Source organism: Aeromonas sp. 604443 (assembly GCF_049170315.1).
Classification (GTDB): Bacteria; Pseudomonadota; Gammaproteobacteria; order Enterobacterales; family Aeromonadaceae; genus Aeromonas; species Aeromonas veronii_A.
In genome coordinates this window covers 1-57,012 of the sequence record NZ_JAAKMI010000018.1, presented here as the reverse complement: position 1 = coordinate 57,012, position 57,012 = coordinate 1, and the positions used below count along the sequence as shown (strand labels likewise).

Below are 57,012 nucleotides of genomic sequence, written 5' to 3'. Positions count from 1 at the left end.
ATTCCCCCAAGGGTGGATGCGCGCGGGGGTAATCAAACGGCTATACATCTCGCAGCTCCTTGCCAGCAACTTCCATCAGACTCAAGACAGCAACCAGCGCCGCAGACGGGCGATATCGCCCGGATATTCGCGGCGCAGCGTCTCAATCCAGTCTTCCACGTTTTCCCACCAGGCGGGATGATCCGGGCTCTGGATCAGCTGGGCCGTCTGCTGCAATCGGCGCAGGCCAATGGAGCCTGCCGCCCCTTTTATCTTGTGTGCCTCCTCCACCACCCCCGCCTGATCCCGGGCGATCATGTTGGAGTCGAGCACCGCCATGTAGTCCGGCATCATCTTCTCGAACAGCTCGACGCTGGAGAGCAGCACCGGCTTGCCCACCGTATCGGCATAATCAGTGAGGAAGGGAATATCCAGCAGGGCATCCTGATTGCCCGCATCAGCTTGCTCGTCCGCTTCATCCTCGGCCAGATCGGCAAACAGGTGACCAATCACCTCCCGCACCGCTTTGGAGCCAAGCGGCTTGTTAATGACATCCTGCATGCCGTGATCCCGGTAGTACTGGCGATCGCCGGTTGAGTTGGCGGTGAGTGCCACCATGGGTGGCAGGCTGTCGCCATAACGCTCCAGCAGGGTTTTCGCCACATCGAAGCCGGTCATGTCCGGCAGCTGGATATCGAGCAAAATGAGGTCGAAATCATCCGGGTTGGCCATCGCCAACGCCTGGGTGCCGTCCCGTGCCACCTGCACCTGATGACCCAGCTTGTTGAGCAAGGCGCAGGCCACCGTCACGTTAAGCTCCACATCCTCCACCAGCAGGATATCGAGGGAAGGCATCTCCTCCTCCTGCTCTGGCAACACAGGCTCGGCGCAAGCCACTTCCAATTCGGCAGTGAAGCAGGAGCCTTCGCCCGGCTCGCTGTCCACATAGAGCTGGCCGCCCATCGCCTGCACCAGCTGACGGGAGACCGCGAGGCCAATGCCGGTGCCGGTGGCGTGCTTCTTGCCCTGCACCTGATAGTACATGGCGAAGATCTTCTCCTGCTGGGCGCGCGGGATACCGATGCCGGTATCCTCCACCTCAAAGTGCAGGGCCAGCTTGCCCGGCTCGTCGGCAGGATGGGAGAGGCAACGCACGGTGACCCCCCCCTCATCGGTAAACTTGACCGCATTGCCCACCAGATTCCACAGCACCTGACGCAGTCGGGTGCCATCCGCCATCACGAACTGCGGCATGTCGCCATCGCGATCAAAGTGCAGATAGAGCCCCTTCTGCTCCGCCTGAATACGCGACAGCGTCTCCAGCTCGTCGAGGAAGGCAGGCAGGTCGATCCGGGTTGGTGCGATCTCAAGCCGACGCCGATCGAGTTTGTCGAGATCGATGATGTCGTTGAAGATGTTGCCGAGGGTGACCGCACTTAAGTGAATGGTCTTGAGCTGCTGGCGCTGGCTCGGGTCGAGCGGGGTATCCATCAGCATCCGGCTCAACCCTACAATGCCGTTGAGCGGGGTGCGCAACTCGTGGCTGATGGTGGAGATAAAGGTGGTCTTGTCGCGGCTCGCCTTCTCCAGCTTGTCCTGATACTGCTTGCGCTCGGTGATGTCGCGGCCAAAACCGAGCAGGCCGAGTCGCTTGCCGAAGCGGTCGAAGAAGGGCACCTTGCGCAGCTCGAAGTAGGCTTTACGGCCATCGGGATACTCCAGCCACTGCTCGTAGGTGAGCGGCTCGTTGCTGGCAAAGACCTGCTTGTCGGTCTCCACCACCTTGTTGGCGATCTCCTGCTTGTAGACATCGAAAGGTGTGAGGCCAATCAGCTCGCTCTCCGCCTTGCCGGTCAGCTCCTCCATGGCGCGGTTGCAACCGGAGAACTGCTCATCCTCATTGCGGTAGTAGACCAGATCCGGGGAACAGTCGATAAAGGAGCGCAGCAGAGCGGTACGCTCCCCCAGATGAAGCTGGGCTTTCTCCCGCTGGAACACCTCGTTCTCGAGATCCTCGATGGCCTGCAGACGCAGTGCCTCGGCCCGGTTGGTCTCGGCAATCTGGGCATTGAGGCGACTGATGTTCTCCTGCAACTGACTGTTGAGCTCCAGATCCCGCTCGCGCATATCCTGCAGCTTGCGCACCATCCGGCTCAATCGCTGACGGGAATCCTCCAGCTGATCCACCACGATGGAGAGAAAATAGACCGCCCAGGGGGTCACCAGCAGGCCAAAGAAGACCGAGCGCACGAAGTCGATCACATCAATATTGCCGCGCAGGAACAGGGTCACCCCCATCTGGATGGCGACAGCCAGCACTATGATGCCAGCCGCCAGAAACATGCTGAAGCGCACCAGTCCCAGCTTGGTCATCAGATCGACGTAATATTGTGCCCAGGATTTAATCTGCTTCATCTTGTTATTTTCTCCCCCATATCCGCGAACAGAATACCAGCACAGAGAATTGAACTCTTCTTATCTCGCACAATTAATTAACGATTCGCCTAGTGAAATGAGTGAGTTAGGATATTTGATGAAATTCTGTCAGTTGCCATTAAGGGTGGCCCCCTATAATCGCCCACCTGGTAATTTAAACGCGTTTAATTTAGGAGTTATCTGATGCGCAACACTACCCTGCTTGGTCTGGGCCTGCTGGTCGCAAATAGTGCATATGCGGATTTGGGAACCATTCCCAACAAATCGGGCTGGTCCGGTTTCCTGCTTGGCGGCGTCAACGTCATCAATTACGAATCCAACTTTTACAGCGGTGACGACGAAAATCGTCGACTGAGCGGACTGGGCAGTGCAGAGAGCAGCTCCGCCGTCGCCCCGCTGCTCAACGCAGATATCCGTTACACCTTTGCCGATACCCGCACCCAGGTCTTCCTCGGTAACCTGATCCAGGATGCCATCCGTTTCGACTTCACCCAGCAACTCGGTATCCGCCAGGAGATGAGCAACAAGGGCACAGTGGCCGGCTCCGTGGTCTTCAATGCCATGCCAACCGAGCAGTGGAGCGATCCCTTCGCCGTAAGCGTCGATCGCCAGTCGACCGATATCAAGTCAAAAGGGGTGCGCTTCGCCTGGGACAATATCTGGGGCAGCAACTTCTTCGGCAGCCTGACCACCCGCAACATCGAAGTCGATGAAGAGCGCAGTGGCAGCCAGTATGGTGCCGACACGGCGGCCAAGCTGGATCGCAACGGCAAGATCCACGCCCTCGACCTCTCCTACAAATGGCAGCTGGCAGCCGGTCAGGTGCTGGAGCCGGCTTTCATCCACCGTCAGGCTGACCTGGACGGCAGCGCCCAGAGCTACAAGAGCAACGGCCTCCAGTTGACCTACGGCAAGCGGGCATCCCAGTGGTCCTTCGTCAGCAACCTCTATCTGGGTCAGACCAAATATGATGAAGCCAACCCAATCCCTGACTTTGGTAACAAAAAAGCCGACTCCGACGAGTTTGCCCTGACCGGTACCTTCTTCTGGCACCGCCTGTTCGGTATTGCACCGCTCTCGGCAACCTTTACCGCTGGCTACGCCAAGTCCGATTCCGACATCAACTTCTACGATTCTGAATCGGTGATGTTCAACACCGGCCTGCTCTACAACTTCTAATAACGGTTGTGAGCACCGATACAACAAGGCCACCCGAAGGTGGCCTTGTTGCTATCCGGCATTTGCCTCAAATACCCAAAGAGTCGAGCAGATCATCGTGATCATTACTGGCTGGCGCAGCGGCTGCCGGGGCCGGCTTGGCGGCATCCTGCTTGGCCTGGGCGATCAGGGCGTCAGGATCCAGCTCCTCGTGCTCCATCCCCTCATTGTGAATGCGAATAAACTCGGTCTTGTCCATCGCCAGCTCCAGATAGAAGATGTTGTTGCGGGCGGTGAAGAAAGTGACGCGGCGGGACTCCGGACTGTCAAGATTGGTATCGACGCTCAGCATCACCTGCTTGTTGAGGGCCAGCATCTTCGGCTGGTTCTGGGTAATGTGAGTCTGCAAATCCCGGCCCACCTTGACGGTAAAGCTGCCAACGATCTGGTTCATCAGTTCGCCCATCACGTTGCTCACCTCGTCAGAGGTATGGGAGATGGCGAGATCCTCCTTGGAGAGTCCCATGCTCAGCATGTAGCTCTCGTACAACTCCATGGCGGCAGCGGCGGAGAAGTTGATCACCACCAGACCGGAAAAACCGCCATCGAACAGCACGAAGCAGCCGATATCCGGCTTGAGGCAGGTCTTGCTGATCCGCTGCACCATGCCGGAAAACCGCACCTGACTCATGGTCGCGGCACTCAACACATCGGTCACCGAGTTGCACAGGCTGAGCAGTACATCCTCAGTCGTCAACACGACGTCATCATCGGCTCTTGTCACTATCATGGGACCTTCCTGAACATCGAGAATGGGCTTATCTATACCATAACTCTAACAGATGGCGCGGCCCGAAGACTGAAATAGCGACACGCCTCTCAGTTGACGCCGTTATCAGCAGCCGCAGGGGTAAAACCGCTCAGCTTGGCGAGCCGGTCACGCCATCTGTCGGCCTGCTGCGCCAGCACCTGTGGCTCATAAGGCACGATCGGATGAGCCCCCCAGATGGGGCCGGGCCAGGCAGCATCGGTGGCGAAACGTGCGACATGGTGAATGTGCAGCTGTGGCACCAGATTGCCCAGCGCCCCTATGTTGATCTTGTCCGGACTGAGGGCCTGCTCCATCAGGGCGGCGACGGCGCAGGACTCCTGCATCAGCTGTTGCTGCTGCTCCGGTGCCAGATGGTGGATCTCGCGCAGGTTGGCCACTCGCGGCACCAGAATCAGCCAGGGGTATTGACTGTCTTTGGCCAGCAGGGCGCGACAGAGCGGTAGATCGCCAAGCCAGCAGGTATCTGCCTGCAGGCGGGAATGCAATTCAAACATGAACACCTCGTTGAGTACGATGAAGAGGGCATCCGACAGGGATGCCCACGTTACTGCAACGGGCGACAAACTTAAAGCTGCGGCACGGCCCAACCGATAAAGCGCTTGCGCAGGGCCGGGTCTGCCTTGAGGAACAGCTGCTGCAACTGCCCTTCCAGCTCGCTGGCAACCACAACGGGTTTCGCCCCGCTGGCGATCGTGGCAGTTGGCTGTGCGGATATTGCTCCCGCCGTCAGCGCTGCCTTGCCGCCGCTGCGATTGTATTCAGCCAGTTTGCCGTTCCAATCCACCCCGAGCAGCATGCCGCTGGTCACCAGCGCATCCTGCTGGATGGCAAGCGCGCGGCCATTCTCCTGCAACGTCACCACAGGAGCCTTGGCATACGCCTGCATCCCCCGCTCGTCTCCCGGTACGCTGGCCGTCAGCTGCAAATGCTGATTGCTGCCCTGATAGCGCACCACCTGCGGCTCGGAGCGTACCTGCCGATCATTCTCGCTGCTGCTGCGGCTGGGGATCACCCCCTCGAAACGCACCAGCAGTTGCTGTTCGCCATCCGCCAGGGTGGCATGCTGCTCATCCTGCAAGGTGCCGTTGCTCACCGCGAGGATGCGGAAATTCTCCGGCACCTTCACTTCCACCATGGCCTGCACACTGCCAGCCCCCAACACTGCACAGAGCAGCACAAACCCGGTCAACCCTCTATTGTTCTTCATTCCCGCTGATCTTCCTGATGCCGATGATGGGCGCAAGGTAGCAGCCGAAGATGACAGAAAAATAACGCCGCTCAGAGCAGGTAGTGGGGTCGCTCGGCAAACCACTGGGCCAACACCTGCTTGAACAGCCGGATCTTGCGCGGCACCCGTCGCTGCTGGGCATGCAACACATGAAGCTGATGCAGACCGCTCTGCCACTCGTCGATCACGGTCACCAGCTCTCCTGCCATCAGCAGCGACTCCACCAGCATCAGCGGGCACTTGGCATAGCCCATACCGGCACGCGCCAGTTGCAACACGGTACTGTAGTGGTTGGCCCGCACCTTGCCCTGCACCAGAATGTGGGCCTCTTCCCCCTCACGGATAAAGTGCCACTGCTCCCAGGCCGGATTGTGCCCCTGCAACAGGCAGCTGCGCCCGCTCAGCTCATAGGGAGTGGCAAGACGCCCCTCGCGCGCCACCAGCGCGGGGCTTGCCACCACCACATCCTTGAGTCGGCCAAGAGGAAGTGCGACCAGATTGTCCGGCACCTCGTTCATGGCGCGCAGGGCGATATCGTTCTCCCCCTGACTCATGTCGACCATCTGGTTGGTGAAGTTGAGCTCCACCTCCACTCTCGGGCAGAGCACGGCAAAGCTGGCCAGCAGCTCGCTCACAATGCGATCGCCGGTGCTGACCGGGCAGGTAAAGCGCAGGCGGCCGCCATCCTCTTCGGTCAGCGCCTGAATATCCTGCTCCGCTTGCCGCGCCAGCGCGAAGATCTCCCCCGCCTGCTGGTAAAGGGTCTTGCCCGCCTCGGTCAGGCTGAGGCGGCGGGTGGTGCGTTGCAACAGTTGCGCATTGAGGGAGGACTCCAGCGCGCTGACATGGCGACTCAGCATCCCCTTGCTGACCCCCAGTGCATCGGCGGCGGCCGAGAAACTGCCGCGCAGCACCACTTCGTAAAAGCTGGCCAGATGGGCGATATCCATCATTAGCTCCATTATGGAAACAATGGGTTTATTTTACGCGCTTTTTCACATTTTCTGTTGCGCTAGAATCGATATATCCCAACCAGGAGTGATGCAGATGAAAATTGTGATTGTGGGTGCCTCCGGCACCGTCGGCTCCGCGGTCAGTGAACTGCTTGCCAAAGATCATCAGGTGATCCGGGTCGGCCACAGCCGTGGTGATGCCACGGTCGACATGCGCGATCCCGCCTCCATCAAGGCGCTGTTTGCCCAGGTGGGCCAGTTTGATGCACTGGTTGTCGCCAGTGGCAGCGTGGCCTTCAACGGCCTGACCGAGATGACCGACGAGCAGTGGCAGGTGGGACTGGAAAGCAAGCTGATGGGCCAGATCAACCTGACCCGAGCCGCCATTCCCTATCTGACTGACAAGGGTTCCATCACTTTGATCAGCGGTATTCTGAGCGAGGAGCCGATCAACTGGGGCGTGAGCGCCAGCACCGTCAACGGCGCCATCGATCACTTTGTGAAAGCGGCCGCCTGCGAGCTGCCAAGGGGCCTTCGCATCAATGTGGTGAGCCCTACCGTGCTGGAGGAGTCGATGGACAAATACGCCGACTTCTTCCCGGGGTTCCTGCCGGTGCCCGCCGCCAAGGTGGCGCAGGCTTACAAGAAGTCGGTGTTGGGCATCCAGACCGGTCAGGTGTTCAGGGTCAACGGCTGATCGCCGCTCGCTTGCCGCCAGACCAGCAATAAAAACGGGCCCCATAGCGGGGCCCGTCTGTTTCTCTGCCTCTCTCCATCGCCACTAGCAAACGTTTGTTTGTTGACGACAAAAAAAGAGAGCAACCTTTAGTCGATCAGACCGTACTGATCGCGCAGCACCTCGATGATCTCCTGCTTGGGATTGGCAGAACGCGCCAACTTGTGGCCGATGATCTTCTCGGCGATCCCGACATAGGTGTTGGAGATATCCATCATCACTTCGGTCGGCAGCTTGTTGTCGCGGGCCAGGGCAAAACGTTCCGGCATGCGGTTCTTGTTGAGCAGGATGTCCGGATCCGGGAAGTGGTTGAGCAGCCACTGACGGAAACCCTCTTTGGACTTCTCGACAATCTGACCGTCGCGCAGGGCCGCGCCATCCCAGATACGGGAGCTGTCGGGGGTGCCCACTTCGTCCATGTAGATCAGCTTCTCGTTGCCCGCCGCATCGTGGACATAGCCAAACTCGAACTTGGTATCGACGAAGATCTGATCCAGCCCGGCCAGTGCGTCGCTGATAACGTTAAAGCCCTCTTTGAGCAGCACTTCGTAGCGGTCGATGTCGGCCGGTTTGCTGAAGTTGAAGCCTTTATAGTGGCGTTCGATATCGGCACGGGAGACGTTGACGTCATCGGCTTCCGGCACGCCATCCAGCCCTTTCAGCACGCCCTTGGTAGACGGGGTGATGAGGATTTCCGGCAGCTTCTGATCCTTTTTGAGCCCTTCCGGCAGGGTGATGCCGCAGAACTCGCGCTCGCCATCCTTGTAGGCACGCCACATGGAGCCGGTGATGTACTGGCGGGCAATCGCCTCGATCATCACCGGACGGGCTTTTTGCACGATCCAGACGAAGGGGTGCGGAATATCCAGAATGTGGCTGTCGGCCAGTCCCTTCTCCTTGAACAGCTTGAACCAGTGGCTGGAGATGGCATTAAGCGCAGCCCCTTTGCCCGGTACGCCGTTCAGGCCATCCACACCTTGCCAGATGCAATCGAAGGCCGAGATGCGATCGCTGATCACCATGAGGGCGAGGGGCGCATCGGCCGGCACATCATAGCCTTTCTCTTTTATGAGCCGGGCACTGTCTTCGGGGGTCAACCAGTAGACGCTGCGCACTTTGCCGGAATGGACAGGTTTATCGGTACGGATCGGCAAATCGTCATTCACCGCCAATACTTGATCTGCAAGACTCATGGCTAATAACACTTCCTGTTTGTGGGGGGTAAACATCGCGAGTTCCTCACCTGCGCGCTCTGTTTGCAACGGGCTGGCAAGGGGGCTCACATCATCGAAAACCGCTCGGAATCCCCGCGTTTTCAGGGGGATTCAGATAACAAAACAGGGGCACAAGGCCCCTGTATTTATTCTGCTTTTGCTGCTGCCTGATCGGCCAGCCCCTTGGCGAACGCCTCGGACAGGCTGATATACATCTGGGAGATAACCCCGGACGATACCGGCTTCTTGTCCTTGTCGAACAGGGTGATGGAGGTCTTGCCTCCCGCCATTTCGCCAAGCTGGAAGCGGTATTTCTCCTCCTCCAGTTTGAATGGCTCGCTCCCTTTCACCTTCCAGAACTCGGCACCCGGCTCTTCGTACTCGACATCGATCCAGCCCAGTGACTGCTGGGTATCCTTGATGGCGAAACCGTAAGCGGGCAGTACCTGGTTGAGGCGACGCCACACCTGATCAAAGGAGCCTTCGGCAATCCAGGCGCTCAGTTCGTTGTTGTCCAGACCCAGTTGCAGACCCATGCCATCGTTGGACTTGTGCTGCTCGCGGGCTTTCAGCTGGCTGTCGTAATAGAGAGAGAACTGGTTCAGCACTCGCGCGGCATAGCGTTGGGCATCGGCAGGGGTCAGCTTGTTGCTGGTCTCGCCGTCGATAGTCTCTTCGTGATCCAGCACCCGGACCGACATGTTGACGGCGTGGCGCTGGGCGTCGTTGCGTACGGTGAACTGGTAACGCTGACGGATTTTGAAGTCTTCGTCATCTTCACCCCAGCCATCGAGGGCGACCGTGTTGTCAAACCAGCCGGTCTGCAATACGCCATCCTGCTGATCCAGCTTCTCGGTGGTGACCTTGTATTTGGCCAGGAAGTTCATCAGGAACGACCAGGTATCGCGCTCCACGCTCTGGCTGGTGCTCAGGGCATAGAAGGCAACGGTCGGTTCGGTTGCGCTCTGCACCACCTGACTGCCCGGTACCACGGTCAGCAGTTGAGCGGGTGGGCGCACATCGACCTGGGCGCCGAGGGCACCTTCACGGCTGCTCTCGGGAAGCGGCGGGATGTCGTACTGGCTGTTGAAGGTGGGGGCACTCAATCCTGCGGGGATCAAGAACGCGCGGCCCTCGAGGCGGGCATCTTCATAACCGAAGTCGCGGTTGGCCATTTTGCGATCCTGGGGGGTGCTGCAACCGGCCAAGACGGCCACAGTCGCAACGCTCAGCACCAGACGGGCTCTATTTCCCTTTCCATTAGATTTAAACACTCGCCATCAACTCCGCTGTGGTCAGTGCTCGCGCCATCAGCTGCTCGCCCTCGGGGGTGAGGTCAACCAGCGGCAGGCGCAAGGTGGCTGTTGCAATCAACCCCAGTTGGGCACAGGCCCATTTCACCGGGGTGGGGCTCGGTTCGCAGAACAGAGTCTTGTGCAACGGCATCAAGAGATTGTTGATGTCATGCGCCTGTCCGGCATCACCGGCCAGCGCAGCACGACACATGTCGGCCATCTGGGCCGCTGCAATGTTGGTGGTGACCGAAATCACGCCATCGCCACCTTGCAGCATAAAATCACAACCAGTGGCATCATCGCCACTGTAGAGAGCAAACTCCGGCCCGCACAGCTCGCGCAGCAGCGGGGTGCGGCTCAAATCGCCGGTAGCCTCTTTCAAACCGATAATGCCGGGAACCTTGGCCAGACGGGCCACTGTCTCCGGTTTGAGATCGCAACAGGTGCGACCGGGCACATTATAAAGAATTTGGGGCAGACCACTAGCCTCGGCGATCGCACAATAGTGGCGATAGAGACCTTCCTGAGTGGGCTTGTTGTAGTAAGGAGTCACCGAAAGGCCCGCCACCACGCCGGTTTTGGCCAGTCGCTTTGCCAATTCAATGGCATGGGCAGTATTGTTGGAGCCGCAACCGGCGATGACGGGAATGCGTCCGGCGGCATACTCAACGCTCTTTTCAACGACGGCGATATGCTCCTGCTCGCTCAGGGTCACCGATTCCCCTGTGGTACCCACCGCAACGATGGCGCTGGTCCCGGCGCTGACATGATAGTCAACCAGTTTGGCCAGACTGGCCCAATCGACTTCACCTGAAGCCAGCATGGGGGTAACGAGCGCAACAATACTACCGCGTAACATGGATTTTTCTCCCGATTTTCAGGGGCGTAATGGTAAAGCTGACCCCTTTGAAAAACAAGGGAGAGAGGGGGCAAGCCGTGATACCATCCGGAACAAAAAGCAATGGACGAAAGTCGGCAGCGTCCCTCAGGGAGTGGTCATCAGGGCCAGAGGGTTGGCTTGCCAGCGCGGCTTTCGCAACGAAATAACGGACGAGAGAAGATTTATGACTCACTACCTGGTCGTAACGGCCATCGGCACGGACAGGCCTGGCATCGTCAATGAAGTGACCCGCCACGTCAGTGGCTGTGGTTGCAACATTGTCGACAGCCGCCTTGGCATCTTCGGCAATGAATTTACCTTTATCATGCTGCTCTCGGGCGACTGGAACAGCATGATGCAACTCGAAATCAGCCTGCCCCTGCGTAGCCAGGAGTGGGATCTCATCACCATGATGAAACGCACCGAACGCCACCAGTCCCTGCAGTATGACATCCGCGCCAGTGCCGACCTGTTGATCCGCGACGAGCCCGGCATCGTAAGCCAGTGCACCCAGTTCTTCAGCGAACATGGCTGGAACATTCAGGCGATGCAATCCATGACCCTGGAGCAGCAGCCGTTCAACCTGCTGAAGATCAGTTTTCAGCTCAATCTGGCCAGAGAGGGTGAAGTGGAAGGTTCGCAAACCGCCTTCGCCGAATTCTGTCGTCAACTGGGTGCCGAATCGTTCGAGTTTACCGTCAATCGCAAACACGCCTGAGGGCGTTTTACCCGAGGAGACCCCATGCAACCACTACAAGCTGGCAGCCCCGCCCCCGATTTCTCCCTGCCCGACCAGAATGGCAATCAGGTCAGCCTCGCTGGCCTGCGCGGCAAGAAGGTGCTGGTCTATTTCTACCCCAAGGCGATGACCCCCGGCTGCACTACCCAGGCCTGCAGCCTGCGCGATGTGAACGCCGAGTTGGCCGCCCTCAATGTGGTGGTGCTTGGCATCAGCCCGGATCCGGCCAAACGGCTGAAAAAGTTCGAAGAGCGGGACCAGCTCAACTTCACCCTGCTGGCCGATGAAGACCACGCCGTCGCCGATGCCTTTGGCGTCTGGGGCCCGAAGAAGTTCATGGGCAAGGAGTATGACGGCATTCACCGTCAGAGCTTCCTGATCGATGAAGAGGGCAAGATTGCCCACCACTTCGACAAGTTCAAAACCAGCGATCACCATCAGGTGGTACTGGATTTCCTCAAGGGATAATCCTCCCCTGCGTCATTGAAAGGCCTGCCATGCAGGCCTTTTTTGTCTGGTCAGCCGCCCCTTGCCAGCGGATTTTTCTCACCAACTCCCCCGCCCAGATCAAAAAATTCATTTTATATATGGGTTAACGTGACCCCAGAATCATCTTCCAGCGAGATATCCCATGAACATGAGCAACACAGAACGTTTGATCCTGAGCAACCAGTACGAAATTCTGGCGAAACTCAATCCGGAGAAAGCGGACGTCTACCAGCGCGCCAGCACCATCATCGAGCGCGGCTACTGCCTGCAGATCCTCGAGCTGGAGAAGAGCTTCGGCCATCTGGATCTGGCAACCTGCCAAGAGGTGATCGACACCCTGGAGCTGCACCACGCACTGGCCATCTCATGGGGCAATCTGGATGCAGCCGATCAGGGCGAGATCAACGCCAGTCGGCTGGAGTTCAACGGCTACAGCCGCAGCCAGGAGCGTGAGCTGGCTGACTACGTCTGCTTCCTGCTGGAGGTGGACAAGCGCTTCCCCGAGCTCAAGTGCCCGTGCGACGAGCTCTCCAGCGACATCGCCATGCGCGACAAATACCAGCGGATGCTGCAGGTGTGGCGTCAGTGTCCACGTCAGTACAAGCTCTCCATCCAGGAGATCCGCAAGGTGCTGGCGGCCTGATCCGCATACCAACCGCAACAAAAAAGGCGCCACTGGCGCCTTTTTGCATCTGAAACGGGTTATTCGTAGAGAAAGGATTTATCGAGCTGCTGGAAGGCGGCCTTGAGGGTATCGGCCAGCTCTTCATAGCGCGGCTGGGAAACCAGCTGGCGGCGGCCACCCTGCTCGTTCATCTTGCCGTTGATCTCCCGATACCAGCTCGCCAGCGACGGGGGCAATCGGGTATCGGCACGCTGGCCGAGCCAGTAGTAGCCCTGCAGCGGCAAACTGAGCAGAAACAGCACGGAAGTGATAACGGAGGGCCAGTAGTGCAGCTCGCCAAACTGGAACTGCAGCATCACGCTCAGCACCGCCAGCGCCGGAATCACCTTGAGAGCGAATTCGGTCGCCTTGATCACCCGATTTTCAGGAAACATCGAATTGAGCTCGGGACGGCGCGGCCAAAGCGTCATATAATGGCGGCCTTGCTGTAACTTAGTTCCAAAAATGTTCATGCTCATACTACCTCCGAGCGCTTTTTGAACGTACTAACGGCAAAACCTCGACAAAATTTGATGCAAAGTAACAAAGGTTGAGGATGACTTTGTTATTTTTCAACAATCGGGTTATCCTTTGTACGCCCATTTTTGCGTCAAAAGCTTCTTGCTATTGACCTGTCAGGGACGTCTGGATTTCGGGTCTTGTATCACTATACAAGGGGCAAGCAACAGATTGCCAACCCTCATAAGGATAAGTTGAAAGTTTTTGGCCGCACCGCGTCCAACGCATCCGCCTACACAACCCAATCTGCGATAGGATTTATTCATGAGTAAGCTGGTTCTTGTTCTTAACTGTGGCAGCTCTTCCCTGAAGTTTGCCGTCATTGACGCAACCACCGGTGATGACCTGCTGTCCGGCCTGGCCGAGTGCTTCAACCTCGACGACGCCCGCATCAAGTGGAAACTGAATGGCGAGAAGGGCAGTGCCGATCTGGGTGCGGGTGCCGCTCACCAGGAAGCGCTGGACTTCATCGTCAACAAGATCCTGCCGCTCAATCCGGAACTGTCCAAGAACCTGATCGCCATCGGTCACCGTGTTGTTCACGGTGGCGAGCGCTTCACCTCTTCCGTTGTCATCTGCGAAGACGTGATCGCCGGCATCGAAGCTGCTGTTCCGTACGCACCGCTGCACAACCCGGCTCACCTGATCGGTATCCGTGAAGCTCGCCGCGTATTCCCGGCGCTGGCTGACAAGAACGTGGCCGTATTCGATACCGCGTTCCACCAGACCATGCCGGAAGAAGCCTTCCTGTACGCCCTGCCGTACAAGCTCTACAAAGAGAACGGCATCCGTCGCTACGGCGCTCACGGCACCAGCCACTACTATATCAGCCTGGAAGCTGCCAAGCAGCTGAACAAGCCGGTTGAAGAGCTGAACATCATCAACTGCCACCTGGGCAACGGCGGTTCCGTCTGCGCCATCAAGAACGGCAAATCCGTTGATACCTCCATGGGTCTGACCCCGCTGGAAGGCCTTGTTATGGGTACCCGCTCCGGCGATCTGGACCCGGCCATCATCTTCTTCCTGCACGACAAGCTGGGCATGAGCGTGGCCGATATCAACACCATGCTGACCAAAGAGTCCGGCCTGCAGGGTCTGACCGAAGTGACCTCCGACTGCCGTTTCGTTGAAGACAACTACGACAGCAAAGAAGAAGCCAAGCGTGCTATGGACGTTTACTGCTATCGCCTGGCCAAGTACATCGGCGCCTACGCTGCCGCCATGGACGGTCGTCTGGACGCCGTTGTTTTCACCGGTGGTATCGGTGAAAACTCTGCCCCGATCCGTGAAATCACCCTGAACAAGCTGGGTCTGCTGGGCTTTGACGTTGATCACGACGCCAACCTGAAGGCTCGTTTCGGCAAGGGTGGCGAGATCACCAAGGCTGGTTCTACCAAGGCCCTGGTTATCCCGACCAACGAAGAGTGGGTTATCGCCCACGACGCGCTGGAACTGGTCGGCGCTTAATTGACGCAGTAACTCGAGGCCGCCCACCAGGGCGGCCTTTTCCTGATCCCAAAAAATGAACAAGGGGTATAAAGTGGCACGCACTATTATGCTTATCCCGGTCGGCACTGGTGTCGGCGTAACTTCCGTGAGTCTGGGCGTTGTTCGCGCCATGGAGCGTCACGGTGTCAATGTCAGCTTCTTCAAACCGGTTGCCCAGCCGCGTCCGGGTGAAACCGGCGCAGAGCGCTCAACCGCAGTTATCCGCGCTGCTGCCAACATCAACCCGCCCGAGCCGTTCACCCTCTCCTACGCCGAGAACATGATCAGCTCAAGCAACACCGACATCCTGCTGGAAGAGATCGTTGCCCGCTTCGAAGAGCACGTGAAATCCAGTGGTGCCGAAGTGCTGGTTGTCGAAGGTATGGTGCCGACCGACAAGCAGCCCTTTGCCAACAAGCTGAACTACGACGTTGCCAAGGCGCTGGACGCTGACATGGTATTCGTGACCCACCCGGGCCATGACTCCAGCCAGAAGCTGAAAGAGCGCATCGAGCTGGCCTGCTCCAACTTCGGTGGTGTCAACAACCCCCGCATCGTTGGTTGCGTGATCAACAAGGTTGGCGCGCCGGTTGACGAGCATGGCGTAACCCGCCCTGATCTGACCGAGATGTTCGAAGCCCATCACCACGCTTCTGACGCGGCTCACAACCTGGAAGTGCTGCAAGTGTTTGGCAAGAGCCCGCTGCGCATCCTGGGTTGCATCCCCTGGAACACCCAGCTGATCGCCCCGCGCGCCAAGGATCTCGCCAAGCATCTGGCCGCCAAGATCCTGCACAAGGGTGAGCTGGACAGCCGTCGCCTGCAGACCGTGACCTTCTGCGCCCGCTCCATCCACAACATGGTCGAGCACTTCCGTCCGGGCAGCCTGCTGGTGACCTCCGGCGACCGCTCCGACGTCATCGTCTCTGCCTGCCTCTCAGCCATGAACGGCGTCAAGCTGGGCGCCCTGCTGCTGACCGGTAACTATCATCCGGAGCCGCAGGTCATGGCGCTGTGCCAACAGGCTATGGCCACCGGCCTGCCGATCATGATGACCGGTACCAACACCTGGCAGACCGCCGTCAGCCTGCAGAACTTCAACGTCGATATTCCGGAAGATGACCGCGAGCGTATCGAGCTGGTACAGGACTACGTCGCTGGCCACATCGACAAGCACTGGATCGAGTCGCTGACCGTCAGCTCTACCCGTTCCCGTCGCCTGAGCCCGCCGGCGTTCCGTTATCAGCTGACCGAGCTGGCCCGTCAGGCCAACAAGCGTGTCGTGCTGCCGGAAGGCGACGAGCCGCGCACCATCAAGGCTGCCGCCATCTGTGCCGAGCGTGGCATTGCCCGTCCGGTACTGCTGGGTAACCCGGAAGAGATCCGTCGTGTTGCCGAGCAGCAGGGTGTAGTTCTGACCGATCGCGTCGAGATCATCGATCCGGCCGTTGTGCGCGAGCGCTATGTGCCGCGTCTGGTCGAGCTGCGCAAGAACAAGGGCATGACCGAAGTGGTTGCCCGCGAGCAGCTGGAAGACAACGTGGTACTGGGTACCATGATGCTGGAGCGCAATGAAGTTGACGGCCTGGTATCCGGCGCGGTGCACACCACTGCCAACACCATCCGTCCGCCGATGCAGATCATCAAGACCGCGCCGGGCTCTTCCCTGATCTCCTCCATCTTCTTCATGCTGCTGCCTGACCAGGTTCTGGTCTACGGTGACTGCGCGATCAACCCGGATCCGACTGCCGAGCAGCTGGCCGAGATCGCCATCCAGTCCGCCGACTCCGCTGCCGCGTTCGGCATCGAGCCGCGCGTAGCCATGATCTCCTACTCCACCGGTACCTCTGGCGCCGGTGCCGATGTAGAGAAAGTGCGTGAAGCGACCGAGCTGGCCAAGGCCAAGCGCCCCGACCTCATCATCGACGGCCCCCTGCAGTACGACGCGGCCATCATGGAGAACGTGGCCAAGTCCAAGGCACCGAACTCACCGGTTGCCGGTAAAGCCACCGTGTTCGTCTTCCCTGACCTGAACACAGGTAACACCACTTACAAAGCGGTGCAGCGCTCCGCTGACCTGGTCTCCATCGGCCCGATGCTGCAAGGCATGCGCAAGCCGGTCAACGACCTCTCCCGTGGCGCCCTGGTTGACGACATCGTCTATACCATCGCCCTGACCGGTATCCAGGCTGCCCAGGCTGACGAACAAGCCTAATCAGTGCCTGTCTGAAAAAACCGATCACAAAGGCTGCTCACCCAAGGTGAGCAGCTTTTTTTATTGGTACTCTTTTGCCAACCAGAGAAAAACTCCACCAATCTGGCATTTAACAGAATAATGTTATCCATTCTATCGGAGTTCGGAGCTGACAGAACACTAGGAAACCAGCGTGACGCCCGATCGAAACAGAGTTTAAAAGACATGCAATATCATATGGTTGGTAATAGATAACGGCGCAGGCTGACTGCTTATAGCAAATTTTCAGTCATTGGGAGGAGGAACAAGCCTGTCAATAATTGCAGTGAAAAAGACCCACTCGATACGCTATTCATCAATGTGCCACTCGGCAATATCCACATCATGGAGGAATGGAAATGCTGATGAAGAAGCTCTCTGCAGTGATGTTGCTGGCCTGCTTGCCCCTGTTGAACCAACCCGTGCTGGCGGCCGATAAAACCGTTCCCAAACAGACAACTGCGGCGCCCGCAGCTGTTGAGAGCGGGAAGGTAAATATCAATACCGCCACCCTTGCCGAACTCACCAGCCTGAAAGGGATTGGTGACAAGAAGGCACAAGCCATCGTCGACTATCGGGAAAAACAGGGAAAGTTCACCTCGGTCGATCAGCTGGCAGATGTCAATGGCATTGGCCCGGCCACGCTGGAAGCCAACCGTGACATGATCATCGTCAAATAACGTCCGAGCTCTGCATATACAAATGGGGTAGCCTGTGGCTGCCCCATTTTTCTTGGAGTATCATGGCCGCACTTTAATCCCGCTGGATAGTTTTCCATGAAAAAGACTCCTCTGACAGTTCGCAAGGCCGTGCTCCCGGTAGCCGGTCTGGGTACCCGTATGCTGCCAGCCACCAAGGCCATCCCGAAAGAGATGCTGCCGGTGGTCGACAAACCGCTGATCCAGTACGTAGTGCGCGAAGCCATCGCCGCCGGTATCAAAGAGATCGTGCTGGTCACCCACTCGAGCAAGAACTCCATCGAAAACCACTTCGACAAGAGTTTCGAGCTGGAAGCGACCCTCGAGAAGCGAGTCAAGCGTCAGCTGCTGGAAGAGGTGCAACAGATCTGCCCGAAAGACGTCACCATTATGCACGTCCGCCAAGGGGAGGCCAAAGGGCTGGGCCACGCTGTCCTCTGTGCCCGCCCGCTGATCGGTGACAACCCGTTTGCCGTGCTGCTGCCTGATGTGCTGATTGATGAAGTGGCCAGCGACCCGAAAAAAGACAACCTAGCCGAGATGGTGCATATGTTCGAAGAGAACCAGATCAGCCAGATCATGGTGGAAGCGGTTCCCGAAAGCGAAGTGGACAAGTACGGCATCGCCGACATCAAGGGCGAGGCCCTGAGCGAGGGGATGTCCCTGCCGATGCAGGCCATTGTCGAGAAGCCGCCCCGTGACGAAGCCCCCTCCAATCTGGCGGTGGTGGGTCGTTACGTCCTCTCCTCCAATATCTGGCCGCTGCTGGAGAAGACCCCGGCCGGTGCCGGTGACGAGATCCAGCTGACTGACGCCATCGCCATGCTGATGGAGCAGGAGCAGGTCAACGCCTACTTCATGAAGGGCAAGAGCCACGATTGCGGCAGCAAACTCGGCTATATGAAAGCCAATGTGGAATATGCCGTACGCCATCGTGAGCTGAACGGCGAGTTCATCGGTTGGCTGAAGCAGTTCGTCAAACAGTTGTAATCGCTAAAAAATCTGTTTTTTGTAGAGGTATTCGAGGAGCATCAAATGATGCTCCTTTTTCATTTACGCAACAAAAAATCAATCAAGAGTAAATAAACTCTCAGCAAATCATAATGTTGTAATTTATTCACACATGTTCTATAAGGGTTGAGGCGTGTTTCTCGCCCTTGCATAAAAAACTCAAAAAAATATAAGACACAGGTGGAAGTTCCAATGAATAACCCGTCAAAAGGGACCTTTTTAGGTCACCCTAAAGGGCTTTTTTTGCTCTTTAGTACCGAACTGTGGGAGAGATTCTCCTATTACGGCATGCGTGCCGTACTGGTGCTCTATCTGACCGACCTGACTGCCAACGGCGGTCTGGGCTGGAGTCAGGCAGATGCCCTCAAACTCTACGGTATCTATACCGGTCTGGTTTATATCACTCCGCTGATCGGCGGCTGGCTGGCTGACACCTTCCTGGGTCAACGTCGCGCCATCCTGATCGGTGCCGTGCTGATGGCCGCAGGTCAGTTCACTCTGGCACTGCCCCACGCCATGTTCCCGGATATGGTCAACACCATGTTCTACACGGGCCTCGCGTTGCTGATCGTGGGTAACGGCCTGTTCAAACCGAACATCTCCACCATGGTGGGTGACCTCTATGAAGAGGGCGATCACCGCCGTGATGGTGCCTTCACCATCTTCTACATGGGTATCAACCTGGGTTCCCTGCTGGCAGGTGTGATCTGTGGTGCTGCCGCCACGGCCTACGGCTGGCAAGCCGCCTTCGTCGGCGCCGGTATCGGCATGCTGCTCTCTCTGGTGATCCAGGCCACCATGGCCCAGCGTTTCCTGGGTGACATCGGTCGCGTCACTGCCGCCCAGCGCGCAGCCGCCCTGCGTACTACCGAGCAGAAAGCACCGCTGACCAAGCAGGAAGTGGATCGCATCAAGGTTATCCTGGTACTGGGTCTGTTCACTATCATCTTCTGGGCCGGTTTCGAGCAGGCCGGTGGTCTGATGAACCTCTACACCCAGGAGTATACCGACCGCATGATCGGCAGCTTCGAAGTGCCGACCGCCTGGTTCCAGTCCCTGAACCCCTTCTTCATTATCACCCTGGCGCCGGTCGTTGCGGCCATCTGGATCAAGCTCGGCAAGAAAGAGCCGAACTCTCCGGTGAAATTCGCCATGGGTCTGCTGTTCTTGGCTATCGGCTTCCTGTTCATGGTGGGTGCCGTGCTGCAGCAGGGTGGTGACAACACCGTCAAGACCTCCATGTTCTGGCTGGTTGGTGCTTACCTGTTCCACACCCTGGGCGAGCTCTGCCTCTCCCCGATCGGCCTCTCCATGGTGACCAAGCTGGCTCCGCTGCGTCTGGCTTCCCTCATGATGGGTGCCTGGATGGGCTTTATCGCCATCGCCAACTATGCTGCGGGCTTTATCGGCTCCATTGTTGGTGAAGCCGGCCCGATCGCCATCTTCGGTGGCATCGCCCTGGCTGCGGTGCTGAGCGCCCTGTTGCTGCTGACCATGGCTAATCGTCTGGTTTACTGGATGCACGGTGCCGAAGGCCCGGCCAAAGAGCCGCAAGCTCAAGAGAAGAAACTGCACTCCGCCACCGTCTAAACGGTCAGGATTGTAGACAACAGACAGGGCGCCCATCGGGCGCCTTGTCTGTTTTGGTCTCTAGTCAAGCAGCCTCAGTGATGACGCACCTGCACATTGAGCGCACTACCGCTGTCGCTGCGAAACTGCAGATCGAATGGTTCATGCCAGCTGCGTTTGTGCAGAGCGTAGTGGCTGTTGCGCATCAGACCAAGCGGTAATCCACCCGAGCGCATCAACCAGTGGGGGGAAGTGAGCCCGGCATTGGCAAATACCAGCCCATCGTGCTGATCAAACAGCAGAGCAGCCATGGCAAAAGCGTGGCGCAACCCGGACTCCATCAACTGATGGTTTAGGTAGTCGAGCAACCGGTGCGGTTGGCTCAGCAAACGGCTCTCGTTCTGCTGAAACTGGCGATAGGGCACGTTCATCAGAGAGCGCACTAGCGCCCCGCAAAATGCTGCATCCGTCCCCATGATGGGCATCTCCATCACCAGCACCAGCAGCTTGTCTTCCACCTTGAAGGTATCGGGAATGAAGAGGTGCCCAAGCCCCTTGAACGTGACCTGCCAGGGGCCCCACTCCTGCAATCCCGGTGGCTTCAGCCCGGCGAGCAAACGGCTGGCAGCCCGATCATGCGCACTGAAGTAATCCATATGCGCCATCAATTCGAGCTGCTGAGCTCGCGTGGAACTCCCATTCAGGCACTGGTCGATACTGCGATCGACCAGTGCGAAGTTCTCGAGGGGCTTGAGCAGGTAGTCCCGAGCACCGGCACGCAAGGCACTGGCGACCGCCTCCATGGAGCTCTGGGCCGAAATGACGATAACCGGAATATGGGGATAGCGCGCAGAGAGACAGGCGATTACCTCGCGGCCATCCATATTGGGCATATTGAGATCGCACAGTACCACGTCGGGATGATAAATCGCTGCAGCTGACAACCCTTCAATTCCATCCTCAGCCTGAAACACCGTTGCCCCGTCCCGCGCGAGGTAACTCACTAACGAATGGCGAAAAACTGCTTCGTCTTCCACCACCAGGATCCGCAGTCCGGGTTTTGGCATGTTGACAAAAACCTTATGAGTCAATTGTTTATTTAAGTAATAAGACTAGTCTAAATCAGCAGAAATGCCGCGTGCCTTGCGTCACAAATAGCCGGATTGGCTAATCTGCATACCAAAATAGTGCAAGCTGCTGGATTATCGACATAATCCCGCTCTCCCTGCTCAACGCTCCGCGGTACGCTCAATTTTCACCACCCGACCATGCAGGGCACTCACTTGCAGTGTGACGAATTGTGCAGGAGAGCACCATAGGGGATAATGCCCCCCACTCCAGCTCGTGAAGAAGACCATGACCCCAGCCGAATACAGTGCCCTTGCCCACCCCAGATTGTCCCATCCGGCTCGCAGCCTCTATACCCTGCAGCTGCGCCGACTGGTGCTGGAAAATCAGGCGGCCCGGCTCAACTATCCCGAGCTGGGTCGGGCACTGGCAGTGGTCGATCCGGGTGATCCCTGCGGCTTCTCGTTTCAGGTCAATGCCCGTCAGCTCACCGAGCTGTTCGATGAACTGATGGAGGCGGGCCTGCTGCAGGTCGAGGCTCAGCCCGAGAGTGAGCACTACCATCAGTGCCCGTTCCAATTGCCACTGCTGACCCAGAAATTGCGCAGCCCGCTGCCGGAGCGCCCCTTCCAGATGCATCTGCAATGGCGACCGGACGAGGAGCTGCCCGCCCTCGCCCGTCTGTGCGGGGTGATCGATGCCAGCTATAGCGAAGAAGATCTGGGGGAGTTTATCGCCTACTGGCTGGGGCGCCCCGAGGTGTTCGACTCCCAGCATCAATGGATGCTCAAGTTCATTCGCGCCCTCAAGACCCGCCGCTATACCCGTCGCAAACCGATGGAGGTGCAGGGCTACCAGCAGGTGACGCCGGCCCCGGCAGAGTCGGGCCCCAGCAAACGGGCCCAACAGATGATTGAAGAGGCCAAGCGACTGGCCCAACAGCAGACGCAAGAACCCGCAGCGCAGCAGGAGCCGGATAATGATTGATAGCGGCCCCCGCCTGCAGGCAGAATCAACCCCTTGTCTACCCATCCCTGATCGAGCAGAAGGAGCATTCCATGACTGACCCGCAAGATCCCCTGCGCCAGGAGCTGGAAGAGATCGAAGCCAAGCGCCAGAAGATCGCCAAGGCCAAGCAGGATCACCGCATTCACGACCCGGAATTGAGCCGCCATGTGGGTGGCCTGCTGGAGCGCATTCGTCGCCTGCAACAAGAGACCGGTGGCGGCCAGTATGACTACGAGACCCTGCGCAAGGAGTACGACGCCAAGGCCAACGCCGAGGTGCGCGAGCTGCAGAAGGCGGCCCGTCAGGAGCGGATCCAGAAGCTGATCGCCCAAGCCGACCTCAACCCCGACTGGGTATTTGACAAGATGGATGCCACAGATCCGGCGCTGCAATACCCCATCGAAACCGCCCGTTACTTTATCAGCGGTTTCGAGCACTGGGAGAAGAGCGGTGGCGGCTGCATGCTGATCTACGGCGACTACGGCACCGGCAAGTCGACCCTGGCGGGAGCGGTAGCGCATGAGCTGATCGCCCGTCACCAGAAATCGGTGATCTTCCAGCAGTGGGCCTCCATCGTCGATCGACTGTTCTTCAACGTCATCCCCGATCAGGACGAGCGCAACCAGTACCGCCGCGCGCTGGAAGAGGTGGACCTGCTGATCATCGATGAGGTATCAGCCAACCGCGCCAAAATGGCGGAGAGTCAGTCAAGCTTCCTCGGCCACCTGCTGCGCCGTCGTCGCAACCTGTCAAAGAGCGTCATCATCATCACCAACCACACGCCCCAGACCCTGCATCAGGCGATCGGTGATTTCAGCTATGAGGCGATCAAGGCGTTCAATCCGGTGGATATCCACCTGAGTGGCCCCAGCCGTCGCCCCAGCATCGGCAACTACAACGGCTGATCCCTCCCAAAGAGTGCGAGTCGCTGGCGGCTCGCACTCTCTCCTCCCTGCCAGCTCACAAATAGAAACAACTCTCATTTACAGCAGGCGAACAAGCCACTAGGCTAGCCCCTTTTGCCAAAGGAGCTCATCTATGCCAACCACACTGATTTTCGGAGCCAGCCGCGGGCTGGGCCGCGCCTTTACTCATCACGCCCTGAGCCAGGGTCACCGGGTCGTTGCGCTGGTGCGCAGCCCCGAGATGGCCATGGAACTGAGTGCGCTGGGAGTTGAGGTGATCGAAGGGGATGCGCTGGATCCGGCTGCGGTGCAGCAGGCATGCGTCCGGGCAGGGCAAGATGCACAGGTCGTCTCTACCCTCGGCAGCTTCCATCAGGCCGCGCCGGTGGACTATCAGGGCAACCGCCATGTAATCGATGCCATGGAGCAGGCAGGCCTGAAACGACTGCTGCTGGTCACCTCCCTCGGCTGTGGCGACAGCTGGCAATATTTGCCGGAGCGGGCACGCGCCGCCTTCGGTCACGAGGTTCGCCTCAAGAGTCTGGCGGAGAGCTGGCTGCAGACCAGCTCCCTTGCATGGACCATTCTTCGCCCTGCGGGCCTGCAGGATGGCGACGCCACCGGCCGCGCCGAGCTGAGTCAGGGCAAGGAGGTACACGGACTGGTGCGCCGCGCCGATGTGGCCGCCCAAGGGCTGCGCCTGCTGGCGGATGAGACGGCAGTGGGGCAGATCTACGCCATCGGGGATCCCGAACTCCAGCGCAGCTAAAGCAGCAGTAAAACCGCTTAACCCCACCACATAACAAAACGGTCAGCCCAAGGGCTGACCGTTTTCGCTTTACCGCACACGCTATCTCACGGGCGCTTGCCCTATCCCGCTTAACCGGCGGTCGTCTCACTCTGTACGACCGGCTGACTGGCCACCGGCAGTGACTGCTGCCGCTGGCGCAGCAGCAGGCAGGCCAGCACGCCGTAGAGCAGCGCCAGACCCCACAGCTGCCACCAGTAACGGGAAACCTGCGCAAAGTCGGCCCCCATCTGGTTAAGGCGCAGAAAACCCTCGATGGCGGGGATAGTGGGCACCCACTGAGCCAGCCAGTTGAGAGGCGCCGGGATCAGCTCGAGCGGCCAGATAAAGCCCGCCAGAAAAACCAGCGGCAGGGAGGAGATCAGCACCACCTGAGTCGGCAGATCCCGCCGGGTAAATATCGCGCCGAGCACCACGCCAAACCAGCAGGTCGCCAGCAGGAATGGCAGGGCGAACAGCCAAAGCTGCACAGGGTCAGCATGGCGAGCGATGTTGTAGTGATCGAAGCAGAAGCCGAGGAAGTAGCTCACCGGCAGCAGGAACAACCCCGCCAGCACCAGGGTTCTGGCCAGCAGCAGCGGCAACACCGGCGCGCTTTGCCAGTAACCATGCTCGCCGCGGCAACTGCGCTGGTTCTGGGTCGCCCCCAGGATCCCCGCCCCCATCAGCAACACCTGATGGAGGATCAGCACGAACACCGCCGGCACCACGTAATTCACATAGCCCATGGTGGGGTTGAACACCGGTACCACGTTGAGGGCCACCGCATTCCAGCCCATGGCCGCTTGTGGCAGCGCCTCGCCGTGGCTCAGCAGCCGCGCTACCTTCACCTGGGCGGCGAGAGTGCCACCGGCCTGCGCCAGTCCTTCGGCAATGGTGCCGTAGACCAGAAAGTAGGAGGCATCACCGGCATAGCTCAGGGTGACGCTCTTGCCCAACATCAGGTCCCGATAGAAGTGGTTGGGGATATGCAGGATCCCGCTCGCCTTCCCGGCCATCATCAGCTGGCGCGCCTCGGCCAGCGAATTGGCCCGCGCCACCAGCTTCACCTGCGGCGTGGCATCGGCCATAAACTCCAGCTGACGGGACAACTGACTGCCATCCTCGTTGACCACCACCACCGCCTCTTCCCGCGGCAGCTGATGCAGATAGGGCTGGGGATAGAGAAACGAGTAGAAGATCACCCCGCCAAACAGGGTGAGCATGATGGCGCGATCCGCCAGCAGGGTGCGCAGCTCTAGGCGCAACAGATCGACAAATCCCAACATCACTCAGGTTCCTTCTCGGCGACGGCCACTGCGGTAGATTGACGGGCCAGCTCGGCCTGCTGCTTGTAACGGCGTACCACCAGCAGCAGGGGGAGCAGGAACAGCAGCAGCGCCCCCAGTTGCGGCAACGCCGATGCGACGGGCAGACCGTAGTTGCTCTGACCAATCTGCAGCTCGACATAATGAGAGACCGGCAACAGGCTGCGCCAGAAGCGGGCGAAATCCCCCATGGCACTCACCGGAAAGGTGACTCCCATAAAGGCGAAACCGGGCGCAGTGTAAGCCCCCGCCAGCGACAGGGCGCGGGCCGGATCCCGGATGATACCGTAAAAGAAGGCCCCCATGGTGACGCAGGCGGCCGAGGCCAGCCCCAGCCCCACCAGCAATACCAGCCAGCTACCGTGCATGGGGTAGGAGAAGCCCTTGAACAGCAGCAGCGTCCAGACTATCCCCCAACCCCAGCCAATCAGCACATGGGGCAACAGGGTGCGCCAGAGACCAAACCAGACACCGCGAGTGGTCCAGTCCAGCCCCAGCCGATCGGTACGGGCCAGCGCATTGAGGCCGAACAGCACCACCAGGATCTGCCACACCGCGGGCAGAATGGCACTCAGCAGAAACTGGGCATAGCTGGAGTTGAGGTTATAGAGCGCAGTGACCTGACTGCTGATAGGCACCGACTGCCCGAGCGCGCCGGGCAGTGCCTTGCCATCGGCCATCGCCTCCAGCACGCCCACCTGACCATTGAGGGTACCTACCACCTGCGCCAGCGCCGAGTTGACCAGCTTGGCGATCAGGATGAACTGGCCGTTGTTGAACACCGTCACCTGCGGCTGGGTGCCCTGACGGGCATCCCGCTCCAGATGGTTGGGGATCACCACCAGCGCATAGATGTCGCCACCGCGCAGGGCTCGGGCACCGGCATCGATGGAGTCAAACTGTTGCGCCACCTTGAGCCCGGCCGAGCCATTCAGCGAGAAGGCGAGCTGGCGCGACAGCACGCTGTGGTCGAGATCCACCAGCCCTACCTTGAGGTCGCGGGCCAGCCCTGCCGAGAAGATCCAGCAGAGGATCCCCATCAGCAGCAGCGGCACCCAGCTCATCAGGGCACGGCTGAACGGATCCTGCCAAAGCAGCCGAAATTCACGTCTCATCAGAGTTCAACCAGCACACTCATGCCAACCCGCAGCCCCTCAACTGGTTGCAGCGGGCGAGCCTCCACCTGGAAGCTCTTCATGTCGAAACCTTGACGGGTATCGGTGGCACGCCAGGTAGCGAAATCCCCCATCACGGCCACATGGGTCACCTTGAAGCGCACGGTCTGATCGCCAAGGCCCGGGATGCGGGCATCGAACTCGGTACCGACCGGGAAGCGGGGCAGCAGATCCTCGCGAACGTGGAACTGGGCCCAGGCATCGTTCATATCGAGCAGAGTCACCACGGGGAAGCCTTGCGGCGCCAGCTCGCCGCTGCGCAACAACACCTGACTCACTTCACCATTGTGGGGGCTGGTGATGCGGGTGTCGGCCAGATAGGCCTCAACCTCGGCAACAGAACCCGCCGCCATCTTGGCCTTCTCGCGAGCGGCGATCTTGGTCTCTTCCCGCGCCCCTTCCAACGCCATCTGGTACTGTTGCCACGCCATCCCTTCGCTGTAGCGTGCAGCTTGCCAGGCGGTCCACGCCTCGTCGCGTTTTTGCAGGGGCATTACGCCATCACGGTGCAGACTGGCAACCCGCTCATAGGTCTTGCCACGCAGCTGGGCGGCAGCCTTGGCTTTTTGCCACTGATCCTTGGCAGCGGCGATCTGCTGGGCTCGGGCCCCCTTCTCCGCCTCTTGCGCCATGGCGCCCGCAGCGGCCTCACCGGCCTTGGCCTGGCTCAGCTTGGCTTCGATCTCGGGGCTCGCCAGGGTAAAGACCAGCTGATCCTTGGTCAGCTGATCACCCTTTTTAACCAGCACTTCGTCGATGCGACCCGGCACCTTGGAGGAGACCGAATATTGCTGCGCTTCAATCTGCCCTTGCAGATGCACCGGCTCCGGCTGATAGGCCAGCCAGAAGCGCCAGCCGAGCCACACCACCAGGATCACCAGCGCCAGCGGCAACAACAGCGGTTTACCCTGGCTCATCTTCTTTTTGATGGGGGGATGGCTCATCACTTCACCTCGACAAACGGGCGACCCTTGACGGTCGGAAAAGACATGAAAAAAGGGACAGACAGGACCGGGATCATGAGTTCACCTCGATCACCTGACCATGCTGATATTGATTGAAACTGTTCATCTGGCCGGAGAGCGCCAGCAGGCGGGCCAGCGACACCACATATTGATAGGCCGCCGCCGCGCGCTGAGTCTTCACCCCCGCCAGCTGGTTTTGGGCATCTACCACATCAAGGGAGGTAGAGAGTCCCTGCCCGAAGGCCTTGTCCCGCAGTAGCACGTTCTCCTCTGCCAACGCCTGGGTGGAAGAGAGGGATTGATACTCCTCCAGCCCCTGCGCTGCTTCGCGCCAGGTCTTCTCAACGAGCAACTCCAGATCCTTGCGGGTCTTTGCCTGCAGAAGATTGACCTGCAACTCAGCACTCTTGGCGGCCTGCACCGTCTCGGAGCGGCCATCGCGGCTCACCAGCGGCATGCTGACACCCACCCCCACCAGCCAGTCCGGCGCTGTCTTGGAGGCGAGCGAATCATCTTCATAGAGGTTGTAGTTACCGAACAGGAACACCTCGGGGGCATATTTGCCCTGCTCGACCCGGATCAGCCCCTTGGCCTGCTCCTTCTTGGCACTGAGCAGCTTGAGACCGGGGTGCACCTCCAGGGTCTGACTCACCAACCCCTCAAGGCGCGGCAGCTCCTTGTTGACGAACAGGCCGCTGCCCGGCTGGGCATTTGGCAACTTCAGCATGCGGCCAAGGGCCAGCTCGGCGATCTCGAGGCTGCGGCGCGCCTTCTGGGTATCGATGCGGGCCCGATCATAGGCCGACTGGGCGGAGAGGCGCTCCACCCTGGCTATCTGCCCCTGCGCTTCGAGCTTCTTGGCGTGATCCAGATGGTGGGCCAGCCCCTCTTCGATCTCCTGTTTGGTCTGCACCACCTGAGCAGCCAGCACCACGCCGAAATAGGTCTGGGAGAGGCTCTCGAAGGTGGATTGCTGCTTGAGCACCAGCAGCTGCTGCGCCTCGCTCACCTGCGCCTGGCGGATATCCTGCGCCGCATCGATGCGACCACCGGCAAACAACGGCCAGAGCATCTTGACCGAGCTGGTCACCACATTCTGTTTGGTCAGGGGGGTGACAAATGCGTTGGCCCCGACCCCGAACAGGCTGCCGAGCGCCAGGATCAGATCTTTCTGCTTGGCCAGCGGATTGAGATCGAGGGCATCAAGTTCAATCGGCTGATCAAGATGGGTATAGCTGGCCCCCAGATCCACCTTGGGCAGATACATATCCTTGGCCGCCTCGCGCAGCTGCTTGGCCCGATCGACCCCGGCCTGCTCGGCAGCCAGCCCTTCATCCTGCTGGATGACCCGGGTCCAGGCTTCGCCGAAACTGATGGTTTGCGCATGCGCCGACCCCAGCACGGCTCCCATCAGACACGGCCAGAGTGATTTAATGAACCTTGACGTCATAGATCCCCAATCCGCTTTTGTTGCATAAATGTTTGGAGCATTTGCTCGACTTAAGCCCGCTATCATAACGCAAAGCGGGCCTGCAAGTGGACTGACAATTATGCAGGCGTCCGACCCGAATGGTACAGCGCTCACTCTCCGGCAATCTGGCCGTTTTTCAATAACTCCAGAATTTGCAAGCCTTGGCGCGACGTTTTTTTCAGAAAAAAATGGCTGACGCTCAAATACTAACCTTTTCTCCTGCCTAAAAAATGCGTAATATACGCCGCCCTAAGCCGATGGTAACCGTGGAATGCAGATAGGTCCCCACACGCTTGAAACTCCCTTGATTGTGGCTCCCATGGCCGGTGTAACTGACCGACCATTCCGTGAACTTTGTTTGCGATTGGGGGCTGGCATGGCCGTTTCCGAGATGCTGCTGGCCAACCCGGATGTCTGGGATACCCAGAAAACCCGGATGAGGATGGATCACTCTGCAGAAGGCGGATTGCGTTCGGTCCAGATTGCCGGAGCCGACCCCGAGATGATGGCGTTTGCTGCCCGCTACAACGTGGAGCAGGGCGCACAGATCGTCGACATCAACATGGGATGTCCGGCAAAAAAAGTGAATAAGAAGTTGGCAGGTTCTGCCCTGCTGCGAGCCCCCGATCAGGTCAAAGCAATTTGCCGGGCCGTGGTTGATGCAGTGGAGGTGCCTGTCACCTTGAAGATCCGCACAGGATGGGATCCGGATAACCGCAATGGCGTGGAGATCGCCCGAATCGCCGAAGATTGCGGTATCGCGGCCCTTGCCGTGCATGGTCGTACCCGTGCCTGCCTCTACAAGGGCGAAGCGGAGTACGACACGATCAGGGCGATTAAGCAGGCCGTATCGATTCCTGTTGTCGCCAATGGTGACATCAACAGCCCGGAGAAAGCCCGGTATGTCCTCGACTATACCGGTGTTGACGCCGTGATGATCGGCCGAGCTGCGCAAGGACGACCCTGGATTTTCCGGGAAATCCGTCATTTTCTTGAGACGGGCACCAAGCTGCCGCCTCCCGAGAGGGAAGAGGTTCGCACCCTGATGAACGAGCATGTAACCAACCTGCACCGGTTTTATGGTGCATATCTGGGAGCGCGCATAGCCCGTAAACACGTGGGCTGGTATCTGGATGAAGAAGAGACGGGCCGAGAATTCCGTAAGCACTTCAATGCCCTGGATTGCGCAGACGCGCAACTTGAGGCACTCGAAGCGTATTTCGATGGATTAGGTTAACAAGATAACTAAAGAGCCGACCGAATATGTTCGAACAAACCCTGACTTCTGATGCATTGGTAACAACTACTCACAATCACGCTGCCGAGCCGACCCAGCGCCCCCTGCGTGACTCTGTGCAACAGGCCCTGCGTAACTACCTGGCCCAGTTGAACGGTCAGGAAGTGATTGATCTGTACGATATGGTTCTCTCCGAAGTCGAAGCGCCGATGCTGGACGTGATCATGCAGTACACCCGTGGTAACCAGACTCGCGCTGCCGTGATGATGGGTATCAACCGTGGCACCCTGCGCAAGAAGCTCAAGCGTTACGGCATGAACTGATTGCTGGCCGCGAGCCGCGACGGCGGTTCAAGGCAGATGCGAAAGGCGTCAGGTAGCAATACCTGGCGCCTTTCCTTTATGCTCTCCCCTCCATTTCACCATGACGACCCCGATGAACCGCACTCCCCTGCTGCTGATGGTACTGGTCACCCTGCTGGCCGCCGCTGGCTGGCTCTTCTCGAAAGAGGCGATCCGCGAACTGCCCCCTGCCGCCTTTATCGGCAGCCGCTTCCTGCTGGCGGCGCTGCTGTTGCTCCCACTCGCCTGGCTGCGTGAACCGCCGCCGACCCGCGCCCAGCTGGTGCGCGCTGCCGGTTGCGGCACATTGCTCGGTGCCAGCCTGCTGCTGTGGGTCACCGCCATCAGCCAGAGCGATGCGCTGGGCAGCGGCGCATTTATCATGAGCGTCGCCACCCTGATGGCCCCGCTGGCCGCATGGGGAGCCTTTCGGGCCAAGCCCAGCCGCCACTACTGGCTCACCCTGCCCATCGCCATCGCCGGTTTGCTGCTGCTCTCCAGCAGTACCCACTGGGGCGTGTCGCTCTCGCTGTTCTGGTTTCTGGCGGCGGCCACCACCCTCGGCATCCAGCTTGCCGTCCATCGCCACTTCGCCCAATCCATTGCACCGACCTGGCTCACCTGTATCCAGCTGGCGATGACCGGCCTGCTCGGCACCCTGCTCTCCCTGCTGACCGAGCAGTGGCCCGAGGCTGGAGTCAGCCACGGCATCTGGGGCTGGTTTGCGGCGAGCGTCTTGATCGCCACCACATTGCGCTACTGGCTGCTCACCCATGCACTGAGCAAGATGACTACCGCTCACGCAGCCCTGATGATGCTGCTGGAACCGGTCTGGACGCTGATCCTGAGCACCCTCTTCTATAGCGAACCCCTCGGCGGCGCCAAACTGGCCGGAGCCGGACTGGTGCTCGGCGCCCTGGTGCTCTACCAACTGCCCCTGCTGCTGCGCAGTGCCCGCCTCAAAACGCCCGTCTGATACGCGTCACCGCCCTGCTGGGCGGTGTCACCATTTCCCTCCTGTTTGCGTATCTTGTCCAGCCAATGCTGACGTTCTGTTAACGACATTTAACCCTTGGTATCCAGAGGGTTAAAGGGCATACCCCATGAAAAAATGCCATATGGCCAGCTTGATGAAGGTCACATTCCTGCCCCTCTTCGCTCCCTATGATGCCCCCATCATCGGTCTGGACAACCCTGACGATGGCCACACATGGGAATAACAAGAGAAAAGACTATGCAGCAAACCAGCCCCCTCAAGACGGTCACGGTCAGCATATTGGCAACCGCCATGCTGATCTTTGTGGCCCAGTACCTGATAGGCAAACAGGAGATCAAGATAGGCATCGCCATCATTCCGATCCTGCCGATGCTCTTTGCCGTCATCATCGGCATGATTGTCTCCGCCAAGCCGGTCAAGGATCGCATCCCCGGCTGGAAGAGTCTCTTCACCGAGAAAGAAGAGGGCTTCTGCGGCAAGATGGTGGGCTTCAGCCTGCTGATCCTGGGCACCCAGTACGCGGGGATGATTATCCCCAACCTGAAGATGATCCTGAGCGTTGGCGTGCCGCTGTTCCTGCAGGAGATTGGCAACCTGCTGCCGATCCTGATCGCCATCCCGCTGGCGGTGAAGTTCGGCTTTGGCCGTCGCGCCATCGGGGCCTGCTCCTCCATCAGCCGTGAGCCCTCCGTCGCAGTGATTCAGGGCAAGTTCGGCACCGGCTCTCAGGAGTACATCGGCGTGCTGGCCATCTACCTGTGCGGCTCCGTCATCGGCACCCTCTGGTTCAGCGTGCTGGGCAGTATCGCCCCGCTCACCGGTCTGCACCCGCTGGCGCTGGCTGCAGGCTCCGGTGTGGGCTCAGGCTCCATGCTGAGTGCCGCCTCCGGCGCCCTGATCAACGGTCTCGACGAAGCGCTGGCTCAGCAGGTGCTGAGTATCGCGGCAGCCTCGAACCTGCTCTCATCTGCCCTCGGCGCTCTCTCCCTCACCTATCTGGGTCTGCCGCTCGCTGAAAAAATCTATGCCCTGACTGCCAAAGGAGAGAAAGCATGAAAAGCATCGTAATGGATATGCGGTTTGTCTTTCTGGCGATCCTGCTGGCCATGTTCACCCAGACCCTGACCACCGGCACCCCGCTCTGGCTGATGGGTGACAGCTTCATCGCCATGTCGCTGGTGGTGTTCGCTTCGCTGATTGCCAAGCGCTATCTGCCCTCCTCCCTGCCGGCGTTTGCCTATGCCACCATCATCGGCATTCTCATCTGCCTGCCGGAGACCCCGGTGCGCGGTCTCTTTATCGACGCAGTTGCCAAGATCTCCTTCCTCTCCTGCTGCGTACCGCTGCTGGCTTTTGCCGGTCTCTCGGTGGGCGGTCAGCTGGAAGAGCTGAAGAAGATGTCCTGGAAAGTGATCCTGATCTTCATGATCGTCTCCACCTGCTGCTTCTTCGGCGCCTCGCTGGTGGCCCAACTCGGCTTCTCCATTCAAGGGATCATCTGATGAACAACATTCACATTGAACCGGCCCTGCTGGCCCTGCGCGACTTCAGTCAGGAAGTGCGCCACCATCTGCACACCATTCCGGAGGCCTCCGGCGTCGAGTTCAAGACCTCGGCCTACTGCCGCGAGCTGATGGCAGGCTTTGGCTACCGCCTCACCGACTACCCGGGCTTCACCGGTTTTCACGGCGATCTGGTGGTTGATCCTGTGCTGCCGACCATCGCTTTCCGGGCCGACATGGATGGCCTCGAGATGCACGACATGAGCGACGTTGCGTTCAAGTCAACCCACGAGGGGATGGCTCACAACTGCGGTCACGACTCCCATATGGCAATCGCCCTGACTGCGGCCAAGTTTCTGGCTGCCAACCGCGATCGCCTGCAGTACAACGTCCGCTTTATCTTCCAGATGGCGGAAGAGGACATGCGGGTTCCGGGCGCCGAGAAGATGGTCGAACTGGGCTGCATGAAGGGGGTGGACGAGGTCTATGCCCTCCATAACGACGGCGCCATGGAGACCGGCACCATCAAGTTCAACCACGGTGTCATGTCCTCCTGGGGCTCCGCCTGGACGCTGGATGTGCACGGCATCTCCGCCCACGGTTCCACTCCCCACAAAGGGCTGGATGCCATCCGTGAAGCGGTGCGGATCATCGAGGATATGGACTACATCGTCGCCAAGCGCACCAGCCCGTTCAGCCCGGCGGTGTTTGGCTGCGGCATGATCAACGGCGGCACCATTCCCAATGCCATCGCTGACCATGTGCAGGCGCGCGGTACCATCCGTGCCATGGATGCCGAGACCGACCAGATCCTGAAGAACAGCTTCAAGGAGATCGTGGCCCAGAGCGAACTGCGCGGCTTCAAGACCAAGATGGTCTATGCCGGGTATCCGGCGGTCGAGAACCACGCCGATGCCTGCGCCCGCCTGCTGCAAGCGGCCGCCGACGTATTGCCCTCCGAGGGGATCAACGCTCAGGGTCAGCCGATGACCGGCAGCGAAGACTTCAGCTATATGGTCAACGCCTGCCGTGGCCGCAAGGGAGCCATGTTCTTCCTCGGCAGCGGCTGTCAGGCCAAGGGGATCTGCAACTATCTGCATGCGAATCCCTACTATCTGGATGACGACTGCCTGTTAGTGGGAGCCCAGATCTTTATCAATCTGGCCACGACTAAAAGCGCCTGACAGGCCAAGGGATTTGCAACTACCTGCATCAGGTCAAATCCCCTACTACCTGGATGACGACTGCCTGCTGGTCGGAGCCCAGATCTTTATCAATCTGGCGACCCGCAGCGCTTAATCCCGCATACCGATAAAACCAGAAGAGAGGCCAAGGCCTCTCTTTTTTGTTTCTGTATTTTTGCTCTGTGTACGACAAACAACCCGCGGCTAGAGCCACGGCAACTCCGCCATATTGGCGGCGGGCGGCTGGTTGATAAGGTGCAGCTGTACCGTCTCCCGGCTGATATGGGGGGCGTAGAGGTGGATAAAGTCGTACATGTAGTCACGCAAATGGGCATGTTTGCGCAGGCAGATGTGGGTGGCGCTCGAGGCGATCAGGTGGTCGATATTGAGACTCACCAGATCCTCCCTGTCCCCCTCGTCAAAGGCCACGCTTGCAATCACCCCGACCCCCATGCCGAGCCGGACGTAGTGCTTGATCACGTCGGTATCGGTGGCGGTCAGCACGGTTTTCGGCGAGAGGCCGTGGCGGCTGAAGGCCTTGTCCATCTTGGAGCGACCGGTAAAGCCGAACACATAGGTGATGAGGGGATAGCGGGCCAGATCCGCCATCGACAGCGGCTGGCAGTCAAGCAGCGGATGACCGTGGGGCACCACCACACTGCGCCCCCAACGATAACAGGGGACGGCGGCCAGCTCGTCGAACAGGTACATGGACTCGGTGGCGATCGCCATATCCACATCGCCGCTTTGCACCATCTGGGCCAGTTGGGCAGGCGCCCCCTGATGGAGCTGGATCGCCACATCGGGATAACGACGGCTGAACTCGGTGATCACCGCTGGCAGCTTGTAGCGCGCCTGGGTGTGGGTGGTGGCGATACGCAGCACCCCGCTGGTGGCCAGCTGCTCCCCGAGCGACAGCTGGTTGATCTGCTCCACCTGTGCCACCACCCCCTTGGCCAGCTCCATCACCTGCTCGCCTGCGCTGGTCAAGCCGACCAGATTCTTCCCCTTGCGGGTAAAGAGGGCGAGCCCCAGCTCATCTTCCAGCATCTTCATCTGCTTGCTGAGGGTTGGCTGGGAGGTGTAGAGCTTCTCCGCCGTCGCCGAGATGTTGAAGTTGTTCTTCACAATCTCGGTAAAGTTCTTGAGCCGGGCGATGTTCATCTGGGCAAGGGATCTCGCTGCTGCGGCCAGTGGGGCTGACCTGAAAAAGAGAGAGCGGGGCTGGCCCCGCAGCTGACTGCCGACCATACCACAGCGCGGTGCACGATAATCTGCCTCAGGTCAGAAAGCAGCGAGCTAGTCGCTGGCGAGCTTGATCCCTAGCCCGACAAACAGGGTGCCAATGCCCCGGTTGAGCCAGCGACCAAGACGCTGTGACAACCGTACCCTGTGGCTGGCATAGACGGTGGTAAAGACCAGCAAGTGACACCAGATGATGCCGCCCAGGTTGAAGATGCAACCAAGCAGGATAAAGGCGAGCGCCTTGTCGGGGGCATCCGGTGCGATGAACTGGGGCACGAAGGCGAGGAAAAAGAGCGCGACCTTGGGGTTGAGCACATTGGTCAGCACACCCTGCCGGTAAATCTGGCCATAGGATAGGGCGGGCAAGGTGAGCCCTCTCTCCATGGAACCCGTTGCTTGCTGGCGCAGCAGGGAGAACCCCAGATAGATCAGGTAGATGGCGCCAGCCAGCTTGATAAGGGCAAACAGCTCGGCCGAGGCACTGAGCAGGGCCGACAGACCGAGGGCCGCCGCCAACACATGCACCATGACACCAGTGCCGATGCCAAGGGTCGCGACCGAACCGGCACGCCACCCTTGCGAACCGCTGCGCAGCATAACCAGCAGGGAGTCGGGTCCCGGCATGATGTTGAGCAGCAGCCCCGAGACCATAAACAGAGCAAGATCATGAATACCGAACATCACCCCTCCCATCATAAAGAAAAACCAAACAAAGAGGGCTCCGCAGAGCCCTCTTTCCTTTCACTCTGCGGCAGCTGACGAGTCATCAGCTGTCCCGCCAGCCATCAAGGCCGCAGCGCCTTGTCCGCCCGCGAGATACCGCAGACGCCGGAGCGCACCACTTCGATGATCTCGTTGGTCTGGGCGGCAGTCTTGATAAAGGCATCCAGCTTCTCGCTGGTGCCCACCAGCTGCACCGTGTACTGCTCGGGGGTGACGTCGACGATCTGGCCACGGAAGATATCCGCCAGCCGTTTCAGCTCGTCACGGGCCCCACCGGCGGCGCGCGCCTTGACTAGCGCGATCTCCCGCTCGATATGCTCCCCTTCGCTCAAATCGCACACTTTGAGCACATCCACCAGCTTGTGCAGTTGCTTCTGGATCTGCTCCAGCACCCGCTCGTCACCCATGGTGACTATGGTCATGCGCGACAGAGTGGGATCCTCGGTCGGTGCCACCGTCAGGGTCTCGATGTTGTAGCCGCGCTGGGAGAAGAGACCCACCACGCGGCTCAGGGCGCCGGATTCGTTCTCCAGCAGTACCGAAATGATATGCCTCATGATATTTCCCCCGCCTTGCTCAGCCACATCTCGTCCTTGATGGAACCAAACTTGAGCTCCTTGAGCACGACCGAAATAATATGTTCCATCGTCAGGTTCTCTCCGTCTTGCTCAGCCACATCTCATCCATGGCGCCAAACTTGATCTGCATCGGATAGACGTGCTCATCCGGGTCGACCGAGATATCCATGAACACCAGCCGATCCTTCATGGCGAAGGCCTTCTCCATGGCGCTCTCCAGCTCGGCCGGATCGCTCACCGCGATGCCGACGTGGCCGTAGGCTTCCGCCAGTTTGACGAAGTCCGGCAGGGACTCCATGTAGGAGTGGCTGTGACGGCCGCCGTAGAACATCTTCTGCCACTGCTTGACCATGCCCAGCGCACGGTTGTTTATGGAGATGATCTTGATGGGCACCCCGTACTGCATGCAGGTAGAGAGCTCCTGAATATTCATCTGCACCGAGCCGTCGCCGGTGACGCAGCAGACCACCGCATCCGGGTTGGCAAACTGGGCCCCCATGGCGGCCGGAATGCCGAATCCCATAGTGCCGAGGCCCCCCGAGTTTATCCACTGGCGCGGTTTGGCAAACGGGTAGTAGAGGGCAGCAAACATCTGGTGCTGGCCCACGTCGGAGGCAACGAACGCCTGACCCTGAGTCACCTTGTAGAGGGTCTCGATCACCTGTTGCGGCTTGATCTGGGTGGACGATTTTTCGTAGGCTAGACAGTGACGGGAGCGCCACTGATTGATCTGGTTCCACCAGTCCGCCAGCGCCTCCTTGTCGTTATCGAAGCCACACTCGCGGATCACTTCCAGCATCTGCTCCAGCACGGTTTCCACCGAGCCGACGATAGGCACATGGGCCTGCACCGTCTTGGAGATGGAGGTGGGGTCGATATCGATATGGACCACGGTCGCATTGGGGCAGAACTTGGCCACGTTGTTGGTGACGCGGTCATCGAAGCGGGCACCCACGGCAAAGATGAGATCCGCGTTGTGCATGGTCTTGTTGGCTTCGAAGGTGCCGTGCATCCCCAGCATGCCGATAAATTGCGGATGGACACCGGAGAAAGCCCCCAGCCCCATCAGGGTGGTGGTCACCGGCAGGTTCAGCAGCTCCGCCAGCTTGGTCACCAGATGGTCCGCATTGGCGTTGATAGCGCCGCCGCCCACGTACATCACCGGGCGCTGGGCTTCTACCAGCAGCTTGGCAGCCCGCTTGATCTGCCCTTTATGACCAGACTTGGTCGGGTTGTAGGAGCGCAGGGAGACTGTCTCGGGATACTGGTAGGGGAATTTTTCTTTCGGGTTCTGCACATCTTTGGGCAGATCCACCACCACCGGCCCCGGGCGGCCGCTGGCGGCAATGTAGTAGGCCTTCTTGATGGCCTCAGGGATATCGCTCGCCTTCTTGCACAGGAAGCTGTGCTTCACCACCGGGCGGGAGATACCGATCATGTCGGTCTCCTGGAACGCATCCTCACCGATCATGCTGGTCGGCACCTGGCCGGAGAGGATCACCAGCGGAATGGAATCCATATAGGCGGTGGCAATACCGGTAATGCAGTTGGTCGCTCCCGGGCCTGACGTTACCAGCACTGTCCCCACCTTGCCGGTGGAACGGGCGTAACCGTCCGCCATGTGAACCGCGGCTTGCTCGTGCCGCACCAAGACATGCTCCATCTTGCCGTTTTCGAAGAGAGCGTCATAGATGTCGAGCACTGAGCCACCAGGGTAGCCGAAGACGTGCTCAACTCCCTGATCTTCCAGCGCTCTAACCACCATCTGGGCGCCTGATAACATCTCCATGATAAAGCCCTCCAGGCTTTGCTCCGTTTAGCGAATCCCGCCGACGATGCCGTGCTTCCCGGCACAGCCCGATCCGTTTCTTGTTGTTATCTGAATGCAGATCGGTCCAATTCAGCCCCGTCGACAGTAGAAAAAAAGGATTTTTCCGTCATTCACACGAAAATAGGGTGAAAAACCAACTTAACCCGCTTCATAACGCTTGTCCACGGCTTTATCTGACCAGAACAGTCATACATTTCAACCGGCTATTAACATTCAATGACTTGCCGCAGCGACCATGAGACAAAAGGGAAGGAAGTCGGGGAATGGCCAGCGGATCATTCCGCTGAGGGGGAAAACAGCCACAAAAAAGCCCACCGTTCAGCGGTGGGCTTGATGCCGGATGATGACTCAGTTGTCCTGATCCGGCTCCGCCAACCAGATCTGCTGATCCGGATCTGTCTCTTCACTGACCGAAATGCTGACACCCATATCGAGCAACTCGTGCAGGGTGAGATTGTCAGCCAGGTTCATGACTTCGCCGTTTTCATTGGTAAAGCGCATTTGCTCCGTCCTCTCCTTGGTGGGATCGCCTTTCAGTCTAGTCAACAACGCTCACTTGCGATAACCAGCAACTGGATAAACAGTCGCCCCCATCCAGCTCGCTCAGGCGATCACTCACCTCCTCCGGAAACAGGGTGCGTGCCCAGAGCCGCCGTGACAGAGAGGCTACGCTCTCGTCAGCGCCCGCCGCCAGCCAGCGGGCCAGCTCCCCCGCTACATCGGGGTAGCAAACCGCCCCCGGCGAGGCGCTGTCGAGCCAGGTACGCACCAGATTGGCATCGAGCACATCCATCAGGGTCGCCAGCCCCATCATCTCCAGAGTCTTGCCATTGGTCAGCTGCTCGAACTGGCCGCCGAGGGGTTTGACCAGCAGCTTCTTGCCAAGGGTGAGCGCCTCGGAAGCCAGCTCGAAACCCGCGTTGGAGATGACGCCGCGACAACCGGCCAACACGGCGATAAACCCGTGCCGCGATGGTGGTTCGAAGCGCAGGTTGCGCCATTGGCTCGGGGTGCGAATGGCGGGGTGAAAGCAGACGAAACGCTGCTGACCAAAGCGCGACAACAGGGCGGCGATCGCCTCGGTCTGCTCGAACGGCAGATAGACCAGGATCTCGCCGTTATCCGGCGCGGCGGCGATGGGGTCGATCACCGGTGGTAGCAAGGGGTGGCCGAAGTGAAACCAGTGCAGCCCGAGCGGCTGATCCACTGGGGCAAAGTGGCGCATCAGCTGACGGCTGATCCCATTATCCCCCCAGCGCGGGATGGGCCAGTTGAAGCTGGCCTGATGGCTGACGGTGAGGCTTGGCTTGCCATAGCGGCGGGCGGCGTGGGCGGTCAGCGGCTCAAAGTCGCTCACCACCAGATCGTATTCGCTGCAGTCGAGAGACCGCAGATCCCGCCAGAAGGTGAGCGGCGAGGCGGCTTGCAGGGTGCGCCACGGAGAAACTCGCCCCTCGTGACTGACAAAAGTGAGGCCGGGAAAGGCGCGGTAGGCGCCAAACTCCTCCATGTCGAAGTAGCAGTCGGCGGAGCGGCCGCTAAAGAGATAATCCACCTCGACCCCTGCCGTGCGCAGCGCCCGCGCCAGGGTGCGACTGCGACTGATGTGGCCGTTGCCGGTGCCCTGCACCCCGAACAGTATCCTCATGAATGGCTCCAGCCGAGCGCCAGCACGGCGCAAGCGCCCCCCAGCAGAGCACCGGCTACCAGATCGCTCAGGTAGTGTACCCCGAGCAGCAACCGGGATGCCCCCACCAGTGCCGCCCAGCCAAACAGCAGGGGTGCCCAGAGCGGAAAACCGGTGGCCAGTATGGTGGCCATCAGAAAGGCTGCGGCGGTATGGCCGGAGGGAAGGCTGTAGCGATCGGAGGGGGTGATAAAGACCGGCAAACCGACTGGCCGTTGCCGTTTCAGGCTGTTTTTCAGCAGCAGATAGAGGGGCAGTTCGATGGCGAAGGCAAGCAGCGCCAGTCGAACCAGTTCACGCTCTGCCTCCCCCAGCCACCAGAGCAAGGCGGCCAGCACGGCGTAAAGCGGGCCATCACCGGTGCGGGAAATGAGACGACTCACCCTCGCCTGCTGCCGGTTGTAACCGTGAAGCAGGCAGACCCGGCACACCTGAAGGTCCCATTGCTGGATCTTGTTCATATCCCCTCCTTCCCTGAATTCTGCTTGCAGAGTAAGAAAGCGGGATGACGTTACGTTGAACAAGGGATAACAGATTTATGAAAAAAGGGCCGAATGGCCCTTTTTAATCTCGATGTTGCGGCAAAATCAGTGGCTGCCGCGCAGACCGGTCTCCATCAGACGGCAGTTGTGGTCCGCCAGACGAGCCATGAAGTGCTCATCCACTTTCAGGCCAAACACCTGCTCGTAGAGATCCTTCATCACGAATGGCTGCCACATCATGCTGAGGAAGGAGATCTTCAGCATGTCGGGATCCAGGTTGTCACCCAGCTCGCCGTTGGACTTCATGGTTTCCAGCAGGGCATCGAACTGCGGCAGCTGGCGTTCCAGCAGACGGTTCAGCACAAAATCCCGGCCCGGGCTCTTCTCGGTCGACAATGCGCTGGAGATGGCAGAGGTCAGCTCGCTGTTGGGCGCCATCACCTGATAGTAGGTGTTGAGCAGCTCGTTGAGGCTGTGATTGCTGTGTTCATCTTGCCAGGCATGGTCGAGGGGTTCGGCCACATCGCCCAATACCGCTTTGTAAAGACCCTCTTTACTGCCAAAGTAGTAGTGGATCATTGCCAGATTGGAGCCAGCAAGCTCCGCGATTTCGCGTGTAGTTACCTTGCTATAGGGAGTATTGAGAAAACGCTCACGGGCGGCAGCAAGCAACTTGTCACGAATGTCAGAACGTCCGACCGGACGACCAGGTCTACGTTTTTCCATTTAACACCTCAGATAATTCAGCCAATGCTGATAAGTCGATCTGGTTGTGCAGAGAATAGAGCACAGCAGGAATGACCAGATAATCGGTCATGGGCCGAATATGGGACAAGGAAATTTGCAATCCTTTACAATCCGATTAAATACGCCAGCAGATTGCCCCTGACCTTCCGTGTTGACACAGCATAAAAATCTCGATATTGGTAAAAGCGTTATCGACTGGAAGGAATAACAACGTCATGCGTATCGCCACCCCGCTACTACTAATCTCCCTAATCGCGTTAACTCGCGCGGGATCCTTGTAGCCGGGCTAAGGCATAGCCGGAATTTACAAAAACCCGTGCACCCTGCACGGGTTTTTTTATGCCGCCGCAGGATGCACGTTACCGAACTTAGGAAGAGGGAAGTCACATGTCAGATCGGGTCATCATATTCGACACCACCTTGCGTGATGGTGAGCAGGCCCTGGCGGCCAGTTTGACAGTCAAGGAGAAGCTGCAGATAGCCCAGGCGCTGGAGCGGCTCGGTGTCGACGTCATGGAGGTGGGCTTCCCGGTCTCTTCTCCCGGCGATTTTCAATCGGTGCAGACCATCGCCCGCCACATCAAGAACAGCCGAGTCTGCGCCCTCGCCCGCGCCCTGCCAAAAGATATCGATGCCGCCGGTGAAGCCTTGCGGGTCGCCGAGGCGTTTCGCATCCACACCTTTATCTCCACCTCCTCCATCCATGTGGAGAGCAAGCTGAAAAAGAGCTTCGAGGATGTGCTGGAGATGGGGGTCGGCGCCATCAAGCACGCCCTGCGCTACACCGATGATGTGGAGTTCTCCTGCGAGGATGCGGGCCGCACGCCGATCGATAATCTCTGCCGCATGGTGGAGGCCGCCATCAAGGCGGGGGCCCGTACCATCAATATCCCCGATACCGTGGGCTACACGGTGCCGACCGAGTTCTCCGGCATCATCCACACCCTGTTCAACCGGGTCCCCAACATCGACAAGGCGATCATCTCGGTCCACTGCCACGATGATCTGGGGCTCTCGGTGGCCAACTCCATCGGCGCGGTGCAGATGGGGGCCCGCCAGATCGAGTGCACCATCAACGGCATCGGCGAACGGGCGGGCAACTGCTCGCTGGAAGAGGTGGCGATGATCCTCAAAACCCGCGCCGACCTGCTCGGGGTGCAAACCAATATCCGCCACAACGAAATTCATCGCACCAGCACGCTGGTCAGCCAGCTCTGCAACATGCCGGTGCAACCCAACAAGGCGATCGTCGGTGCCAATGCTTTCTCCCACAGCTCCGGCATCCATCAGGATGGCGTGCTCAAGGCGAAAAACACCTATGAAATCATCACCCCCGAGAGCATTGGCCTGACCCAGAACAACCTCAACATGACCTCCCGCTCCGGCCGCCACGTCATCAAGCACCGGATGGAGTCCATGGGCTACGCCGAGAGCAGCTACGACCTCGACCACCTCTACGGCAAATTCCTGACCCTGGCCGACAAGAAGGGTCAGGTGTTCGACTACGACCTCGAAGCGCTGGCCTTCTTCAGCCAGATCCACGAAGAGCCGGAGCACTTCAAACTGGAGTACCTCGGGGTGCAGAGCGGCAGCTCGGTACTGGCCACCGCCTCGGTCAAATTGAAGGTAGGACAGGATCTGATCTGCGAAGCGGCTACCGGCAACGGCCCGGTGGATGCGGTCTACCAGTGCATCAACCGCATCACCGGCTATGAGATCCGCATCGACAAATACGCCCTCAAGAGCAAGGGTGAAGGGGAAGATGCCCTCGGTCAGGTCGATATCGTCGCCGAGTACAAAGGGCGCAAATTCCACGGCATGGGACTGGCCACCGACATCATCGAATCCTCGGCCCACGCCCTGCTCCATGTGATCAACAGCATCTGGCGCGCCGATCAGGTCGCCGAACAGATGGAACGCAATAACAGCATCAAATCAGAAACCGTCTGAGCAGGACTCGCTGCCACACAGACGGCATGGAATGACAACATCAAGACGGGGAACGTCTGAACCGGCAACCGCGCGCAGCGTCGGGGAAACCGGACAGAGGGATCTCAAAGACAATATCAGGATGGAGAGTGTATGAGCAGTTATCGGATCGCAGTATTGCCGGGTGACGGCATTGGCCCGGAAGTGATGGCCGAAGCCGTCAAGGTGCTTGAGAAGGTGCAGGCCAGGTTCGGCCTCGCCTTCGAGTATGATAACCATGACGTGGGCGGCATCGCCATCGACAACCACGGTACCCCGCTGCCGCAAAGCACCATCGCGGGTTGTGAAGCGGCTGATGCCGTGCTGTTTGGCTCGGTGGGCGGCCCGAAATGGGAACATCTGCCCCCCAACGATCAGCCGGAACGTGGCGCACTGCTGCCCCTGCGCGCCCACTTCAAGCTGTTCTGCAACCTGCGTCCGGCCCGTATCTATACCGGTCTGGAACAGTTCTCACCCCTGCGCGCCGACATCTCCGATCGCGGTTTTGACATCGCCTGCGTGCGCGAGCTGACCGGCGGCATCTACTTCGGCCAGCCCAAGGGGCGTGAGGGAGAGGGGGCGAACGAGAAGGCGTTCGACACCGAGGTGTACCATCGCTTCGAGATTGAGCGCATCGCCAAGATTGCCTTTGAGTCGGCTCGCGTGCGCCGTGGCAAGGTCACCTCCATCGACAAGGCCAACGTACTCGCCTCTTCCATTCTGTGGCGCGAGGTGGTGACGCAAGTCGCCAAGTCCTATCCGGACGTAACCCTCAACCATATGTACATCGATAACGCCACCATGCAGCTCATCAAGGATCCGTCCCAGTTCGATGTGCTGCTCTGCTCCAACCTGTTCGGTGACATCCTCTCCGACGAGTGCGCCATGATCACCGGCTCCATGGGACTGCTCCCCTCCGCCAGCCTCAACGAATCAGGTTTCGGCCTGTTCGAACCGGCCGGTGGTTCGGCCCCGGATATCGCCGGCAAAGGGATTGCCAACCCCATCGCCCAGATCCTCTCCGCCGCCCTGATGCTGCGTTACAGCCTGGGTCAAGAGGCTGCCGCCCAGGCCATTGAGCAGGCCGTGGCCCAGACCCTGGCCGAGGGTTACTTCACCGCCGACCTGCATCAGGCCAGCGCCCGCCACCCAGTGCAGAGCACGTCCGAGATGGGTAGCCAGATCGCCGCCCGGATCTGAGCCACATAACAGAAAACAAGGAAGAGAGAAGCAATGGCCAAGACCCTCTATCAGAAAGTATTCGACGCCCACGTGGTACGGGAAGTGGAAGGGGAGACCCCCCTCATCTACATCGACCGCCATCTGGTGCATGAAGTGACCAGCCCACAGGCATTCGACGGCCTGCGCGCCATGAACCGCCAGCTGCGCCGCCCGGATCTGACCTGGGCTACCATGGATCACAACGTCTCCACCACCACCAAGGACATCGCCGCCTCCGGCGAGATGGCCCGCATCCAGATGGAGACGCTGGTGGACAACTGTAAAGAGTTCGGGGTTCGCCTCTACGATCTCAACCACAAATATCAGGGGATCGTCCATGTGATGGGCCCCGAGCTCGGCATAACCCTACCCGGCACCACTATTGTCTGCGGCGACTCCCACACCGCCACCCATGGCGCCTTCGGCTCGCTGGCGTTCGGCATCGGCACTTCCGAAGTGGAACATGTGATGGCGACCCAGACCCTGAAACAGGGCCGCGCCAGGACCATGCGCATTTCGGTCAACGGCAAACTGGCCGAGGGCATCAGTGCCAAGGATGTGGTGCTGGCCATTATCGGCAAGGTCGGCCACGCCGGTGGTACCGGCTACGTGGTGGAGTTCGCTGGCGAAGCCATCGAAGGGCTCACCATGGAAGGGCGGATGACGGTGTGCAACATGGCCATCGAGCTCGGCGCCAAGGCCGGCATGATCGCCCCCGACCAGACCACCATCAACTACATTCGCGGCAAGGAGTTCGCCCCCAAGGGTGAGGCGCTAGAGCAGGCCATCGCCTTCTGGCAGAGCCTCAAGAGCGATGAAGGTGCCCACTTCGATGCCGAAGTTGTGCTGGACGCCGCCGATATCGCCCCGCAGGTCACCTGGGGGACCAACCCGGGCCAGGTGATTGCCGTCAATGAGCCGATTCCGGCACCAGAATCCTTCAGCGATCTGATGGAACAGCAATCCGCCCGCAAGGCGCTCGCCTACATGGATTTGCAACCGGGCCAGAAGCTCTCCGACGTTGCCATCGACAAGGTGTTCATCGGCTCGTGCACCAACAGCCGCATCGAGGATCTGCGCGCCGCAGCCGCCATCGCCCGCGGTCGCAAGGTCGCCGCTGGCGTGCAGGCGCTGGTGGTGCCGGGTTCCGAGCAGGTGAAGGCGCAGGCCGAAGCCGAGGGGCTGGACAAGATCTTCATCGAGGCCGGTTTTGAGTGGCGCCTGCCCGGCTGCTCCATGTGTCTGGCCATGAACAACGACCGCCTGCAACCGGGAGAGCGCTGCGCCTCCACCAGCAACCGCAACTTCGAAGGGCGTCAGGGCCGCGCCGGCCGCACCCATCTGGTCAGCCCGGCCATGGCCGCCGCCGCCGCCGTCACCGGCCGCTTCGCCGACATTCGCGCACTGTAAGAGGACATTTCGATGACCGGATTCAAACAGCATAAAGGGATCGTCGCCCCCCTCGACAGCGCCAACGTCGACACCGACGCCATCATTCCCAAACAGTTTTTGCAAAAAGTAAACCGCATCGGTTTTGGCAAGCACCTGTTCCACGACTGGCGCTTTCTGGACGATGCCGGCCAGCAGCCCAACCTCGAGTTCGTGCTCAACCAACCGCAATTCGCCGGTGCCAGCATCCTGCTGGCTCGCGAGAACTTCGGCTGCGGGTCTAGTCGCGAGCACGCCCCCTGGGCGCTGGCGGACTACGGTTTCAAGACCATCATAGCCCCGAGCTTTGCCGATATTTTCTACGGCAACGCTATCAACAACGGCATGGTGCCGGTGCGTCTGAAGGAGGAGGAGGTCGACGCCCTGTTCCAGCTGGTCGCCGCCCAGCCGGGCATCCAGATCGAAGTGGATCTGGAAGCGAATCAGGTACGTGCAGGTAGCCTCAGCTTCGGTTTCGAGATCGACGAATTCCGCCGTTATTGCCTGCTCAACGGCTTGGATGCCATCGGCCTGACCCTGCAGCACGAGGCCGCCATCAGCGCCTTTGAGGCAAAGCAGCCGAGCTGGATTTAATCAGCCAGTTGCAAAAAAACGAGTAGAATCAACAGGGAGCTTCGGCTCCCTGTTTTACTGTCCGCGACGCTTCCCACTTTGGACCACCGGAACTGGCCCGTGCCACAGGAAAGGATGATGAAGAGACCGACGGCAATTCCTCTGCTCTGTGCCCTGCTGCTTGCCCTGCCTGCGGGGGCCAGCCAAACCAGCTTCAACAACAGCCTCGGCCAGATCAGCGTCGGCTGGCAGGATAGCGAAGGCAAATCCCAACAGCTCACCTACCGGCTCGAACAGGGCAAGTTACCGCCTCTCATCGCCTATCGCCCGGCCAGAATGCAGGAGGAGGTATTGCAGGTATTGCTGCGGGAGGTGCGCCAGAACTACCCCGAGGTGCAGTTCACCCTCTCCCGCCCCTCGCTGGAGCTGCATCTGAAAAGCCGCAATCAGGACAAGGCGCGCGAGGCGATGGCCTTTCTGCAGTCCAAGCGGAGCAAAGAGGAGCAGGCGTGGCTGACCAAACACTACTTCCAGTACTTCAACACCCCCGACGGGCAGCTGGCGGTGAAGCAAGATCATGTGCGCATCGCGCTGGAGAGTCGCAGCGGGCTGGCTCCGCTGGCGGATCAGCTCAAACAGCAGGGCAGTACCGAAACAGAAGCGCGCCAGAAAACCGTGGCCCATATGCTCACCTTTATCCAGAGCATCCCCTATCAGCAGCTCGACAGCCTGAATGGAAGACAGGGCAAGGGCTTCCTCCCGCCCCGTCAGGTACTGGAACAGAACCGGGGTGATTGCGACAGCAAGGTAACCCTGATGGCCGCCATGCTGGCCCAGCTCTTTCCCGAGCTGAAACAGGCCATGGTGTTCGTCCCCGGCCATGCCCTGCTGGCTGTTGACCTGCCCGCCAAGCCGGGGGATGCGACCCTCAACTGGCAGGGGCAAAACTACCTGCTGCTCGAACCCACAGGCCCCGCCACCTTGCCTGCGGGCCAAATAGCTTCGACCAGCAAAACGCTGGTCGATAGCAAGCAGTTGAGTGTGCAACCGGTTCAGGAAAAAGGCTAACCCCCTCCCTCTGCCGATGAGGAGAGAGGATTAACCCTGAGGCAGAAACTCCACCGCCAGCAGCAACCCGCTCTCCTCCTCCAGCACCCGGATTATACGGGCATGGGCTTCAAAGGGAGGCAACAGGTTGTTGTTGGTGGCAAGACTGATCCGGATGGGCTGATTGATGTCGAGCTGGTGTTCAGAGACCGCAATCCCCATGCCGTTGGCACTGAGATCCCGGCAGATCCCCTCCAGCACCAGCTGCTGCTGATAGACTGTGACCGGAGCATTGATGACCATGCGCGCAAAGGCACGCCTTTCCTTGGTATTGGTAAGCACGCGAACATCCTCTGTTGGGTGGGCGTCATCTCATGGGTATTGCACAATTGTGCTGGTCTACCCAAAAGAACGTTAATACAATGCGGTTCGTTTCTCAAACGGGGTGCGGTTTACCGCTGAGATTATACCCGTGTACCTGATCCAGATAATGCTGGCGGAGGAATTTGAGGCATGGCGCTCATTTTTTGCGCCCTCACCCGCTGGCACCTCGTTATTAACAAGTAATAGGGAGTGCCACCCATGAAGACCCTGCTGCTGGTCACCACCGGCCTGCTGTCGGCCAATGTGTTCGCCGCCGACACCCTCACCGTCTACACCTACAGCTCTTTCACTGCCGAGTGGGGTCCGGGGCCCAAGATCAAACAGGCCTTCGAGAAAGAGTGCGACTGCACCCTCAATCTGGTTCCCCTCGAAGATGGGGTCGCCATCCTCAACCGGCTGCGGCTGGAGGGCAACCACAGCAAGGCCGATCTGGTGCTGGGGCTCGACGATGCCCTCATCAGCGAAGCCAAGCAGAGCGGTCTGTTCGCCCCCCATCCCGCCAAGCTGGATGGCATCAAGGTGCCGGGTGGCTGGCAGGATGACACCTTCGTCCCCTACGACTACGGCTACTTCGCCTTCGTCTATGACAAAGACAAACTCAAGCAGCCGCCCAAGAGCCTGAAAGAGCTGGTGGAGCGTCCCGACCTCAAAGTGATCTATCAGGATCCCCGCACCTCCACCCCGGGGCAGGGGCTGATGCTGTGGATGAAGTCTGTCTACGGCGACAAGGCGCCTGCCGCCTGGGGCGAGCTTGCCAAAAAGACGGTCACCGTCACCAAGGGGTGGTCAGAGGCCTATGGCATGTTCCTCGATGGCGAAGCGGACATGGTACTCTCCTACACCACCTCTCCGGCCTATCACCTGATTGCCGAGAACAAGCCCCAGTATCAGGCTGCCGCCTTCGAGGAGGGTCAATACCGTCAGGTAGAAGTGGCCGCCAAGCTGAAGAGCGCCAAACAGGAGAAGCTGGCTGACCAGTTCCTGCAATTTATGGTTAGCCCCGCCTTCCAGCAGGAAATCCCGACCGGCAACTGGATGTATCCGGTTATCGACACGCCGCTGCCCAAGGGCTTCGAGCAGATGATCACCGTAGCCAAGCCGCTCGCCTTCAGCAGCGATGAGGTGGCCGCCAATCGCAAAGGGTGGATCCGCGAGTGGCTGCAAGCCGTCACCCAGTGAGCCGTTATCTGAAACCACAGGCTCGTCCTCTCTGGTGGCTGCCGGGCAGTGCAGCCACCCTGTTGATCCTGCTGTTATCCCTCGGGCCGCTCGCGGCCCTGCTGTGGCAGGCCGGTTCGCTGGCACCCCGCTCCCTGCTCGCAGATCCTTATCTGCGTCATGTGCTGGGCTTCAGTCTGGGGCAGGCACTGCTCTCCACCCTGCTGAGCCTGGGGCTTGCCATTCCGGTGGCCCGTGCGCTGGCACGGCGCCGCTTCCTTGGCCGCACCCTGCTGATCAAGTTGTTTGGCCTCTCGCTGGTACTGCCGGTCATCATCGCCATCTTCGGTATCGTGGCTGTCCACGGCAAACAGGGATGGCTGCCGCAGCTGCTGCGCACCTTGGGGCTGGATCCAGGCAATTATCTCTACGGCCTGTTCGGTATCCTGCTGGCCCACGTCTTCTTCAACATGCCGCTGGCGGCCCGCCTGATGCTGCAGAGCATAGAGAGCATCCCCGAATCGAGCTGGCGCCTTGCCAGCCAGCTCGGCATGCGCTCATCCCATATCTTCCGGCTGCTGGAGTGGCCGCTTATTCGCGGCATATTGCCGGGGCTGGCCAGCCTCATCTTTATGCTCTGCTTCACCAGCTTCACCACAGTGCTGGCGCTGGGAGGCGGGCCGAAATCCACCACGCTGGAAGTGGCCGTCTATCAGGCGCTGCGCTTTGACTTCGATCTCGCCACCGCAGGCGGACTGGCGCTGGTGCAGCTGATCCTGACCGCCGCCCTGCTCGCCCTGCAGCACAAGCTGCAGAGCACCCCGGCCAGCAGGGTGACACCCCGTCGTCCCTGCCTGCGGCCGGATCGCCATCAGCCAGGCACGGCCGTGGTGGATCTCCTCTCGCTCAGCATCGGGCTCGCCATCTTTCTGCCACCGTTGCTGGCCATCATCGTCGCCGGCCTCCACCCCGGTCTGCTGACGGCGCTCACCTCCGCCAAACTGTGGCAGGCGAGCGGCCAGTCGCTGTTGATTGCGTTGGCAGCCGGTGCATTGGCCACCTTGCTCGGCGGTGCACTGCTGCTGACCAGCCGTCATCTACGGATACGGGCTCGCAAGCGGCGGGCAGCCGCCCTGTGGGAGGCCAGCGGCTCGGTGATCCTGATGATCCCGGCAGTGGTGCTCTCTACCGGTCTCTTCATCCTGTTTATGCCGTTCGCCGATGTGTTCGCCCTCGGCCCCTGGCTGGTGGTGCTGGTCAACGCCCTGATGGCGCTACCCTATGTGATGCGCACCCTCTCCGCCCCCATGCAGCTGGTGGTGCGCCAATATGACCGGCTGGCGGATAGCCTGGGGGTACGCGGCCTGCATCGCCTGCGACTGGTGGAGTGGCCGCTGCTGCGCCGCCCGCTAGCACTAGCGATGGCACTGTCGATGATCCTCTCGCTGGGGGATCTCGGCGCCATCGCCATGTTTGGCAGTCAGGAGCTCACCACCCTGCCCTGGCTGCTCTACCAACAGCTTGGCAGCTATCGATTGACCGAGGCAGCCGCCACCGCTCTGCTGCTGCTGACGCTCTGTTTCTCCCTGTTCTGGCTGGTGGAGCGGGGTCTTGGAGGAAAACATGCTGAACATTGATATGCTTGCGACCAGCTACCCCGACTGGCGCGTCAGCTTCAGCGCGACCCTGCCCAAGGGAGAGATCACCGCACTGATCGGCCCAAGCGGCGCAGGTAAATCAACCCTGCTCGGGATGATCGCCGGATTCGTGCCGGTGGAGTCGGGCCGCCTCAGCTTCGATGGCGAAGATCTGCTGCCACTGGGCCCGGCCGAGCGACCAGTCACCACCCTGTTTCAGGATCACAACCTGTTCCTCCATCTGTCGGTGTTCGACAATATCGCCATCGGCTTGCACCCGGGTCTGCGCCTGCGTGCCGCCCAGCGGGCACAGGTGCTCGATGCAGCCGCACGGGTTGGTCTTGGCGAGATGTTAAACCGCCAGCCTGAACAGCTCTCCGGCGGCCAGCAGCAGCGGGTCGGGCTGGCTCGCGCGCTGGTGCGCGGCAAACCGCTGCTGCTGCTGGATGAGCCCTTCTCTGCCCTCGATCCCGCCCTGCGCCGGGAGATGCTGGCCGAAGTGGCGCGCCTCGCCTGCGAACAGGGCATTACCGTACTGATGGTGTCCCACAATCCGGAAGATGCCCAGCTTATCGCCGATCAGGTGCTGTTTGTCGACGAGGGGCGCATCGCCCTGCAAGGCAAGCCGGATATTCTGCAAAACAGCGACCACCCGGGGCTGCTGCGCTATCTTGGCCAATAACCCTTGGGAATAAAGACTGCGCCATGATCAAAAAGGGAAGCCAAGTGGCTTCCCTTTTTCATATGAAGATAGTCAGCTAAATCAGAGATTTTCCTCGGCGAACGAAGCCAGTCGGCTGCGCACGACGCCATTGAGGAAGATGTTGGCACTGCCGTCAAAATCCTTGAAACGCTCGACGATGTAGGTGAGACCCGAGGTCACCGGGCTAAGGTAGTTGGAGTCGATCTGGGCCAGGTTACCAGAGCAGACGATCTTGGTGCCTTCGCCGCAACGGGTGATGATGGTCTTGATCTGGGAAGCGGTCAGGTTCTGGCACTCATCCAGCAGCACGAAGGTGTTCTGGATGCTGCGCCCGCGCATGAAGTTGACCGATTTGAACTGGATATTGGCCTTCTCCATGATGTAGCTGAGCGAGCCGCTCATGTTCTCGTCCTGCTTGTGCAGCACCTCCAGGGTGTCGGTCACCGCCGCCAACCAGGGCATCATCTTCTCCTCTTCGGTGCCGGGCAGGAAGCCGATGCTCTCGGCAATTTCCGGGGTATTCCGGGTGACGATCACCTTCTCGTAAATGCCCTTCTCAATCACCAACTCCAGCGCAGCAGCCATGGCCAGCAAGGTTTTGCCGCAACCGGCCGGGCCGGTCAGGATCACCAGATCGATGTGCGGATCGAGCAGTGCATCCAGCGCCATCCCCTGATAGACATTCTTGGGGTGTACACCCCACGCCTTGCGAGACATCAGTCGCTCGCGGCCCAGATCCTTGATGCGGATCTTGCTGCCATCGTGGCTGAGCACCCGGGCGGCGAAGAAATTCTCTTCATCCACCAGATACTGGTTTACGTGAACCCCTTCCAGCAGATTGGCATCGATCACATGGATGGTGTCGCGACCATGGGTCTCGCTCTCGCACTCGCCAACCCGCTCCCAGAAGCTGCCGGGCACCACCTGAAAGCCTTTGGCCAGCAGGCGGATATCATCGATCAGCTGGTCACTACGGTAATCTTCAACGTGAGCAAGCCCGGCTCCCTTGGCCTTGAGGCGCATGTTGATGTCTTTGGTGACCAGCACCACCTGGCGCTTCAACTCATGCTTTTGCAGATAGAGGGCCGCGTTGATGATACGGTTGTCGGCCTCCTTGTCGGTAAAGACCTCGGCATCCTGCGGCAGATGGTGATCGCTGAAGATGCAGATATTGCCGCTCGCTTCGCCAGCCAGCGGCACGCCCTGGGTGATCTGATCCGGGGTTGCATCGCGGAACACATCTTCCAGCGCACGAATGGCCACCCGCGCGTCGCGGCTGACATCCTTGTTGCGATCCTTGATGTTATCGAGCTCTTCCAGCACAGTCATGGGGATGAGCACGTCGTGCTCTTTGAAGGAGTAGATAGCGAGGGGTTCGTGAAGCAGAACGTTGGTATCCAGGATAAACAGCTTTCGGTCCGTATTGTCCATAAGCATCCTCCTTGGCACTGAAGGGCCACGTGTGTGAATCTCAGATGTCATTGAAACCACACGGCCGTGACAGTTTTATTACCCTCAACGCTACGCCCGATTTTACTATCGCGCAACAAATCACTTGGCCGCCTGATTTGATTGCGCATAAAAACAGCAATACAAAGACCGGCACTGTGGCCGGTCTCTTTTCTATCGTTCAACTACTTGGGCATGTTTGTCAGCCGCACTTGGAGTCGCCACAGTTGAGGCAGGTCATGCAGCCATCCTTCAGCACCAGCGCCTTGGTGTGGCACTTGTAGCAGAGCGCAGCATTGGCCGGGAAACCACTGCCACTCTGTTGCTCTTCAGCCTCCTGAGCCGCCTTCAACTCGGCCTGTTTCTCAGCCAGAAACGCCTGCTGATGCTCGTCCAGCCCGGTTGCCTTGAGCATGCCGATCTCGGTGAGATGGCTCTCGATCACGTTGCCAATTTCGGCGATCAGCGATGGCACATACTTGCCCTTGTTCCAGTAGCCGCCCTTGGGATCAAACACCGAGCGCAGCTCCTCCACCAGGAAGGTGACATCCCCACCCTTGCGGAATACCGCCGAGATGATGCGGGTCAGCGCCACGATCCACTGATAGTGCTCCAGGCTCTTGGAGTTGATGAAAATCTCGAACGGACGGCGAGTTTCGTGAACCGTGCCCTCGTTGAGAATGATGTCGTTGATGGTGATGAACAGCGAGTGCTCGGAGACATGCTCCGGCGTCTTCAACTTGTAGGTGGTGCCCATCAGCCGCTCCGGGCGCAGCACGGTTTCGTGCATATGCACTACGTCATCCTGCACAGAGAGATCTTCTTGCGGCTCATCCTTGGTACGCACCTTGTAGGCGACGATTTTCTTGTCGATCTTCTTGACCATAATGTCGTTCTCAGAATTTACCGTAATAGCCTTCTTTCAAGGCGTCGTAGAGGTTGGCGGCCGTATGCAGCTCGCCATCGTATTCGATCTCTTCGTTCCCCTTGACGGAGATGATGGAGCCATCCTCCAGGGTGAAATCGTACAGGGTGTTCTCCAGATCCTTCTCCTTCACCAGCACGCCCTGGAAGGCCTCAGGATTGAAGCGGAAGGTAGTGCACCCCTTGAGGCCAGAGTCCGAGGCATACATGTAGATGTCCTTGAACTGCTCGAACGGAAAATCGGTCGGCACATTGGCAGTCTTGGAGATGGAGGAGTCAATCCAGCGCTGGGCCGCAGCCTGAATGTCCACATGCTGCGCCGGGGTGATGTCATCGGCAGTAATGAAGTAGTCCGGCAGACGACTTGCCTCATCATCGGCATAGGGCATGGCGGACGGATTCACCAGCTCGCGATAGGCCAGCAGCTCGAAGGAGTAGACATCGACGCTCTCCTTGCTCTTCTTGCCCGGCTTGATGACGTTGCGGCTGTAGTGGTGAGCAAAGCTCGGCTCGATGCCGTTGCTGGCGTTGTTGGCCAGTGACAGCGAGATGGTGCCGGTGGGCGCAATACTGCTGTGGTGAGTGAAACGCCCACCCACTTCGGCCAGCTCGGCGACCAGCGCAGGATCTACCTCGGCAACCTGCTGCATGTAGCGGCTGTAGCGCGCATGCAGCACCTTGCCCTTCACCTTGTCACCCACCTTGATGCCATCAGCCGCCATTTCCGGGCGCAGACGCAGCATCTTGCCAGTCACTTCAAACTCCTGCTCCATGATGGGGGCAGAGCCCTTCTCCTTGGCCAGACGCAGGGACTCCTGCCAGCCGGTCATCGCCAGCTCCTGGGATACCTGCTCGGTAAAGGCCACGGATGCCGCAGAGCCGTACTTGATCAGCAGCATGGTGAGGGTCGAACCAAGACCCAGGAAGCCCATGCCGTGACGGCGCTTGGCAGTGATCTCCTCGCGCTGTTTGGCCAGCGGCAGTTGGTTGATCTCCACCACGTTGTCGAGCATGCGAGTAAAGATGGCCACCACCTTGCGAAACGCCTGCCAATCGAATGCCGCGTTTTCAGTAAAAGGGTCGCGCACAAACTTGGTCAGATTGACCGAGCCCAGCAGACAGGCACCGTAGGGCGGCAACGGCTGCTCACCACAGGGGTTGGTCGCGCGGATCTCTTCACAGAACCAGTTGTTGTTCATCTGGTTGACCTTGTCGATCAGGATGAAGCCGGGCTCTGCATAGTCATAGGTGGAGGTCATGATGACATTCCACAGCTTACGGGCTGGCATGGTCTTGTAGACCTTACAAGCGACCTGCCCCAACTCGTTGAATACAACCCCTTCCTTGTTGGGCCAGTCGGCCCATAGCACCTGAGCAGGATCGTCCAGCGCAATGCCATCCTGCTCCACCTCTTTGGCGGTGTAGGGGAAGATCAGCGACCAGGGGGCATCCTCTTTCACCGCCTTGACGAAATCTTCGGTGATGAGCAGGGAGAGGTTGAACTGACGCAGGCGGCCATCTTCACGCTTGGCCTGAATAAACTCGATCACATCGGGATGGCGGATATCCATGGTGCCCATCTGGGCGCCGCGACGGCCACCGGCTGACGAGACGGTGAAACACATCTTGTCATAGATATCCATAAAGGAGAGCGGGCCGGAAGTGTAGGCACCGGCACCGGAGACAAAGGCACCGCGCGGGCGCAGGGTCGAGAAGTCATAGCCGATACCGCACCCGGCTTTCAGGGTCAGACCGGCCTCGTGCACCTTGCCAAGGATATCGTCCATCGAATCTTCGATGGTGCCTGAAACGGTACAGTTGATGGTCGAAGTGGCAGGCTTGTGTTCAAAAGCCCCGGCGTTGGAGGTGATGCGGCCCGCCGGAATGGCACCATTGCGCAGTGCCCACAGGAAAGACTCATACCAGGCCTCCGGTTCCAGCTCCTGCTCCGCCAAAGCTCGGGCTACCCGCTGGTAGGTCTCATCGATAGAGCTGTCGATGGGAGTGCCATCCTTGCTCTTGAGGCGATACTTGCTATCCCAGATCTCGAGGGACGTTTCCTGCATGGGGATAAGGCGGGAGCCAAGCTCACTCTCCAGCACCGGGTTCGATTTAGCCATTTTCAATCAACCTTATGTGAATGCATCGACATCATGACAACAGCAGAAAACACAACTAATGGTGTCATCTAAAATTAATGACACAACATATAGTACACCTGATGCCATGAGGGCGCCGATTCTAACCTAAAAAAATGCCCCGGCCAGCAGATTTCTGGGCCGAGGCACTTAACTGATTAATTTAATGAGAGATTTAACACTCAGAGATAGATCAGGGCTTCTTGACGTATACCGTCGGTGTTTCACCCGCCATATTCAGATAGAACTCGTAGACGCCATCGGCATCCGGTGAGAACTTCATGTCCTCATACTTGGAACAGGGGTTGACCGGCACAGCCTCACCACCCAGTACGGCAACACCATCACTCGGGCTCTTGTAGCCAAAGTTGGTACCGCAGCTCCAGCCTGAATCAGCAAACTTGAACTTGTAGGGGGCCCACTCTTTCTTGAGGGTGCCTTTGGCCATGTAGAGCTTGTCGGCTACCTTGACTACCTTGCTTTCATCAGTCGCCATCCAGTCGTTCATCTCCCCGCGCAGGTAGATGGACTTGCCACCGAAGTCGCTGTTGTCTGCCCCCGCCTGCTCTGCACCACCATTGGATGCGCAACCGCCTAATACCAGGGTTCCCGCCGCCAGCATCATCGTTACTGTTCTCTTGAACATGAGTCTATTCCTTAAATTATTGTGATTCCTTGGTCCATCAATATGGACTGAAGAATTAAACCAGAGGAGACATCACAAGAAAGGTAGAGGCATCACATTCTGTACTTTTTGTATCCAACACATTGAATTGGTGAGCAAATATCGAACAGAAAAAGAGGTCTTTTTGGGGCTTTAGAAGGCTAATCAATGAATGACAAGAAGGGGGAAGTCTAATAATCCGGCGACGTGATGAATTGCAGGCAATAAAAAACCCCGCTCATTGAGCGGGGTTTCTTGTATTGGGTGCCTGGCAGTGTCCTACTCTCGCATGGCGAATGCCACACTACCATCGGCGCTACCGCGTTTCACTTCTGA

Annotated in this window: 55 protein-coding genes and 1 riboswitch (1 of these 56 only partly in view); of the genes, 27 read left to right on the top strand and 28 right to left on the bottom strand. The window is 59.2% G+C overall.

The window, feature by feature from the left end:
* Positions 1–48: the 5' portion of a dGTPase gene (dgt, locus tag G5380_RS19015; RefSeq protein WP_421209990.1), read on the bottom strand. The gene continues 1,317 nt to the left of window position 1, outside the view; only the first 48 of its 1,365 coding nucleotides appear in the window; its start codon is at positions 46–48; the stop codon falls past the left edge of the window.
* Between the two features lie 33 nt (positions 49–81).
* Positions 82–2,394: an aerobic respiration two-component sensor histidine kinase ArcB gene (gene arcB, locus G5380_RS19010; RefSeq protein WP_421209988.1), complete on the bottom strand. Its 2,313-nt coding sequence runs from the start codon at positions 2,392–2,394 to the stop codon at positions 82–84.
* A 204-nt stretch (positions 2,395–2,598) separates the two neighbouring features.
* Between arcB and G5380_RS19005 the strand changes: the two genes are divergently transcribed.
* Positions 2,599–3,594: a DUF2860 family protein gene (locus tag G5380_RS19005; protein WP_421209986.1), complete on the top strand. Its 996-nt coding sequence runs from the start codon at positions 2,599–2,601 to the stop codon at positions 3,592–3,594.
* 67 nt (positions 3,595–3,661) lie between these two features.
* On the opposite strand, the gene G5380_RS19000 is transcribed toward G5380_RS19005, so the two are convergent.
* From G5380_RS19000 to G5380_RS18985, 4 genes are all read right to left on the bottom strand, one after another.
* Positions 3,662–4,363, bottom strand: a complete 702-nt coding sequence (locus G5380_RS19000) for a DUF3334 family protein (RefSeq protein ID WP_227341980.1) — start codon at positions 4,361–4,363, stop codon at positions 3,662–3,664.
* An 89-nt stretch (positions 4,364–4,452) separates the two neighbouring features.
* Positions 4,453–4,899 carry an HIT domain-containing protein gene (locus G5380_RS18995; RefSeq protein ID WP_216952913.1) on the bottom strand — a complete coding sequence of 149 codons (447 nt, stop codon included), beginning with the start codon at positions 4,897–4,899 and terminating at the stop codon, positions 4,453–4,455.
* A gap of 71 nt (positions 4,900–4,970) precedes the next feature.
* Complete coding sequence (locus G5380_RS18990; RefSeq protein WP_421353018.1) at positions 4,971–5,612, bottom strand: DUF2057 domain-containing protein; 642 nt, start codon at positions 5,610–5,612, stop codon at positions 4,971–4,973.
* A gap of 71 nt (positions 5,613–5,683) precedes the next feature.
* The gene (locus tag G5380_RS18985) at positions 5,684–6,583 is read right to left on the bottom strand and encodes a LysR family transcriptional regulator (protein WP_421353017.1); all 900 of its coding nucleotides are present in this window, start codon (positions 6,581–6,583) and stop codon (positions 5,684–5,686) included.
* A 97-nt stretch (positions 6,584–6,680) separates the two neighbouring features.
* Here G5380_RS18985 and G5380_RS18980 point away from each other — a divergent pair, with 97 nt between their 5' ends.
* Positions 6,681–7,283 (top strand): short chain dehydrogenase, encoded by a 603-nt coding sequence (locus G5380_RS18980; RefSeq protein ID WP_421353016.1) that lies wholly within the window; start codon positions 6,681–6,683, stop codon positions 7,281–7,283.
* A gap of 128 nt (positions 7,284–7,411) precedes the next feature.
* On the opposite strand, the gene G5380_RS18975 is transcribed toward G5380_RS18980, so the two are convergent.
* From G5380_RS18975 to dapA, 3 genes are all read right to left on the bottom strand, one after another.
* Positions 7,412–8,515 (bottom strand): phosphoribosylaminoimidazolesuccinocarboxamide synthase, encoded by a 1,104-nt coding sequence (locus G5380_RS18975; protein ID WP_040065098.1) that lies wholly within the window; start codon positions 8,513–8,515, stop codon positions 7,412–7,414.
* A gap of 167 nt (positions 8,516–8,682) precedes the next feature.
* A complete protein-coding gene (gene bamC / locus G5380_RS18970; RefSeq protein ID WP_201989599.1) occupies positions 8,683–9,810 on the bottom strand; it encodes an outer membrane protein assembly factor BamC in 1,128 nt (375 codons plus the stop codon).
* The gene (dapA, locus tag G5380_RS18965) at positions 9,803–10,690 is read right to left on the bottom strand and encodes a 4-hydroxy-tetrahydrodipicolinate synthase (protein WP_021231959.1); all 888 of its coding nucleotides are present in this window, start codon (positions 10,688–10,690) and stop codon (positions 9,803–9,805) included. Before dapA ends, bamC begins: the two co-directional genes overlap by 8 nt.
* A 205-nt stretch (positions 10,691–10,895) precedes the next feature.
* Here dapA and G5380_RS18960 point away from each other — a divergent pair, with 205 nt between their 5' ends.
* The 3 genes from G5380_RS18960 to G5380_RS18950 all read left to right on the top strand — a co-directional run bounded on the left by G5380_RS18960 (position 10,896) and on the right by G5380_RS18950 (position 12,582).
* Positions 10,896–11,429, top strand: a complete 534-nt coding sequence (locus G5380_RS18960; protein ID WP_421353015.1) for a glycine cleavage system protein R — start codon at positions 10,896–10,898, stop codon at positions 11,427–11,429.
* A 24-nt stretch (positions 11,430–11,453) separates the two neighbouring features.
* Positions 11,454–11,918 carry a thioredoxin-dependent thiol peroxidase gene (bcp, locus tag G5380_RS18955; RefSeq protein WP_005358255.1) on the top strand — a complete coding sequence of 155 codons (465 nt, stop codon included), beginning with the start codon at positions 11,454–11,456 and terminating at the stop codon, positions 11,916–11,918.
* Between the two features lie 163 nt (positions 11,919–12,081).
* Entirely contained in the window at positions 12,082–12,582 is a 501-nt protein-coding gene (locus G5380_RS18950; RefSeq protein WP_005341125.1) for a YfbU family protein, read from the top strand.
* A 59-nt stretch (positions 12,583–12,641) separates the two neighbouring features.
* Here G5380_RS18950 and yfbV read toward each other — a convergent pair whose 3' ends face one another.
* Positions 12,642–13,082 (bottom strand): terminus macrodomain insulation protein YfbV, encoded by a 441-nt coding sequence (gene yfbV / locus G5380_RS18945; protein ID WP_005339116.1) that lies wholly within the window; start codon positions 13,080–13,082, stop codon positions 12,642–12,644.
* Positions 13,083–13,386: 304 nt separating this feature from the next.
* Here yfbV and G5380_RS18940 point away from each other — a divergent pair, with 304 nt between their 5' ends.
* From G5380_RS18940 to G5380_RS18920, 5 genes are all read left to right on the top strand, one after another.
* Positions 13,387–14,589, top strand: a complete 1,203-nt coding sequence (locus G5380_RS18940) for an acetate kinase (RefSeq protein ID WP_005349210.1) — start codon at positions 13,387–13,389, stop codon at positions 14,587–14,589.
* 55 nt (positions 14,590–14,644) lie between these two features.
* The gene (gene pta / locus G5380_RS18935; RefSeq protein ID WP_005339119.1) at positions 14,645–16,825 is read left to right on the top strand and encodes a phosphate acetyltransferase; all 2,181 of its coding nucleotides are present in this window, start codon (positions 14,645–14,647) and stop codon (positions 16,823–16,825) included.
* Positions 16,826–17,202: 377 nt separating this feature from the next.
* Positions 17,203–17,523 carry a ComEA family DNA-binding protein gene (locus G5380_RS18930; protein WP_216952910.1) on the top strand — a complete coding sequence of 107 codons (321 nt, stop codon included), beginning with the start codon at positions 17,203–17,205 and terminating at the stop codon, positions 17,521–17,523.
* 96 nt (positions 17,524–17,619) lie between these two features.
* Positions 17,620–18,531: a UTP--glucose-1-phosphate uridylyltransferase GalU gene (gene galU / locus G5380_RS18925; protein ID WP_227341976.1), complete on the top strand. Its 912-nt coding sequence runs from the start codon at positions 17,620–17,622 to the stop codon at positions 18,529–18,531.
* A 213-nt stretch (positions 18,532–18,744) separates the two neighbouring features.
* Positions 18,745–20,142 carry a peptide MFS transporter gene (locus G5380_RS18920; RefSeq protein WP_227341975.1) on the top strand — a complete coding sequence of 466 codons (1,398 nt, stop codon included), beginning with the start codon at positions 18,745–18,747 and terminating at the stop codon, positions 20,140–20,142.
* Positions 20,143–20,216: 74 nt separating this feature from the next.
* On the opposite strand, the gene G5380_RS18915 is transcribed toward G5380_RS18920, so the two are convergent.
* Positions 20,217–21,188, bottom strand: coding sequence for a response regulator (locus tag G5380_RS18915; RefSeq protein WP_216952909.1), 972 nt, complete (start codon positions 21,186–21,188; stop codon positions 20,217–20,219).
* Between the two features lie 289 nt (positions 21,189–21,477).
* Here G5380_RS18915 and G5380_RS18910 point away from each other — a divergent pair, with 289 nt between their 5' ends.
* The 3 genes from G5380_RS18910 to G5380_RS18900 all read left to right on the top strand — a co-directional run bounded on the left by G5380_RS18910 (position 21,478) and on the right by G5380_RS18900 (position 23,871).
* Complete coding sequence (locus G5380_RS18910) at positions 21,478–22,176, top strand: DnaT-like ssDNA-binding domain-containing protein (protein ID WP_005349201.1); 699 nt, start codon at positions 21,478–21,480, stop codon at positions 22,174–22,176.
* Positions 22,177–22,247: 71 nt separating this feature from the next.
* On the top strand, positions 22,248–23,102 hold the full coding sequence (locus tag G5380_RS18905; protein WP_019445022.1) for a DnaA ATPase domain-containing protein: 855 nt from the start codon (positions 22,248–22,250) through the stop codon (positions 23,100–23,102).
* 133 nt (positions 23,103–23,235) lie between these two features.
* The gene (locus G5380_RS18900; protein ID WP_421353014.1) at positions 23,236–23,871 is read left to right on the top strand and encodes an NAD(P)-dependent oxidoreductase; all 636 of its coding nucleotides are present in this window, start codon (positions 23,236–23,238) and stop codon (positions 23,869–23,871) included.
* Positions 23,872–23,981: 110 nt separating this feature from the next.
* Here the strand turns inward: G5380_RS18900 and G5380_RS18895 are convergent, their stop codons facing one another.
* The 4 genes from G5380_RS18895 to G5380_RS18880 form a co-directional block, all read right to left on the bottom strand.
* Positions 23,982–25,178 (bottom strand): ABC transporter permease, encoded by a 1,197-nt coding sequence (locus G5380_RS18895; protein ID WP_421353013.1) that lies wholly within the window; start codon positions 25,176–25,178, stop codon positions 23,982–23,984.
* The gene (locus G5380_RS18890) at positions 25,178–26,332 is read right to left on the bottom strand and encodes an ABC transporter permease (protein WP_421353012.1); all 1,155 of its coding nucleotides are present in this window, start codon (positions 26,330–26,332) and stop codon (positions 25,178–25,180) included. Before G5380_RS18890 ends, G5380_RS18895 begins: the two co-directional genes overlap by 1 nt.
* Complete coding sequence (locus G5380_RS18885) at positions 26,332–27,336, bottom strand: HlyD family secretion protein (RefSeq protein WP_421259519.1); 1,005 nt, start codon at positions 27,334–27,336, stop codon at positions 26,332–26,334. Before G5380_RS18885 ends, G5380_RS18890 begins: the two co-directional genes overlap by 1 nt.
* 73 nt (positions 27,337–27,409) lie before the next feature.
* Complete coding sequence (locus G5380_RS18880) at positions 27,410–28,807, bottom strand: TolC family protein (RefSeq protein WP_421353011.1); 1,398 nt, start codon at positions 28,805–28,807, stop codon at positions 27,410–27,412.
* Positions 28,808–29,099: 292 nt separating this feature from the next.
* Here G5380_RS18880 and dusB point away from each other — a divergent pair, with 292 nt between their 5' ends.
* The 6 genes from dusB (at position 29,100) to G5380_RS18850 (ending at position 34,089) form a co-directional block, all read left to right on the top strand.
* Entirely contained in the window at positions 29,100–30,065 is a 966-nt protein-coding gene (gene dusB / locus G5380_RS18875; RefSeq protein ID WP_019445016.1) for a tRNA dihydrouridine synthase DusB, read from the top strand.
* A 26-nt stretch (positions 30,066–30,091) separates the two neighbouring features.
* Positions 30,092–30,388 (top strand): DNA-binding transcriptional regulator Fis, encoded by a 297-nt coding sequence (fis, locus tag G5380_RS18870; RefSeq protein ID WP_005309538.1) that lies wholly within the window; start codon positions 30,092–30,094, stop codon positions 30,386–30,388.
* Positions 30,389–30,500: 112 nt separating this feature from the next.
* Positions 30,501–31,382 carry a DMT family transporter gene (locus tag G5380_RS18865; protein WP_421209976.1) on the top strand — a complete coding sequence of 294 codons (882 nt, stop codon included), beginning with the start codon at positions 30,501–30,503 and terminating at the stop codon, positions 31,380–31,382.
* 258 nt (positions 31,383–31,640) lie between these two features.
* Complete coding sequence (locus tag G5380_RS18860) at positions 31,641–32,459, top strand: DUF3100 domain-containing protein (RefSeq protein WP_005358215.1); 819 nt, start codon at positions 31,641–31,643, stop codon at positions 32,457–32,459.
* Positions 32,456–32,905 carry a hypothetical protein gene (locus tag G5380_RS18855; protein ID WP_033114935.1) on the top strand — a complete coding sequence of 150 codons (450 nt, stop codon included), beginning with the start codon at positions 32,456–32,458 and terminating at the stop codon, positions 32,903–32,905. Before G5380_RS18860 ends, G5380_RS18855 begins: the two co-directional genes overlap by 4 nt.
* The gene (locus G5380_RS18850) at positions 32,905–34,089 is read left to right on the top strand and encodes a M20 metallopeptidase family protein (RefSeq protein WP_421353010.1); all 1,185 of its coding nucleotides are present in this window, start codon (positions 32,905–32,907) and stop codon (positions 34,087–34,089) included. The genes G5380_RS18855 and G5380_RS18850 overlap by 1 nt, the downstream gene beginning before the upstream one ends.
* 204 nt (positions 34,090–34,293) lie before the next feature.
* Here the strand turns inward: G5380_RS18850 and G5380_RS18845 are convergent, their stop codons facing one another.
* From G5380_RS18845 to G5380_RS18810, 8 genes are all read right to left on the bottom strand, one after another.
* A complete protein-coding gene (locus G5380_RS18845; RefSeq protein WP_421255710.1) occupies positions 34,294–35,253 on the bottom strand; it encodes a LysR substrate-binding domain-containing protein in 960 nt (319 codons plus the stop codon).
* A gap of 135 nt (positions 35,254–35,388) precedes the next feature.
* A complete protein-coding gene (locus G5380_RS18840) occupies positions 35,389–36,015 on the bottom strand; it encodes a LysE family translocator (protein ID WP_421209970.1) in 627 nt (208 codons plus the stop codon).
* A gap of 104 nt (positions 36,016–36,119) precedes the next feature.
* Positions 36,120–36,614, bottom strand: coding sequence for an acetolactate synthase small subunit (gene ilvN / locus G5380_RS18835; RefSeq protein ID WP_005311605.1), 495 nt, complete (start codon positions 36,612–36,614; stop codon positions 36,120–36,122).
* Between the two features lie 91 nt (positions 36,615–36,705).
* A complete protein-coding gene (locus G5380_RS18830) occupies positions 36,706–38,424 on the bottom strand; it encodes an acetolactate synthase 3 large subunit (protein WP_227341950.1) in 1,719 nt (572 codons plus the stop codon).
* Between the two features lie 390 nt (positions 38,425–38,814).
* Entirely contained in the window at positions 38,815–38,967 is a 153-nt protein-coding gene (locus tag G5380_RS18825) for a hypothetical protein (RefSeq protein WP_005341188.1), read from the bottom strand.
* A 37-nt stretch (positions 38,968–39,004) separates the two neighbouring features.
* On the bottom strand, positions 39,005–40,114 hold the full coding sequence (locus tag G5380_RS18820; RefSeq protein ID WP_421353009.1) for an MJ1255/VC2487 family glycosyltransferase: 1,110 nt from the start codon (positions 40,112–40,114) through the stop codon (positions 39,005–39,007).
* On the bottom strand, positions 40,111–40,614 hold the full coding sequence (locus G5380_RS18815) for a phosphatase PAP2 family protein (protein WP_042052499.1): 504 nt from the start codon (positions 40,612–40,614) through the stop codon (positions 40,111–40,113). The genes G5380_RS18820 and G5380_RS18815 overlap by 4 nt, the downstream gene beginning before the upstream one ends.
* 126 nt (positions 40,615–40,740) lie before the next feature.
* Positions 40,741–41,361, bottom strand: a complete 621-nt coding sequence (locus tag G5380_RS18810; protein WP_005349170.1) for a TetR/AcrR family transcriptional regulator — start codon at positions 41,359–41,361, stop codon at positions 40,741–40,743.
* Between the two features lie 408 nt (positions 41,362–41,769).
* On the opposite strand from G5380_RS18810, the gene leuA reads away from it, so the two are divergent.
* From leuA to G5380_RS18785, 5 genes are all read left to right on the top strand, one after another.
* Positions 41,770–43,332, top strand: a complete 1,563-nt coding sequence (leuA, locus tag G5380_RS18805; protein ID WP_005341192.1) for a 2-isopropylmalate synthase — start codon at positions 41,770–41,772, stop codon at positions 43,330–43,332.
* Positions 43,333–43,464: 132 nt separating this feature from the next.
* Positions 43,465–44,550, top strand: a complete 1,086-nt coding sequence (gene leuB, locus G5380_RS18800) for a 3-isopropylmalate dehydrogenase (protein ID WP_421353008.1) — start codon at positions 43,465–43,467, stop codon at positions 44,548–44,550.
* Positions 44,551–44,583: 33 nt separating this feature from the next.
* Positions 44,584–45,981: a 3-isopropylmalate dehydratase large subunit gene (gene leuC, locus G5380_RS18795; RefSeq protein ID WP_279503528.1), complete on the top strand. Its 1,398-nt coding sequence runs from the start codon at positions 44,584–44,586 to the stop codon at positions 45,979–45,981.
* A gap of 12 nt (positions 45,982–45,993) precedes the next feature.
* On the top strand, positions 45,994–46,593 hold the full coding sequence (leuD, locus tag G5380_RS18790; RefSeq protein WP_201989577.1) for a 3-isopropylmalate dehydratase small subunit: 600 nt from the start codon (positions 45,994–45,996) through the stop codon (positions 46,591–46,593).
* 117 nt (positions 46,594–46,710) lie between these two features.
* Positions 46,711–47,640 carry a transglutaminase domain-containing protein gene (locus G5380_RS18785; protein WP_266135457.1) on the top strand — a complete coding sequence of 310 codons (930 nt, stop codon included), beginning with the start codon at positions 46,711–46,713 and terminating at the stop codon, positions 47,638–47,640.
* Between the two features lie 30 nt (positions 47,641–47,670).
* On the opposite strand, the gene G5380_RS18780 is transcribed toward G5380_RS18785, so the two are convergent.
* Entirely contained in the window at positions 47,671–47,961 is a 291-nt protein-coding gene (locus tag G5380_RS18780) for a PilZ domain-containing protein (RefSeq protein ID WP_005339160.1), read from the bottom strand.
* A gap of 89 nt (positions 47,962–48,050) precedes the next feature.
* Positions 48,051–48,141: riboswitch (TPP riboswitch) on the top strand.
* Positions 48,142–48,201: 60 nt separating this feature from the next.
* Here G5380_RS18780 and thiB point away from each other — a divergent pair.
* From thiB to thiQ, 3 genes are read left to right on the top strand one after another with little or no spacing between them, the layout of a single operon-like run.
* Entirely contained in the window at positions 48,202–49,182 is a 981-nt protein-coding gene (gene thiB, locus G5380_RS18775; RefSeq protein ID WP_421353007.1) for a thiamine ABC transporter substrate binding subunit, read from the top strand.
* Positions 49,179–50,798: a thiamine/thiamine pyrophosphate ABC transporter permease gene (thiP, locus tag G5380_RS18770; protein ID WP_421353020.1), complete on the top strand. Its 1,620-nt coding sequence runs from the start codon at positions 49,179–49,181 to the stop codon at positions 50,796–50,798. The genes thiB and thiP overlap by 4 nt, the downstream gene beginning before the upstream one ends.
* Entirely contained in the window at positions 50,785–51,480 is a 696-nt protein-coding gene (gene thiQ, locus G5380_RS18765; protein WP_421203454.1) for a thiamine ABC transporter ATP-binding protein, read from the top strand. Before thiP ends, thiQ begins: the two co-directional genes overlap by 14 nt.
* Before the next feature lie 81 nt (positions 51,481–51,561).
* Here the strand turns inward: thiQ and G5380_RS18760 are convergent, their stop codons facing one another.
* From G5380_RS18760 to G5380_RS18745, 4 genes are all read right to left on the bottom strand, one after another.
* Entirely contained in the window at positions 51,562–52,932 is a 1,371-nt protein-coding gene (locus G5380_RS18760; RefSeq protein ID WP_005339173.1) for a PhoH family protein, read from the bottom strand.
* Between the two features lie 220 nt (positions 52,933–53,152).
* A complete protein-coding gene (locus tag G5380_RS18755; protein WP_421353006.1) occupies positions 53,153–53,836 on the bottom strand; it encodes an NrdJb in 684 nt (227 codons plus the stop codon).
* Between the two features lie 10 nt (positions 53,837–53,846).
* Positions 53,847–55,994 (bottom strand): adenosylcobalamin-dependent ribonucleoside-diphosphate reductase, encoded by a 2,148-nt coding sequence (locus G5380_RS18750; protein WP_421353005.1) that lies wholly within the window; start codon positions 55,992–55,994, stop codon positions 53,847–53,849.
* A gap of 211 nt (positions 55,995–56,205) precedes the next feature.
* Entirely contained in the window at positions 56,206–56,658 is a 453-nt protein-coding gene (locus tag G5380_RS18745) for a pullulanase (RefSeq protein WP_005349109.1), read from the bottom strand.
* Positions 56,659–57,012: the final 354 nt, after the last annotated feature.

Coding starts and splice junctions, on each gene's coding strand:
- arcB (WP_421209988.1), bottom strand. CDS start 2,394: ATGAAGCAGATTAAATCCTGGGCACAATATTACGTCGATCTGATGACC.
- G5380_RS19005 (WP_421209986.1), top strand. CDS start 2,599: ATGCGCAACACTACCCTGCTTGGTCTGGGCCTGCTGGTCGCAAATAGT.
- G5380_RS19000 (WP_227341980.1), bottom strand. CDS start 4,363: ATGATAGTGACAAGAGCCGATGATGACGTCGTGTTGACGACTGAGGAT.
- G5380_RS18995 (WP_216952913.1), bottom strand. CDS start 4,899: ATGTTTGAATTGCATTCCCGCCTGCAGGCAGATACCTGCTGGCTTGGC.
- G5380_RS18990 (WP_421353018.1), bottom strand. CDS start 5,612: ATGAAGAACAATAGAGGGTTGACCGGGTTTGTGCTGCTCTGTGCAGTG.
- G5380_RS18985 (WP_421353017.1), bottom strand. CDS start 6,583: ATGGATATCGCCCATCTGGCCAGCTTTTACGAAGTGGTGCTGCGCGGC.
- G5380_RS18980 (WP_421353016.1), top strand. CDS start 6,681: ATGAAAATTGTGATTGTGGGTGCCTCCGGCACCGTCGGCTCCGCGGTC.
- G5380_RS18975 (WP_040065098.1), bottom strand. CDS start 8,515: ATGAGTCTTGCAGATCAAGTATTGGCGGTGAATGACGATTTGCCGATC.
- dapA (WP_021231959.1), bottom strand. CDS start 10,690: ATGTTACGCGGTAGTATTGTTGCGCTCGTTACCCCCATGCTGGCTTCA.
- G5380_RS18960 (WP_421353015.1), top strand. CDS start 10,896: ATGACTCACTACCTGGTCGTAACGGCCATCGGCACGGACAGGCCTGGC.
- bcp (WP_005358255.1), top strand. CDS start 11,454: ATGCAACCACTACAAGCTGGCAGCCCCGCCCCCGATTTCTCCCTGCCC.
- G5380_RS18950 (WP_005341125.1), top strand. CDS start 12,082: ATGAACATGAGCAACACAGAACGTTTGATCCTGAGCAACCAGTACGAA.
- yfbV (WP_005339116.1), bottom strand. CDS start 13,082: ATGAGCATGAACATTTTTGGAACTAAGTTACAGCAAGGCCGCCATTAT.
- G5380_RS18940 (WP_005349210.1), top strand. CDS start 13,387: ATGAGTAAGCTGGTTCTTGTTCTTAACTGTGGCAGCTCTTCCCTGAAG.
- pta (WP_005339119.1), top strand. CDS start 14,645: ATGAACAAGGGGTATAAAGTGGCACGCACTATTATGCTTATCCCGGTC.
- G5380_RS18930 (WP_216952910.1), top strand. CDS start 17,203: ATGCTGATGAAGAAGCTCTCTGCAGTGATGTTGCTGGCCTGCTTGCCC.
- galU (WP_227341976.1), top strand. CDS start 17,620: ATGAAAAAGACTCCTCTGACAGTTCGCAAGGCCGTGCTCCCGGTAGCC.
- G5380_RS18920 (WP_227341975.1), top strand. CDS start 18,745: ATGAATAACCCGTCAAAAGGGACCTTTTTAGGTCACCCTAAAGGGCTT.
- G5380_RS18915 (WP_216952909.1), bottom strand. CDS start 21,188: ATGCCAAAACCCGGACTGCGGATCCTGGTGGTGGAAGACGAAGCAGTT.
- G5380_RS18910 (WP_005349201.1), top strand. CDS start 21,478: ATGACCCCAGCCGAATACAGTGCCCTTGCCCACCCCAGATTGTCCCAT.
- G5380_RS18905 (WP_019445022.1), top strand. CDS start 22,248: ATGACTGACCCGCAAGATCCCCTGCGCCAGGAGCTGGAAGAGATCGAA.
- G5380_RS18900 (WP_421353014.1), top strand. CDS start 23,236: ATGCCAACCACACTGATTTTCGGAGCCAGCCGCGGGCTGGGCCGCGCC.
- G5380_RS18895 (WP_421353013.1), bottom strand. CDS start 25,178: ATGTTGGGATTTGTCGATCTGTTGCGCCTAGAGCTGCGCACCCTGCTG.
- G5380_RS18890 (WP_421353012.1), bottom strand. CDS start 26,332: ATGAGACGTGAATTTCGGCTGCTTTGGCAGGATCCGTTCAGCCGTGCC.
- G5380_RS18885 (WP_421259519.1), bottom strand. CDS start 27,336: ATGAGCCATCCCCCCATCAAAAAGAAGATGAGCCAGGGTAAACCGCTG.
- G5380_RS18880 (WP_421353011.1), bottom strand. CDS start 28,807: ATGACGTCAAGGTTCATTAAATCACTCTGGCCGTGTCTGATGGGAGCC.
- dusB (WP_019445016.1), top strand. CDS start 29,100: ATGCAGATAGGTCCCCACACGCTTGAAACTCCCTTGATTGTGGCTCCC.
- fis (WP_005309538.1), top strand. CDS start 30,092: ATGTTCGAACAAACCCTGACTTCTGATGCATTGGTAACAACTACTCAC.
- G5380_RS18865 (WP_421209976.1), top strand. CDS start 30,501: ATGAACCGCACTCCCCTGCTGCTGATGGTACTGGTCACCCTGCTGGCC.
- G5380_RS18860 (WP_005358215.1), top strand. CDS start 31,641: ATGCAGCAAACCAGCCCCCTCAAGACGGTCACGGTCAGCATATTGGCA.
- G5380_RS18855 (WP_033114935.1), top strand. CDS start 32,456: ATGAAAAGCATCGTAATGGATATGCGGTTTGTCTTTCTGGCGATCCTG.
- G5380_RS18850 (WP_421353010.1), top strand. CDS start 32,905: ATGAACAACATTCACATTGAACCGGCCCTGCTGGCCCTGCGCGACTTC.
- G5380_RS18845 (WP_421255710.1), bottom strand. CDS start 35,253: ATGAACATCGCCCGGCTCAAGAACTTTACCGAGATTGTGAAGAACAAC.
- G5380_RS18840 (WP_421209970.1), bottom strand. CDS start 36,015: ATGTTCGGTATTCATGATCTTGCTCTGTTTATGGTCTCGGGGCTGCTG.
- ilvN (WP_005311605.1), bottom strand. CDS start 36,614: ATGAGGCATATCATTTCGGTACTGCTGGAGAACGAATCCGGCGCCCTG.
- G5380_RS18830 (WP_227341950.1), bottom strand. CDS start 38,424: ATGGAGATGTTATCAGGCGCCCAGATGGTGGTTAGAGCGCTGGAAGAT.
- G5380_RS18825 (WP_005341188.1), bottom strand. CDS start 38,967: ATGCGCTTTACCAATGAAAACGGCGAAGTCATGAACCTGGCTGACAAT.
- G5380_RS18820 (WP_421353009.1), bottom strand. CDS start 40,114: ATGAGGATACTGTTCGGGGTGCAGGGCACCGGCAACGGCCACATCAGT.
- G5380_RS18815 (WP_042052499.1), bottom strand. CDS start 40,614: ATGAACAAGATCCAGCAATGGGACCTTCAGGTGTGCCGGGTCTGCCTG.
- G5380_RS18810 (WP_005349170.1), bottom strand. CDS start 41,361: ATGGAAAAACGTAGACCTGGTCGTCCGGTCGGACGTTCTGACATTCGT.
- leuA (WP_005341192.1), top strand. CDS start 41,770: ATGTCAGATCGGGTCATCATATTCGACACCACCTTGCGTGATGGTGAG.
- leuB (WP_421353008.1), top strand. CDS start 43,465: ATGAGCAGTTATCGGATCGCAGTATTGCCGGGTGACGGCATTGGCCCG.
- leuC (WP_279503528.1), top strand. CDS start 44,584: ATGGCCAAGACCCTCTATCAGAAAGTATTCGACGCCCACGTGGTACGG.
- leuD (WP_201989577.1), top strand. CDS start 45,994: ATGACCGGATTCAAACAGCATAAAGGGATCGTCGCCCCCCTCGACAGC.
- G5380_RS18785 (WP_266135457.1), top strand. CDS start 46,711: ATGAAGAGACCGACGGCAATTCCTCTGCTCTGTGCCCTGCTGCTTGCC.
- thiB (WP_421353007.1), top strand. CDS start 48,202: ATGAAGACCCTGCTGCTGGTCACCACCGGCCTGCTGTCGGCCAATGTG.
- thiQ (WP_421203454.1), top strand. CDS start 50,785: ATGCTGAACATTGATATGCTTGCGACCAGCTACCCCGACTGGCGCGTC.
- G5380_RS18760 (WP_005339173.1), bottom strand. CDS start 52,932: ATGGACAATACGGACCGAAAGCTGTTTATCCTGGATACCAACGTTCTG.
- G5380_RS18755 (WP_421353006.1), bottom strand. CDS start 53,836: ATGGTCAAGAAGATCGACAAGAAAATCGTCGCCTACAAGGTGCGTACC.
- G5380_RS18750 (WP_421353005.1), bottom strand. CDS start 55,994: ATGGCTAAATCGAACCCGGTGCTGGAGAGTGAGCTTGGCTCCCGCCTT.
- G5380_RS18745 (WP_005349109.1), bottom strand. CDS start 56,658: ATGTTCAAGAGAACAGTAACGATGATGCTGGCGGCGGGAACCCTGGTA.